We start from the raw sequence: 55,817 nt of genomic DNA, 5'->3' as shown, positions 1-55,817 counted from the left end.
CGCCTGCGGCTACGCCGCCGCCACATTGTGCGGGCCGGTGCTGGCGTCACATTTCAATGTCAGTTGCCTGGCGCCGGCGACCGGCGAGAGGTTCCTCGCCATTGGCCGGGTGACGCGCGCCGGTCGCAAACAGGTGTTCACGCGCGCGGATCTGTTTGCCCTGACCAGCGACGCCCGCAAATGTGTGGCGACGGGAGAGGCGCTTCTCGTTCCTGTCGCCGGTTGAACCGGTCAGGGTGGGCGCCTGGCGGCAGGCGCCGGTTCCCCATTCAGGCCTGCCGGTCGCCCTTGCGCCGCCGTGTCGCCACGAACACCATCAGCGCGGCGCCGACGCCATACAACCCCCATTTGAATGGCAGGACGTCCGCCGTCTCGGAGCGGATCGGCAGCACGGTCACCGTGCCGGGACGCGACTGAACGCCGGCCTGGCCGTCGGCCCGCGCGGCGGCGATCTGCTGCGGCGACACCACCCATTCGGCGCCGCGATGCCTGTCCCAGGCCATGAAGCCGCCGCCGACCACGACGCCAGCCACAAGCGCCAGAATGATGCGCGAACCAAGGTTCATACGTCTCCGCTCCCAATATTACGTAACGGAAGCTACATACGCCGCGATCCCTTGCGCTGTCACGCCTTCGGGAGCCCGCCGCGTCTCACTTGAAATCCAGGGTTGCAGCATGCAAATCCACAGGCAGGCGGAAACGCCGCCATGATGCGCCGCCGCGCCGCCAAAAAGGTCGCGGACCGTTCGGGAGCCTGACGATGACCACGCTTTTCCGGGATCCGCGCCTTAAACTTCAGGCTGGCGCGCCAGCAGCCGTCATGAAGCCGTCCGCTGTCCTGTCTGGCGCCGCGCCGGGGCTCCGGCTGGCCGCGCATCGCTGGGGCCGCGCCAGCCTCGCCGCCTGCTCCGCCCTCGCCGCCGCCGTGTTCGCGTTTGAGGCCGCCGAGGCCGCGTCGCGCCATGGGGCGAGCCGGAGCAGCGCGCCGCAGGCCCGTCAGGCGGCGCCGCGCGGCGAGGTCTTCCTCAATGGCCGCTGGGTCAGCTCATCCTGGTGCGACGCCACGGTGCCGGGCCCCGACGGCGGCCCGGGCGGCCCCGGCCGCGGCCTTTGCAACGCCAATACCCCCCGGCGCTGAAACACGCACTCTGACAGGCGCCGCCTGACTACCGGCCGGCCCGGATTCCGGGCCTGGCCGCCCATGCCCGGCGATAGCATTTACGTCTGACATGCCCGAACCGGGCGGGGCCCGGCATGCCCCGCGCGCGTGCGTCTTGCGCGCCGGCGGCCCGCATGGAACTGTGCGGCCATGCTGCGGGCAAGGCCCCGAAGACATGCGCCGGGCCATTCTCCATGGCCGTCATGTCCGGCCCTGTGACGCCCGGGTGAAGAGGGAGAGAAACCATGCCAGTCAATCGCCAGGTCACCATGGCCGTGCGCCCGGTCGGCGAGCCCAAACTGACCGATTTCGGAATCGTCGATGCGCAGGCGCCTTCGCCCGGCCCCGGCCAGGTGCTGGTGAAAACCCTGTGGCTGTCGCTGGACCCCTACATGCGCGGCCGCATGAGCGAGGCCAAATCCTACGCCCGCTCCCTGCAGCCGGGAGACGTGATCGTCGGCGGCACTGTTGGCCAGGTGGAAGCGTCCAACAATAACGCTTTCAAACCCGGCGACATTGTCCTCGGCTACGCCGGCTGGCAGGGCTATTACGTCACCGACGGCTCGGATCTGCGCAAGATCGACCCCGCCGACGCGCCGATCCAGAGCCATCTCGGCGCGCTCGGCATGCCGGGCATGACCGCTTACACCGGCCTGCTCAACATCGGCCAGCCGAAGGCCGGCGAAACCGTCGTCGTCGCCGCCGCGACGGGCGCTGTCGGCGCGCTGGTCGGTCAGATCGCCAAAATCAGGGGCGCCCGCGCCGTTGGCATCGCCGGCGGCCCGGAGAAGTGTAAATTCCTGATCGATGAGCTTGGCTTCGACGCCGCCGTCGACCATCGCGACCCGGAGATGAAAGCAAAGCTGAAGGCGGCCTGCCCGGATGGAATCGACGTCTATTTTGAGAATGTCGGCGGCGCGGTGTGGGACGCGGTGTTCCCCCTGCTCAACGACTTCGCCCGCATTCCCCTGTGCGGCCTCATCGCCCACTACAATGATACCGCCGTTCCCGAAGGGCCGGATCGCCTGCCTGGCCTGATGCGCCAGGCGTTGACGAAGCGCCTCACCCTTCGCGGCTTCATTGTCTCGGATTTCGCCGCCGACGGCCCGGCGTTCCAGCGCGACATGAGCCAGTGGATCCGCGAGGGCAGGATCCGTTACCGGGAAGACATCGTCGAAGGCCTCGACAAGGCCCCGGAAGCATTCATCGGCCTGCTTCGCGGCAAGAACTTCGGCAAGCTTCTGGTCAAGGTGGCCTGAGGAGCCCTTTGCGGCGGCCCCCATGAATAACACGCCCCGGCGGGGTTGAGGCATTTTCCGGCAAGGCGCGCCGCCAGCGTCGGAAAATGCCCCGCCGGGGCTTTTTGCCATCACGCCATGGAGTGCGCGAATTCCCGCACGCCCGAGGCGATGAACTGCACGGCGATGCAGGCCAGCAGGAAGCCCATGATCTTGGTAACGGCCTGAATGCCATGTTCGCCAAGGAAGCGGGCCAGCCAGTCGGCGCCAGCCAGCACGATCCATGCGATGACGCCGGTGATGACGATGCCGGCCAGGACCACGGCGTAGCCCAGAAGCTGGTGATCCGCCGGGATTTGCGAACCATAGCCCATTACGATGGCGATACAGCCCGGCCCCGCGAGGCCCGGCATGGCGATTGGCGAAAATGAAATATCCACCTCGGCCCGCTTGATGGCGTCCGGCCCGCCCTTCACCGTATCCGCCTCCCCGTCGCCGGAGAACAGCATGCGGAACGCCAGCACCAGCACGATCAGGCCGCCGGCAATGCGGATGCCGGCAAGCGAAATGCCGAACAGCGCGATGATGCCGTTGCCGAGCAGGAAAAACGCCACGAGGACGCCGATGGCGTACAGCGCTGATTTGCGCGCCTGCCGACGCCGGAATTGCGACGAACCCTGCCGGGTGAGGCCCAGGAACAGCGGCGCCATGCTGACAGGGTTCATCACCGGCAACAGCCCAAACACCACCAGCGCGACGTCTTTGACGGCCGTGACGACGAGGTTCATGACTTATCCATCCTGGCGGAAGCGCTATCGCGCCCGCCAGTCCTGATCACAGAACCGGACGGTTTGCGCGCCAACCGGACTCATCATGCGAACAACGCGTCAAACAATGACCAAACGGCGATAGCGCCGGCGTTTTCGGCCGTTACGCGCCCCGCCCTTCCCGCCGGCTCATCCGGCGCCTTCCCGGGCGGCGTCGGCCTCCGGCTCCGGCGACCGCTCCGGCAACCGGCGCGCACGGGCCGCCCGGCGCTCCAGGCGCCACACCGCGAGCGACAGCAGCGCGATGGGCGCGCCCACCAGCGCCGTGCAGATGAAGAACCATGGATAGCCGACCTTGTCCGCCAGCAGCCCCGAGGCGCCGCCAACGAATTTGCCCGGCAGGGCGTAAAGCGAACTGAGCAACGCATATTGCGTGGCCGCCATGGTCGGCGACGTCAGCCCGGACATGTAGGCGATCAGCACCGAGCCGGCGAAGCCGCTGGCGAAATTGTCGAGACTGATCGACAGGGTGAGCAGCGTCAGGTCATGCCCGCGCACCGCCAGCCACGCGAACATCAGGTTGGAGGCCGCCGCCGCCACGCCGCCGAAGACGAGGCAGGGCATGACGCTGAAACGGGCCGCCGCCACGCCGCCGACAAAGGCCCCGGCGATGCCGACCCAGACGCCAAACACCTTCGATACGCTGGCGATCTCGGATTTGGAGAACCCCATGTCGATATAAAGCGGATTGGCCATCACCCCGGCGACAAAATCCGGCAACCGGTACAGGGCGATCAGCGCCAGGATCAGGATCAGCGAGGAGCCCTTGCGCCGCGCCAGATCGGTGAACGGCTCCACGATCGCCTCGCCGATCGTCGCACGCCAGCTGCGTTGCCGTGATGGAGCCGTGTCCTCCGCCAGGCGCGGCGCCGCCAGCACGCCAGCCATGCCGACCAGCATCAACACCGCCATGGCGAGATAGGCGCTGCGCCAGTCGACGAAATCGGCGATATACAGCGCGCCGGCGCCGGAGCAGAGCAGCGCCAGCCGGTATCCCAGCTGGTAGATGGCCGCCAGCATGGCCTGCCCGTCCTGCGGCGCGGCGTTGATGCGCCAGCCGTCCACGGCCACGTCCTGGGTGGCGCTGGCGAGGGCGACCAGCAGGGCAAAGCCGATCAGCCCGGGCAGAAACACTGCCGGGTCCGACATGGCCACGCCAATCAGGCCGGCCGCCACGCCGCATTGCGCCAGCATCATCCAGGCGCGCCGCCGCCCCAGCCAGCGCGCGAGCAACGGCGGATCAAGACCGTCCACCGCCGGGGCCCAGACAAACTTGAAGGAATAGGCCAGCGCCACCCAGCTGAGCAGGCCGATTTCCGTGCGCGACACGCCAGCCTCGCGCAGCCACGCCGACAGCGTGCCAAACACAAGCAGGAATGGCAGGCCCGAACTGAAGCCGAACACCAGCATCAGGACATGACGCCTGTCGGCGAGGGAGCGGAAAATGGCGGCGTAACGGTCGCGAATCGCAGGCATGCCGGAGTATGGCGCCACAGGGGGGCTCATGACGATGCGGCCTCGACCACACGGTTCTGGACATCGCGCCCCAGCAATGCTGGCTTGCACAATACGCCAGCTTCCATAAGGAAAGACGCGGCCAGCTCGCCGGGCCGAAACCGGGCCGGCGCCCCGCCCCTGGGCGCGCCCGCAGCGCCGAACGAAAGCTTTGCGATGAATGCCCCCGTCTCCCCGTCCCCCGCTCCCCGTGTCGCCGCCGTTATCGGCGCGGGTCCCGCGGGCCTGATGGCGGCGGAGCGTCTGGCCGGCGCGGGGCTCGCCGTCACCGTTTACGAGCGCATGCCGAGCCCGGCGCGCAAATTCCTGATGGCCGGACGCGGCGGCCTCAACCTCACCCATTCGGAGCCGCGCGACGCCTTCCTGCGCCGCTACGGCGCCGCCGCCCCGTGGCTGACCCCGGCGATCGACGCCTTTCCGCCCGACGCCCTGCGCGCCTTCGCGGCGGAGCTGGGCGAACCCACCTTCATCGGCTCCAGCGGCCGGGTGTTTCCGGAGAGTTTCAAGGCCTCGCCGCTGCTGCGCGCCTGGCTGCGCCGCCTCGCCCAGGCTGGCGTCACCCTGCGCACCCGCTGCACATGGCGCGGCTGGAACGCCGACGGCGCCCTGGCGTTCGATGGACCGGAGGGCGCGTTCTCCGTCGCGCCGGATGTGGTGGTTCTGGCGACCGGCGGCGCCAGCTGGCCGCGCCTTGGCGCCGACGGCGGCTGGACCGGGCCGCTGGCGGAGGCGGGCGTCGCCGTGACGCCGCTGGCGCCTTCAAACAGTGGCGCGCTGATTGGATGGTCAGCCTACCTGCAGGACAAATTCGCCGGCCAGCCGCTGAAGCGCATCGCCCTGACCTGTGACGGCGTGACGGCGCGCGGCGAAGCGGTCATCACCCGCGGCGGCATGGAGGGCGGCGTGGTCTACGCGCTTTCCGGCGCCATCCGCGCCGCCCTGGCCCGCGACGGTGAAGCGCGCCTGAGCCTGAACCTGCGTCCCGATCTCGACCAGAAGGAGCTGGCGGCGCGGCTCGCCGGCCCGCGCGGCCGCAAATCCGGCGCCACCTGGCTGCGCAAGGCGGCGGGCCTCGCCCCGGCGGCGGTGGCGTTGCTGCGTGAAATTGATCTGGCGGAGGGCGTCGACAGCCTGACCAATGACGCCGCTACCCTCGCCCGCCGCATTCGCGCCCTGCCGCTCAGCGTCGCCGGCGTGGCCCCGCTGGAGCGCGCCATCTCCACCAGCGGCGGCGTGGCCCTGTCGGAAATCGACGCCCACATGATGCTGGTGAAAAAGCCCGGCGTGTTCGTTGCCGGCGAAATGCTCGACTGGGACGCCCCCACCGGCGGTTATTTGCTTCAGGCCTGCTTCGCCCTCGGCGCGGCGGCGGCGGCGGGCGCGATACGCTATCTCCAGGCGCAAAGCTGATCCGGGGCAAAGAACCGGCCAGGCCAACAGCCGGCCCAGGCCCGGAAAAAGCCGACCAAAGTCCCACGCTGTCGCCAGTCCAGATGCGCATCGCGCCACGGCGACGCTTTCTGATCGCGTGACGCCCTGACAGGCAGATGTGACCCGGACATATTCTTTCTGCCCGACCATGGGGCCTGGAAAAAATCTTGCAATGATTGCAGCGGCAATGCCTGCGGATTGGCGCATCGCCTTGCCGGGCAAGCGGTTTCCCCGATGCCGCCGGCGCCGGCCATCCACACGCACGCATTGCCAGACGCGCCGGACACCGCTAACAATTGCCCTGTCCGCCATTCGTGGCGGGCGATGATCTCAGGGCGGGGTGCAATTCCCCACCGGCGGTAAGCGGTTTGCTTGGACGGTTCCTTTCGAACCATCAGGTCGCCGCAAGCCCGCGAGCGCCCTGCGAGGATCGCCGGCTTCCGCCGTGCGACGCCGCGCAGGGGTCAGCAGACCCGGTGCAATTCCGGGGCCGACGGTCACAGTCCGGATGGAAGAGATCGGTTGCAGGGGCGCCCAGCCCGGCGAAAACAGATTTTCGCCCAAGGCCGCCCGTCGTGCGTCCGTATGCCCTGATTCATGCCATGGCAAACAACAAGGACGCCAATCATGAATCAACACGTGTCTTCGGCCAATGTTTCCGGCGCCGCCAGCGCCCGCCGACCCACCCGCATCGCCTTCATCCAGGCCTCCTGGCACCGCGAAATCGTCGACCAGAGCCGCGACGCCTTCCGCGCGGCGATCGCCGAAAGCGGCCGCGACGTCAGCGTCGATTTCTACGAGCTGCCCGGCGCCTATGAAATTCCGCTGCTGGCCAAAAAGCTGGCGGAACAGGGCGGTCATGACGCCATCGTCGCCGCCGGCCTCGTGGTCAATGGCGGCATCTACCGGCACGAATTCGTCGCCGACGCCGTCATCTCTGGCCTGATGCGCGTGCAGCTCGACACCGGCGTGCCGGTGCTCTCGGCGGTGCTGACGCCGCTCAATTTCCACGAGCACGCCGAGCACACCACCTATTTCTACAACCATTTCAAGGTGAAGGGCCGCGAAGCCGCCGCCGCCGCCCTCGCGGTCACCGCGGCGAATTACGGCGTCCCGGTCGCGACCGCCGGCGCCAGCGCCGGTTGATCGCCACCTCCAAACGAAACAACGCCGTCCAGGCAAAAAAACGGGCGGCTCCAGAAATCTGGGGCCGCCCGTGATGTTTGCACAGGCTCACCCGGGCAGGCGCGGGTTTCGGGCCGGCGGGACGGAGTATGCCCCGGAAAAGAAAAGCTCCGCCGGTAAAAACCCAGCGGCTGACCAGGACGCGCCGCCCGAAAGACGCCGCCCTGGGACAAGTCCAAGCCACATCCGGCCTTCAGGGTCGAGGCGCCTGTTACCTTGCCCTCGCCCCGGCGTCGGCGTCCGCCCAGGCGCAGACATGGTAGTGGCCATCCCCATACGCCGTGTCGAATACCTTGAGGCGGCGGAAATAATGGCCGATGACGCACTCCTCGGTCATGCCCATGCCGCCATGCAACTGGATGCCCTGGGCGCCCACATGGAAGCCGGCGCGGCCAATGCGGGCCTTGCTGGCTGAAACCAGCGCCCGCCGCTCGTCTGCATCAGCCAGATCCAGCGCGCCGAGACCGCGCGCCAGGCTGGCGCGGGCCAGTTCAAGCTCCACGAACATGTCGGCGAGCCGGTGCTGCAACGCCTGGAAATCGGCCAGGGCGGCGCCGAACTGACGGCGCGTGCGGAGGTAATCGCGCGTCGTCCACAGCGCCTGCTCCATGGCGCCCACCGCATCGGCGCAACTGGCCATGATCGCCCGCGCCGTCATGGCGTCGAGGGCGGCGAACGCCTGACCCTCCGCGCCGATCAGCGCGCCAGCCTCCAGCCGGGCGCCCGTCAGCGCCACGTCGCCGACCTGCTGGTTGTCGATGGTGCGGAACGGTTTGACAGCGACGCCCGCCGCCGTCGCCGGCACGCAGAACAGGCTGATCCCGTCCTCATCGCCATCATCGCCGCTGGTGCGGGCGCTAACCAGAAACACATCCGCCGCCGTCGCCCCGGCCACCACGCACTTCAAGCCGTCCAGCACCCAGCCGTCGCCGTCCTGGCGGGCGCTGGTCGTCACCCATTGGGTTTTGCCGCGCGCCTCCGGTTCATCATGGGCGACGGCGAAAACCGTCTCGCCCGCAACCAGCGCCGCCAGATCCGCAGTGGCGCCGCAAGCCGCCAGCAGGGCGCCTGGCGCGACAACGCAGCCAATGAATGGCTCCATCACCAGCCCCCGGCCCAGCTCCTCGGCGATGACGGCGATATCTGCGGCGTCGCCGCCATAGCCGCCGGCGTCTTCCGGCAGGCCGAGGCCAGTCCAGCCCATCTCCGCGAAGCTGGCCAGCCCGGCGCGGATGTTGTCGCGCGTCGCCGGACGCTTGCGCAGATTGCCGAAGGCGTCGTGCTTGCGGGCGAAAGCGGCGGCGCTGTCGGCCAGCATGCGCTGGTCATCGGTCAGTTCGCGATGGCTCGCGGTTTCACCGCGCAGCAGCAGGCGCGCCAGAATGTTGCGCTGCACCTCGCTGGAGCCGCCATAAATGGTGGCGGCGCGCATGAACAGAAAATCCGCGACCATGTCGACCGCGTGCGGCTGGCCGGGCAGATAGACGCCGGCGCGGTCCTTCGGCTCCGGGTAGAAGGCGGCGCCATAAGGCCCCAGCACCTCCACCATCATGCGCAGGATCTCCTGCTGCAACCGGGTGCCCTCCAGCTTCAGCACCGACGGCAGGCCGGCGTCGTCGCCGCCGGAGGCGAGCGCCTGCATCACCGCCTCTTCCAGCGCCAGCATGTCGATCTCGAGCTGGCCGAGGCGGTGGCGCAGGTCGGCGCTTTCGATCAGCGGCCGGCCCCAGCGCTTTTCCACCTGCGCCATGTCGCGGATCAGCGCCAGATTGCGCTTGTTGCGCGGCACATTGGCGGTGGCGACGCGCTCATTGCCAAGCAGCCATTTGGCGTAATCCCAGCCCCGGTTTTCTTCGCCCACCAGCTGGTTGGCGGGGACGATGACATTGTCGAAGAACACCTCGCACAGGCTCTCGCCGCCATCGATCGACTGGATCGGCCGCACCGTGACGCCCGGCGACCTCAGATCGACCAGCAGGAAGGAGATGCCCTTCTGCGGTTTGGCGTCCGGATCGGTGCGCACCAGGCAGAAGATCCAGTCGGAAAAATGCGAGTGGGAGTTCCAGATTTTCTGGCCGTTGACCACGTAATGGTCGCCCTCGCGCACGGCGCGGGTGCGCAGGGAGGCGAGATCGGACCCGGCGCCTGGTTCGGAAAAGCCCTGGGACCAGTAGACCTTGCCTTCGCGAATGTCCGGCAGGAACCGCGCCTTCTGCTCCGGCGTGCCGAAGCGGGCGATCACCGGTCCGACCAGGGCGACGCCCTGGACATTGTTGGTTGGCGCGCCGGCGGCCACCAGTTCGGCGTCGAAAATGTAGCGCTGCATGGCGCTCCAGCCGGTTCCGCCCTCTTCCACCGGCCAGCCGGGAACCGACCAGCCGTTGCGGTGCAGGATGGCGGAAATCTCCAGCATGTCGTCCCGGGTGGGGTGCACCGCCGTGCGGTTACGGCGCGTCAGCTCCTCCGGCAGATTGTCGCGCAGCCAGGCGCGCACATGGGCGCGAAAGGCGTGGTGATCCAGCTGTGTGTCCGCATGCGCCGGAATGGCGGGGGAAATCGCGTTCATGCCCTGCTCCTGCTCCCGTCAGGCGCGCCGCTTGTTGTTTCCCCGTTTGGCCGGGCGCGGCGTCCGCTTTGCCGTATGGCTGCCCCATCATGACAAGGGATGCGGCCGGCGTCATGGCTGATGACGCCGGCCAACCCTGCGTTCACTTCATGGCAGGCGCGCGTTACTCCGCCGCCTTCCTCGCCTCGCCGGGCCGGCGCGTCGCGCCGGCCGCCGCCAGGGCGCGCTGGCGCGCCTGCTCCATGGGATACAGCCGGTTCATCATCAGCCGCTGGGCCGGCAGGCCGCCGCCAGCCTGCAGGGCGACCACGAACTGCCAGCCGCCATAGGCGTCGGCGGTCAGGTCGCGGATCATGTTGTAGACGCGCATGCGCGTCTCCACGTCCACGGTCTTCTTCGTCGCCAGATACTTCAGGATGTACTTGCCGGATTCCGGATTGCGCAGGTCAGACTCCAGCGGCAGCGTCAGCACCAGGCCGCCGGAGAGGTCGTGCAGGAACTTCACGGTCTGGTGGAAGTTGGCGGCGTAGTAGTATTTGGCGGCGTTGATGCCGAGGGTGTTGGGATGCACCATGCCGGACGGCGTGGTTTCATAATGCCGCAGCGAATAATCCAGCGACATGCGCAGCATTTCCGCATAGGTGATCAGCTCGGCGATCGAGTTCTGGGCAATCGGATCGTTTTCCTTGCCCTGCATCTCGGTGACGAGTTGGGCGAGGCCGACGAACAGTTCCGACATGCGCACCGCCTCGATGACGCCGCCGGTCCGCTCCCACAGGCCCAGCGACTGGGCGAGCTTGCTGGCGAGTTGCACCTCGCCGGCGAGGAACACCCGCTCCCACGGCACGAACACGTCGTCGAAGATCACCATGCCTTCCGGCATCGAATGGTGCGACGAGGCCGGATAGTCGAAGGCGTTCAGTTCGGCCGGCGCGAACGAGCGGTTGATGATCTTGACGCCGGGCGTGTTGACCGGGATCGAGAACGACACCGCGTAGTCGGTTTCGTCCTGGCGCATGCCCTTGGTCGGCATCACCACCAGTTCGTGGATGCATGAGGCGGCGGTGATGTGCAGCTTGGCGCCGCGCACCACGATGCCATCCTTGCGGCGCTCGACGATGCGGACATACATGTCCGGGTCGTCCTGCTCATGGGCGCGGCGCTTGCGGTCGCCCTTGGGGTCGGTGATCACCTCGGCGCCGCGCAGGTCGTTGTCCCGACAATATTTGTAGATGCGCTCGATATTGTCGGCGTACATCGGATTGACGGCGCGAATATCATCGACGCACTGCAGCAGCGCCATGAACACGCCGGAAACCGCCGTGCCGATGGAGGTGTGCATCAGCATCTCGACGCGGGTCTGCAGGTCTTCCGCCGTGCGCGGAACCTGGAAGATGCGGTGCGCTTCCGACCCATCCTCGGTCCTGTAGCGGCGCAGATGGCCGAGATCCGGATCGTCATATTCATAGTCGTGGGCGATCAGCGCCAGCGGCACGCGGAAGCGGTCGCTCTTCGTGATGTCCGGGATGCTCTGGCCGTCCCAGAAGGTGACGCGGCCGTCACGCAGGGATTCGTAATACTGTTCAGGGGTTTTCAGGGCCATTTCCAGTCTCCGTAGGCGTTTCCAGGCAGGCGTTTCCAAGTAGACGTTTCGAGGTAGACGTTTCGAGGTTTTCGCGCGGCGACTGCGCCGGCGCGGGTCAGACCGGCGTCTGCAATTGCTTGCGCAGCAGGGGTTTGTTGATCTTGTTGGCCCCGCTCAGCGGCAGCGGTTCGGCGCGCAGATCGACCGAGCGCGGGCATTTGTAACGGGCGATATGGGCGCGGCAGTGGGCGACAACCGCCTCTTCCGTGAGGTCGGCGCCAGGCGCCATGGCGATGACGGCGTGCACCTGTTCGCCCCAGCGTTCGTGCGGCATGCCGATCACCGCGCATTGCGACACGCCGGGGATGGCGTAGATCACGTCCTCCACCTCCGACGAATAGACGTTCTCGCCACCGGTGATGATCATGTCCTTCAGGCGGTCGACGAGATAGACGAAGCCTTCGCCGTCCATGTAGCCAAGGTCGCCGGTGTGCAGCCAGCCGTTGCGCACCGTCCGCGCCGTCAGCTCCGGCTCGCGCCAGTAACCTTTCATGATGGTCGGCCCGCGCACGACGATTTCGCCCATCTCGCCTGGCGGCAGCGGCGCGCCCTCAGGATCGAACACGGCGACGTCGAGCCCGGTCAGCGCCCGGCCGCAGGATTTCACCCGCCCTTCGTGGCGATGGGTCGAGACATAACGCGACGGCAGGGCGGTGCAGGAGGCGGTCGCCTCCGTCATGCCGTAGCAATGGATGAAGCGGGCCGACGGCATCAGCGCCAGCGCCTCGTTCAGCAGCGCCTCCGGCATCGGCGAGGCGCCATAAAGCAGGGTGTTGAGGCTGGTGAGGTCGTGGCGGCGGCTGGCCGGGTCGTCCAGCAACATGCGCAGCATGGTCGGCACCAGCGAGGTGACGGTCACCCCATGGGCGCCAATGGCTTCCGCCACCGCGGCGGGCTCGAACTTCGGCAGCAGCGCGACGCGCCCGCCAGCCACCATGGCCGGAATGCAGATGCCGGCGGCGCCGACATGGAACAGCGGCCCGGAGATCAGCGCCGTCGATTCCTCGTCGAGGCGGATCGCCGCCGCATAGGTGACGGCGCTGAACAGGATGTTGGCGTGGGTGTGCATCACCCCCTTGGGCGCGCCGGTGCTGCCGCTGGTGTAGAACAGCGCCGCCACGTCGTCGCCGCCACGGCCGCGATCCTCCGCCGGCTCCGCCGCCGTCACCAGCGCCTCAAAGGAGAGCATGCCTGGCGGCGTCGGCCCGTCGCCGGCATGGATGACGCAGCGCACCCCAGTCGCCGCGGCCAGTTCAGCGCCGGCGTCGGCCCAGGCGTCGTCCACCAGCAGGATGTCAGCCCCGGCGTGGGTGACGATGGCGGCAAGCTCCGGCAGGGCGAGACGGAAATTCAGCGGCGTGAACACGCCGCCGCCCCAGGGAACGCCGAAGTAAAATTCCAGATAACGGTGGCTGTTGTTGGCCAGCATGCACACCCGGTCGCCATCCTGCATGCCGAGCCCGCGCAGGGCGCCGGCCAGACGCGTCGCCCGGTCGGCGAAGGCGCGCCAGGTAAGCCGCGTCGCGCCGTCGACCACGGCGATCTCGCCGCCGCGCAGGCGCACGCAGCGCTGCAACGCCTGGGACAATCGCAGTCCCGCCGCAACGCCGCCATGGGGCGCCGGCGGCGCCAGCCAACTGGTCAGGTCCGTCTGCACGGCTCCGGCGGCGTCCGCCTGCCGCGCGTCGATGGTCGCCGTCGCTTCCACCCTCATGCCTCTCCCCCGTTCATGCGCTTCCTCCGGTCGCTACAGGCTGAACGTCAGCGTCCATTCTGCGGAGACGGGCCGGCGGGCGGTTAACCGCCCTTGTCCGGCGTCATGGTCCATGATCGCGCTCAGCCGCAGGCGACCTTCAGCGACGCGGCGGCGGCCAGATCGCTCGCTCCGGCGCGATGGTTGGCGCGCATGTGCGCAAACTCCACCACCTGCTCGCCGATCATGCGAAACTGCCGGTCAACCGCCGGATCCACGCATTGCCCGTCCGCGTCGAACACTGGCGTCACGGCGCTGAAGGCGGCGGCCATCGGCGTCGGCCAGCCACGCAGGGCGTGAACAATGCTGCGCATGGCGGAGAGCGTCGTGCCCATGGCCTGCGCCCCGTAGGCGCTGACGATGCAGCCAACGGCGCGCCCGTCGAGATACGGGGCAGCGTCGTCGCGCAGATCCTCAATGTAATCCAGCGCGTTCTTGAGCAGGCCGGAGATGGAGCCGTGGTAGCCAGGCGAAGCGAGAATGACGCCGTCGGCGCGCCGCAGCGCCTCAATGTAACGGGTGACGGCCCCGGTGCGGCTGTCATCTTCAGCGCCGTACATGGGCAGGTTGAGTTCGGCGCCGGTGAAGATCGCTGTTTCGGCCCCGGCGGCGCGCGCATGACGCAACGCGGCGCGCAGGGCCAGCTCCGATGACGAGTTCTGGCGGGTCGTTCCGCCGACGCCGACAATCAGTGGACGGCTCATCTGTTTCCTCCGTTTGCCGGCAGGGCGGACACCGGGGCCTGCTCCTGCTGTTTGCCGCAGCCCTGGCGCAAGGCGGCCGCCGCCGCGCCGGAACGCTCTGGGCTCGCGCGCCAGCCGGGGCCTGCGCGGCGGCTTTTCTTGCGGGCGCTGTTTTCGCCCGGGCGTTGATGTACATCAGAATAAGATAAGTTATGTTATTGTCAATTACGTCGCGTCGCCATTCCTGCGCATGGATGTTATGAGGCTGGCGCAGAATGGAAAGGATTCCAGATCGATGACCGACGCCTCGCCGCCGAAAGCCAGACCGTCCCGGTCCCGGGCTGCCGACGAACGGGACGCGCGCGAGGCCAGCGGGCGTGGGCGGGCCGACAAACGCCTGACCCGGGAAGACTGGATCAGCGCCGGCCAGGACATCCTGCGCGAAGGCGGCGTGTCGTCCGTGAAGCTGGCGCCCCTCACCCGCCGGCTCGGCGTGTCGACCGGCAGTTTCTATCACCATTTCGGCGACTTCGAGGAATATCTGGGGGAGCTGGCCGCCAGCTACAGCATGGGCCGGGTGCGCGGCGTGCTCGACCGGACCTCGTTCGACGATCCCGACCCGCGAACGCGGGTGCGCGAACTGGCGCGGCGCAGCGTCGTCGAGGGCACCTTCGATCTCGACCACGCCATGCGCATCTGGGCCACCATGGACCCGCGCGCCGCCGCCACCGTGCGCGAGGCGGAGGCGCAGGTGCTCGCCTTCCTCACCGAAGCGTTCCGCGATCTGGGCTTCGACGCCACCCAAGCCGAACTGCGCTCCCGCATCCTGATGGCGGTGAACGTCGCCCATCTGCAACTGTTCGACACCGGCGGCCGCCGCCGCTTCTTCAAGGACGCCTTCGACCTGCTGGCCTCCCGGACTGACAGCGACGGCAAGGACTGACGGCGCCGCGGCCAGGCGCTGACGTCTGGATCGGTCATCCGAAAGCGCCAACGGCCGGAGCGTTAATGTTCGAACCGCCCGCGCTCCATCCGTGGCCGGATTTGTCCGGCCATCCACCAGGATACGCGCTGGTCCCCCACAGGGCGCCAGAACGCGGATGCCCGCGACAGGCGCGAGCATGACGCGGCGAAGATGAGACGGCGCGCCAGGCCACGGACACAGCCCGACGCCGGGGCGTGACGCGCGAAAGACGGCCGCCGACTTTCCAGCGCGGCCTATTCCACCGCGTCCCAGCTGGCGCCGTTGAACCGTTGCAGGCGCATGTGGGTGACGACGGCGTAATCGTCCGGCGTGGTGTTGATCAGGCTGCCAGGCAACAGCACCGGAATGCGCACATTCTTCAGATTGGCGGCCTGTTTCAGGATGTTCTCGCGGCTGAGATCCTCGCCAGCCTGGCGCAACACCTGCTCCAGGGTCTGGGCGTAGGCATAGCCGACGATATTCAGGGTGTCCGAGGGATCGGCGCCGGGCAGATATTTGTCGAACCAGGCGCGCCATTCCTTCACCGCCGCATCGTCTTTCCACGCCGGATCGGTGGCCTCCTTGATGAAGCCGGCGGTCATCACCCCCGTCGAGGCGTCGATGCCGGCCGGCTTGAAGGTCGAGCCGATATAGGCGGAGCCGAGCGTCAGATAAATTTGCGGCTTCCAGCCCATTTCATGGATCTTGCGAATGGCCTGGGCGGCCTGGCGCGAATAGGCGAACAGGAACACCGCGTCGACGCCCGCCTCCTTCAGATTGATGATCTGCGAATCGATGGTGGGATCGGTCGCCTGGAAACTCTGGGCGCTGGCGATCTGCCCGGCCCGGTCGCCAAGCCCGGCGCGCAGTCCGGCCAGCAGCTCCTTGCCGAAATCATCGTTCTGGTAGAGCACGCCGATTTTCGCCTGCGGCGTGCGTAGCGCCGTCTGCTCGCCGAAGAAGACGCCCTCGCGGTGTAGCGCCGGCTGCCAGGCCATGGTCCAGGGGAAGCGCTTCGGATCGTTGAACGCCTGCGAGCCGCCGGCGACGAACAGTTGCGGAACCTTCTTGCCGTTGAGCCAGGCGCGGATCGCCAGATTGTTGGCGGTGCCCAGCGTGCCGAAAATCAGGGCGACGTCATCGCCTTCCACCAGCTTGCGCACCCCCTCCAGCGCCTTGGGAGCGCTGTAGCCGTCATCGAGCGACAGGAAGCGAACCTTGCGGCCGTTGATGCCGCCGCGATCGTTCAGATAGCGAAAATACGCCGCCTCGGCCTTGCCAAGCTGGCCATAGGCGGAAGCCGGGCCGCTGTAGGGCATGGTCTGGCCGATGCGGATTTCGTCGGCGGTGACGCCCGGCCCCGTGTAACGGTCGGCCGCATGGGCAAAGGATAGCGCCGCCGCCAGCGCCACGGCCGCCGTCAGGCCCATGGCGGGGCACGGCCGGACCAGCCGGCGCAGGACTTTCTGCAAGGACTTCTGGAGCATGACGCTCTCCCAGATGGGCGGGACTGAGGCAAGGGGATTGGGGCAACGGGATTGAGGCAACGGGATTGCCGGGGCGGATGCGCAGGACGCGCCGGAAGCGCCGCCGCCCGCTTGCGCGCGACCCTCGTTCAACCCGCCAGCTTGCAGGCCCCTTCGGACAGGGGCCGGAACGCCTGTTCCGGCGGCACGACGCCGGCGATGGTCACGTAGTCCCACGGACCTTTCGATTCCGCCGGCTTGCGCACGTGGCACAGATACATGCGGTTCATCAGCCGGCCGTTCGGGGCGATGCGCGCCGGTCCGAACAGCGGCTCGGTCACTGGCAGCTCCTTCATCTTGGCCACCACGGCGGCGCCGTTTTTCCGCGCGACCTCCGGCCCCACAGCTGCGGCGGCGCGCAGGTAGTGTAGCGACGCCGAATAGGCCCCGGCGATGTTCTGGGCCGGCCGCAGGTCCTTGACGAACGGCAGCAGCCGCTGGGTGAAGGCGCGGGTGGCGTCGTCACGATCCCAGTAGAAGCCGTTGGCGTAATAGATGCCCTGCGCGTCCTTCAGGCCCATGGAGTGCACCTGCGGCACGTCCATCAGCATGGCGGTGAGGATGGCGCCGTTGCCGGTGATGTTGAATTCATTGGCCTGCTTGATGCAGTTCACCAGATCGTCGCCGGCGTTGGCGAAGCAGATGACTTTGGCGCCGCTCTGCTGCGCCTGCAGCAGATAGCTGGAGAAGTCGCCGGAGCCGGGAAACGGATGCCGCACGACGCCGAGCACCTTGCCGCCGCGCTTCTCGATGATCTGCGAGGCGTCGCGCACCACCGAGGCGCCCATGGCGTAGTCGGCGGCGATGAAGAACCAGGTGTCGCGCTTCTTGTCCATGATGGCGTTGGCCACGGTGCTGGCCATGCCGTAGCTGTCATAGGTCCAGTGCACGTGGTCGGGGCCGCAGAACTTGCCGGTGAGGTCCTCGGTGGCGGTGCCGGTGAACAGGCCGACGCGGTTGCGGTCGCGGGCCAGCTCGGTGATGCCGAGCGCCAGGGCTGACATGGGAATATCGGCGATGGCGTGCACGTCGCCGGTGTCGAACCAGTTGCGGGCGACGGCGAGACCGATGTCCGGCTTGAGCTGGAAATCCGCCTGGACCACCTCCACCGGGATATTGGGCTGCTCCTTGTGGAAGTCCTCCACGGCGAGGCGCACGGCGGTGACGGCGCTGACGCCGGACAGATTGGAATACGGGCCGTTCATGTCGGCGAGCACGCCGATGCGCAACGGTTTGTCGCCGGCGGCGCGAACGATGGCGGGCGCCGCCAGCGACATGGCGGCGCCCATGGTGAAGGCGCGGCGCGAAATGCCAGTCATGTTTCCCCCTCCCTGCAGATGCAGCAGGCGTTTCCATTCCCTGATCACCGCCCGTTTTCGGGTCGACAATAACATAACTTATCTTATTTCAATTTTTCTAACAGGCCTTTCACCGGCGCTGCAAGCGGAATCCGGCCGACTGGCAAAAATCGTCTGATCAAAAATCACCAGACCAGAAACCCCGGCCGAAAACCGGCGGCTCAAATCCTCTGGTCATAAATTGATGGGGAACCGATCCGCGGCCGGCTACGCCTTGCGGCGGCCGGCGCCGGCGATGCGGGCGTCGATTTTCTCCAGCGCCCGCGTCAGGCTTTCCAGCGCGTCCTCGTCCATATCGGCCAGGATATCGTCTTCGACCGAGGCGATGATGGTTTCGATCCGCCGCAGGACGGCGTGACCGGCCGGGGTCAGATACAACAGGTTGGCGCGGCGGTCCGCCCGGTCCTGCCGGCGCACCACCAGGTCTTTCGCCACGAGAATGTCCAGCAGTCGCACCAGCGTCGAGCCACCAACGCCAACGGCCGCCGCCAGATCCTTCTGCGAGACGCCGTCGCCGCAACGGGCGATCTGCGCCAGCGGCCCCAGGGTGGCGTCGGTCAGGCCAAGCTCCGCCAGGCTGGCGTCGATGGCGGCGCGCCAGCGCCGGGCGAGGCCAACGAACAGGACCCCGAAGCGGTTGCGGGCGCGAGGCCGCCCATCGACAAGCGGAATGGCGGCCATCGTCACAGCGAACGCGTCAGCAGCGACCAGGTGGCGTCCAGCGCCACCACGGCGCCGCCGATCACCCGCGTTCCCAGCGACGGACGCTCCAGCTTCGCCGCCGCGACCACGACGCTGTCTGGCGCTGGCTGCCGGTCCACCGGTCGTTGCGGCGGCAACGGGGCCATCGCCAGCATGCGGAAGCGGGATGCGGTCGCCTTCGCCATCCGCGTCGCCCGCCGACCGGCCGTGTGAGCGGCAGGCGCCGGACCAGCGTCAGCCGCCATGGCGCGGGTCGGCGCCTGTCGCGCCCCGCCCACTGCCAGCGACAGCGGCATGGCGGCGAACTGGTCGCGCGCCGCCGGAACCAGCGCCGCACGATGAATGAAGCTGGCGTCGCCGGGGCTGGCCTGAGAAAGACTGGCGTCCGCCAGCCGGTCGATGACCTTGCCGCTAGCTGCGAGGCGCGGCGGCTCGACCGGGTGCTGTCCGGTTTTCGAAGGTCCTGACAGCGACGCCAGGGCGATGCTCATCACCGACACCACGCCATTGATGACGGCGCGGCGGCAGAGCTTTTTCAGAGTATGCGTTGGCATGAAAGTGGCGTTCCCGCAGTTTCGGCGGGAACAATGCCCGTGGTCGTGGACCAAAAGCCGGCGCCTGTGTTGCTGAATGTTGCCACGCCATGGAAAATTGTATCCAGGGCGCCTGGCGCCAGGGTCACGCCCGCTCCGGCGCAGGCCCCTTCGGCAGGGTCATGCGCGCCAGCAATCCCTGCGGCGGATTGTCATGCAGGCTGAGTTCGCCGCCATGGGCGGCGGCGATCGACTGGGCGATCGACAGGCCAAGGCCAAAGCCCTCGGCGTCGCTCTGGCGGCGGGCCGCGTCGCCGCGCGTGAATGGTTTCAGCAGCAGCAACCGGTCGGCCGGCGCAATGCCGGGGCCATCGTCGGCCACGTCGATCACCAGCGCCGCCTCCTCCTGGCGCAGCCGGATGGCGACGGTGCGGCCATAGCGGACAGCATTCTCGACCAGATTGACCACTGCCCGCTCCAGCTGCCGGGCGTGCCCCAGCGCCACCGCCTGGCGCGGGCCCTCGTAACGCACATCCCGGCCCATGTCGCCGAACGTGTCGGCGATGGTTTGCAGCAGGCTGGACAGGTCGACCGGCGCCGCCGGCTTCTTCTGGTCGCCGTCGCGCAAAAAGAACAGCGCCCCCTGCACCATGGCGTCCATCTGCTCCAGGTCGCGGGTGAACTGCGCCTTCAGTCCAGGCTCCTCGATGAACTCCGCCCGCAGGCGCATGCGGGTGATGGGCGTGCGCAGATCGTGGCTGACGGCGGCCAGCATCTGCGTGCGGTCGGCGAACATGGAATGGATGCGGTCGCGCATGCGGTTAAGCGCCCGCACCGCGGCGCGAATCTCCGCCGGCCCCTCCTCGCGCAGCGGCGCCGGATCGCGATCGACCGAAAACTCTTCCGCCACTTTGGCAAATCTGGCCAGCGGCGCCGTGACGCCGCGCGAGGCCCAGATGGTCAGCACGCCGATATTGACCGCGACCAGCCCCAGCGTCCCCACCACGAAAAGCGGCAATGGCGTCGGTCGCGGCCCGCCGGGCAGCCCGTTCGCCAGCATGACCTGGAGAACCTGCCCGTCCGGCAAGGCCACCATCAGCGCATCCGGAACGCCGCCCGGATCCCTGACGGCGCCGGCGGGGACCCATACGCGGAATGCTGGCCCGAGCCGCTGCCCCAGGCCGTTCACAACCGGATGCGCCTCCTTCTCCGTGGCCTCCGGCGCATGGCCCGGCATCAGCGTGAACCGGAAACCCGGCTCCGCAATATGGGCCGCATCGAGAATTTGCGGCCGCAGCCCGGCGGACGCGGCGGCGGTCAGGCGGATGACGGCGGCGACAGGGGCAAGTTCCGGCGGGCCGCGATGCGGGCGCGGCGCCAGCAGAAACAGCGCGCCAGCCATCAGCATTTGCAGCAATACGACCGCGCCGATCACCATCATGGCGATCTGGCTGGCGATGCGGGAGGGCAACCGGAGACGCGGCGTCATTGGCGCTGGACAGCGGGCGTGAACAGGTAACCGCTGGAGCGGATGGTCCGGATGATGTCGGGGTCGCGCGGATCGCGCTCGATCTTCTGGCGCAGCCGGCTGATCAGCACGTCGATGCTGCGCTCGAAGGGCGCCGCCGCGCGCCCCTGGGTCAGATCGAGCAGCGTATCACGCGACAGCACCCGCCCGGCGTGTTCACACAACGCCCGCAGCAGTTCGAACTCCGCGCCGGTGACGGCGATGCGCACGCCATCGGGATTGCTCAGCCTGCGCGCCGCCGCATCGAGCCGCCAGCCCAGGAACGTGAAGGCGCTGACCTCCTCCACGATCCCGTGGGGATTGTCGCGGCGGCGCAGCACGGCGCGGATGCGGGCCAGCAGTTCGCGCGGATTGAACGGTTTGGCCAGATAGTCGTCAGCGCCCATCTCAAGACCGATGATCCGGTCCACGTCCTCGCCGCGCGCCGTCAGCATGATGATCGGCAGGGCCGACGACAGGCGCAGCCGGCGGCAGATGGCGAGGCCGTCCTCGCCCGGCAGGTTCAGGTCGAGCACGATCAGATCGACCCGGTCGGCGCGCAGCAGCCGGTCCATCTGCCGGCCATCCGCCGCCGTGGCGCACCGCATGTCGTTCTGCATCAGGTAACGGGCGACGAGCGCGCTGATCTCACGGTCGTCCTCGACAATCAGGATAAGGGGGGAAACGTGCATCAGGCGACCCAGGCAACCGGTTGGCGCCGACTATAACCGCCAATGTGGCCGGAAACAGCCGTATCTGGCGCGACAGGGGGTTCACGACAGCGGCTGCGGAAGGCTATCAGGCAATGCAACCCGGACAACAATCAATCCAGCGAGATGCTTCTCCCATGAAACCGCCCGTCTGGCGCCAGAACAGCGCCGTCTATCCGCATGTTTTCATCTTGCAGACCCGCTATCGCGACGAAGACCGTCTCGGCCACGTCAACAACATCGCCGTCGCCGCCTACTATGACGAGGCCCGCTCGCGCTTCACTGGCGAGGTCGTGCGCGCCGCCTCCGGGGAGCGGGTGCGCATTGTCACCGCCGACAGCCGCGTCACCTATCTGGCCGAAGTGTTTCATGGCGCGGACGTGGAGATTCGCAGCGGCGTCCTGCGCATCGGCTCGGCGTCCTGGGACATCGGCCAGGCCATGTTCCAGAACGGCAAATGCGTCGGCCTCTGCCAGACCACCCTGGTCCAGGCCACGGCCGAAGGCGCCCAGCCCCTCCGCGACAGCCTGCGCGCCGCCCTGACGCGGATGCTGGTGAACGAGCCGGCGGACGCCTGAGACGCGCGCCATACCGGGCGCAAGCCCTGGCGTGTGCTGGCGCGCTGACGTGCCGGCGTGCATGGCCGGAACAGATCCGGCCATGCCGGGAGAGGACGGAAGCCCGGCCTTGCCACGTGGCGCCGTCGCGGCTCCCGTCCATGGGCCAGACGGGCGACCGGCGGCCCGTCAGTCCTTCGGTTCGAGGCGGCTGCTTTTCTTGCTGAGGAAGGCGTCAAGGCCGGCGGCGACCTCCGGGCCGCTCTGGACGATGCCGGCCATCAGGCTCTCGGCGAACAGGCCGTCGGTGGTTGACATGTCGTTGATGCGGCCGATGGCCGTGACCATGGCGTAATTCGACAGCGGCGCGTGCTTCGCGGCGGCCTCAGCGATGGCGATGGCCCGCTCCAGGCCGGCGCCGGGCGCGACAATTTCGTGGCACAGGCCAAGGTCAAGCCCGCGCGCCGCGTCATAGGTGCGGGCGGCCAGCATCATGTCGACCATCCGGCCAGGGCCAATGATGCGCCCCACCCGCACCGTGGCGCCGCCGCCGGTGAAGATGGCGCGCTGCCCCTCCGGCAGGGCGAAGAACGTCGACGGCTCGGCGACCCGGGTGTGACAGGCGGCCGCGAGCTCCAGGCCGCCGCCCACCACCGCGCCGCGCAACGCCGCGATCACCGGCAGGCCGCCATACTGGATCTGGTCGAAAGCCCAGTGCCACTTCTGGCACATGCGCATGAACTGGGCCGGCGTGCGACGCAGGCGGGCGTGCTCTTCCAGGTCAAGACCGGCGCAGAAATGATCGCCCTCGGAGTTCAGCACCACGACGCGCGCCTCCGCCGGCGGATCGGCGAAAAAACGGCCGATTTCCATGACGGTGTCCTCGTCGATGGCGTTGCGACGCTCCGGCCGCGCCAGGGTGAGGATGGCCACGGTGTCCCGCATCTCCAGTTTCAGCGAGCGGAAGGTTGTCATTCGGAAGCCCCGTCGGTTCGCGCCAGGCAAGCGGCGCATTATTGCATCTGCGGCCACATTGCTGCTGAATGGGCGCCAGGAAAATAACGGGAACAGCCAAAAACATGATGGATATGGCCAACCCGTCCGGCGATCCGGTCTCGCTGTCGCACGAACTGGTCCAGGACTGGTTCGCCGCCCTGGAGCGGATCGCCGGCGGCGGGCAACTTCGGGCTTTTCTGGAAGCGGCGGGCGTGGCGCCGGCCATGCTGGCGCGCCCGGGCGCCCGCATCGGCGGCGAGCAGCTCATCGCTTTTTATCAGATCGCCGCCGTCGCCACCGGTGACGAAATGATGGGGTTGTGGTCGCGGCCGGTCCGCTCCGGCTCGCTCAAGCTGATCTGCCGCTCGGTCATCGGCGCGCCGTCCATGGCCACCGCGCTCAACCGGCTGGCCCAGGTGTGGAACCTGCTGCTGGACGATTACCAGCTCATCTTCACCGAGGAAGACGGCCGGGGCGTCATGACCCTGGCGCCGCGCATGGCGGAGGCGCCGCTGAACCGCTTCGGCCAGGCGCTGATGCTGAAGCTCGCGCATGGCGTCGCCTCCTGGCTCGCTGGCCATGAAGCGCCCCTCGCCGGGCTGCGGCTCGCCTTCCCCCGGCCGTCCTTCGCTGCCGATTACGCCGTGATGTTTTCGCTGCAACCGGTTTTCGGCGGCGGGCCGAGCGCCATCGCCTTCACGGCGCGGACCCTGGCGCTGCCGATCCTGCGCAAGGAGGCGGAGGTTCAGGCATTTCTGGAGCGGGCCCCGCGCGACTGGCTGTTCACCACCTCCATGGCTCACGTGCTGGCGCTGCGCGTGCGGCATTTTCTTTACGCCGGCCCCAACGGTTTCCGGGCCGACCTTGCCGAAACGGCCGGGCATCTGGCCATGTCGCGCCGCAGCCTCGCCCGGCGGCTGGCGGCGGAAGGCGTCTCGTTCCAGCAGATCAAGGACCGTTTGCGGCGCGACGCCGCCCTGCGCCGGCTGAGCCAGGGCCATGAGAAAATCGACGCCCTGGCGCAGGAGCTTGGCTTCACGGCCGCGCCGGTATTCCATCGCGCATTCCGAAGCTGGACCGGCATGACCCCGGCGCAATACCGCCGCATGGCGCAAACGCAGCGCGGCGCGCGCGCCGCCGTGGGTGAGGCCACGGCCTCCTGAAGGCGACGGCCTTATATTCCATGAAGGTCGCGCCCACATGAGCAGGATGGGAGATCGCGCCGGACGCCAGCGCATGACGCCGTCGCGCGGCGGCCAGGACGTGACGCCCATGGAACTGCGCCGTGCGGACGTGCTAGTCTGGAATTATGTCAAAGCGACCGGCGGCGGGTCTCGCGACGGCCTGGCGTCTGGCGTTAACCTGACGTCTGGCGACGCCAGGGTTTACCAGCCGCGATGACCGTGCTCTGGTTCAGAGCGACATGGAAGTGAAAGACAAGCGCCCAATGCCAGCCTATCGTTCGAGAACAACCACACATGGCCGCAACATGGCCGGGGCCCGCGGCCTCTGGCGCGCCACCGGCGTGAAGGACGGCGACTTCGGCAAACCGATCATCGCCGTGGTCAACTCCTTCACCCAGTTCGTGCCGGGTCACGTGCACCTGAAGGACCTTGGCCAGCTCGTGGCGCGCGAGATTGAAGCGGCGGGCGGCATCGCCAAGGAATTCAACACCATCGCCGTGGACGACGGCATCGCCATGGGCCACGACGGCATGCTCTATTCGCTGCCCTCGCGCGAGATCATCGCCGACAGCGTCGAGTACATGGTCAACGCCCATTGCGCCGACGCCATGGTCTGCATCTCCAATTGCGACAAGATCACCCCTGGCATGCTCAACGCCGCCATGCGGCTGAACATCCCGGCCGTGTTCGTTTCCGGCGGCCCGATGGAAGCCGGCAAGGTGGTGCTGCATGGCAAGACGCAGGCGCTTGACCTCGTTGACGCCATGGTCGCTGCCGCCGACGAGAACGTCTCCGATGAAGACGTCAAGGTCATCGAGCGCTCGGCCTGCCCCACCTGCGGCTCCTGCTCCGGCATGTTCACCGCCAATTCGATGAACTGCCTGACGGAGGCGCTTGGCCTGTCGCTGCCGGGCAACGGCTCGGTGCTCGCCACCCACGCCGACCGCAAGCGCCTGTTCATCGAGGCCGGCCACCTGATTGTCGATCTCGCCCGCCGCTATTACGAGCAGGACGACGCTTCGGTGCTGCCGCGCAGCATCGCCAACAAGCGGGCCTTTGAAAACGCCATGACGCTTGACATCGCCATGGGCGGCTCCACCAACACGGTGCTGCACATCCTGGCGGCGGCCCACGAGGGCGGCGTTGATTTCACCATGGACGACATCGACGCCCTGTCACGCAAGGCGCCGTGCCTGTCCAAGGTCGCCCCGGCCAAGCAGGACGTGCACATGGAAGACGTGCACCGCGCCGGCGGCATCATGGCGATTCTCGGCCAGCTGGAGGCCGGCGGCCTGATCCATCGCGACACGCCCACCGTGCATGCCGCCACCCTGGGCGAGGCCATCGACCGCTGGGCGATCGATCGCACCGACAGCGAAAGCGTGCGCGAATTCTTCCGCGCGGCGCCTGGCGGCGTCCCGACCCAGACGGCCTTCAGCCAGGCCTCGCGCTGGGATGAGCTGGACCTCGATCGCGAGAACGGCGTCATCCGCTCGGTGCAGCATCCGTTCTCGAAGGATGGCGGCCTCGCCGTGCTCAAGGGCAACATCGCCCTCGACGGCTGCATCGTCAAAACCGCCGGCGTCGATGAATCGATCCTGAAATTCTCCGGCCCCGCCGTGGTCTACGAGAGTCAGGACGACGCTGTGAAGGGCATCCTCGGCAAGCAGGTCAAGGCCGGCGACGTGGTGGTGATCCGCTATGAAGGCCCCAAGGGCGGCCCGGGCATGCAGGAAATGCTGTATCCGACCAGCTACCTGAAATCGCGCGGCCTCGGCAAGGCGTGCGCGCTGATCACCGACGGTCGCTTCTCCGGCGGCACCTCGGGCCTCTCCATCGGCCACGCCTCGCCGGAAGCCGCCCAGGGCGGCGCCATCGGCCTGGTGCGCGACGGCGACATCATCGAGATCGATATCCCGAACCGGACCATCAATCTCGCCGTGCCCGAAGCCGAGCTGGCCGCGCGCCGCGCCGAGCAGGACCGGCTGGGCTGGAAGCCCGCCGCGCCCCGGCCGCGCAACGTCACCACGGCGCTGAAGGCTTACGCCGCCTTCGCTTCCTCGGCCGACCGGGGCGCCGTTCGCGTCCTGCCGGAATGATATGCGCCGCCGCGGCTTCCCCGGAAGTCGCGGCGGCCGCCTCCCCGTCATCGCCGTTCCCTGTCCCTTCCGCGCGCTGCGTCAGAGAGACAAATAGAGAAACCTGGTTTACTGGAGTCATTCCAGAACTTGCGCCCATACGCGGGGCCGTATCTTTCCCGTCATTAACATTATCGTGTAACCAGCGCTGGCAATGGCGGGGCGCCCATATACAGGCGCGCGAAAGCGGACTTATACTCGCGGCGCAATGAACGCCTGCGAGGTAATGGCCATGGAGTTCGCGTCCAGGTTTTCCCCCTTTCTGCTCTCCATATTGCGCATCATGGCGGGCCTGCTGGTGTTACAGCACGGAACCAGCAAAATCCTCGGCTTTCCCACGGGCCCGATGAACAGCACGTCCCTGGCGAGCCTGAGCGGCGTCGGCGGACTGTTCGAGCTGATTTGCGGCGCACTGCTGGTCATCGGCTTCCAGTCGCGCATTTCGGCGTTTCTCCTCAGCGGCATGTGCGCGGTGGCGTATTTTGTCGTGCACGCGCCCAAGGGATTCTTTCCGCTGCTGAATGGCGGCGAGCTGGCGGCCCTTTACTGCTTTACGTTCCTGTATCTTGCTGCGGCCGGCCCCGGCCCGATCTCCATTGACGCCCTGACCGGGCGACGGACCGGATAGAGCCGCCGGTTGGCGCACGGCGCGGCCGCCGGTCGCGCATCAATCACGCCGCCCTTTCCGGCGAGCCAGCTGCGAATATTCACCGGAAAATTTCGCCGGAGCATGACATGCAGGTTTTCCCGGGCGGGCGCTGGCCAAACCTTGAGCCGACAATGACTAAAATACCGGCCCGCATGAAAAAGCACGCTTCTCCCACTTGCAGCCCATGAAAATTTTCCTCCATTCTGCTGTGGGGCGCCCCGGGGGCCCGCGTTGATGCCCGGCCCCGGGATTATGGAAGCATCCGCTCCATCAGGCGATGCTTCCGGCCCGCGCATCGGGCCCGCTGGCGTCTACAACCCGCCGCGCTTCCAGGAACGGAGCGCGGGATATGCATGGAGTTCCTCATGACTGTCGCCCACGCCCGCTGGCTGTCGCCGCGCGCATCACGAACCGGCTTCGCCCTCGCGGGCGCCCTGCTCGCCGCGGTCGCCGTCGCTGGCTGCCAGACCACGAAATCCACGACCGACATGCTGTCCGCTTCCGGCTTCAGCATCAAGGTCGCAAGCACCCCGCAACAACAGGCCGCGCTCGCCAGCCTTCCGGCCGGCACATTCACCATGCGTCATGTGAAGGGCAAGCCCGTGTTCATCTACGCGGACCCGAAGGGCTGCAACTGCATCTATGTGGGCAACGAGGCGAGCTACCAGCAGTTCAAGGCCCTCTCCATCCAGCGCTCCATCGCCAGCCAGGAGCTGATGGCCGCGCAGTTGAACCAGCAGGCGGCGTGGGACTACCAGACGTGGGGCGGTTGGGGCGGCCCCGGCTGGTGGTGGTGGTAACCGCCAGCCAGGGCGCCGCGCGCCCCCGAGCGCGCCCCCTTCGAGGCCGCCTTAAGGAGACGGGCGCCTCATCCGCGGTCATGTGGGGAGATTGCGGCGGCGCTGCCGAGGCATCGCTCCACAGCAGGGCCCCCCGGGGGCCGTGAGGTCATCAGGCGCTTTCGTGAGCGCCTTTCCATGGAACGCGCGTTTTTTGAGATTGCGCCCAGACCCGGGGAAACGCATGAACCGCCGGGGCAGAAGCCGATCCGCTTCAGCTCCGGCCGCCCCGTCTCCACGCATTCGGCAAACCCCGGGCAGCCTCTTGCGTGAGGAAGGCGTCCGGTCAGGGACAGGCCTCCGATGCGCCGGTTTCACGGCCGGTTTTCACGGGGCGCGCCTCACACCCTTCCGAGGCCGCCGGTCAGCAGCAGGATGATGAGCAAAATCAGAAGAATGCCGCCCAACCCAAGCCCCTGGGCGCGATAGCGCCCCCCACCATACATCATTCCACCGCCACCGAAGAGCAGGATGAGAATGATGAGGATCAGCAAAAGGTACATATCAAACCTCTCTTGCGGGAGTTTGCAGGAATTCCGGCAGGAGCAATTCCGACAGGAGTTCCGGCGCCCGGTGGCAAGGAATTGCGCAAAGGTCTTCCGGCAAGACCTTTGCGCCCGCCGGAAGAACACCGCTGCGCAACGTCAGCGCCAGGAAGCACCGCAGAACCGGCCGCCCGGTCCCGACGCTGACAAAGCTGGCGGGTTACAGGACAAACCGCCTGACACGACTGGTCAGGCATCGATACCTGAAGCTAACGTGTATTTGTCGCAAGTTGTTCCACGCAACCACTTGCCCGTGAGCATCACCCACACCGCCAGCACAAGGTCCAGCCACCCATGCGAGACATCATCGTTTTTCTGCTGTCGAACTTCACCCTGACGCTGCTGGTCGTGGGCCTGGCTGCATCGGTCATTTCGCTTGCTCTGGCGCCGAAGCCGCTGACCGGCCAGCGCGTCTGGGAGGCATTGCTGTTTTATTTCATCTTTTTCTCGATCGGCGTCAGCAATCTCTATAACGGCGTCATGCACACCGTCTTTGCGGACATGACCGCCCGCTTTATCGGCTGGGCCGACAGCCCGTTCCAGCTTGAAGTGGGGTTTGCAAGCCTTGGCTTCGCCGCGGTGGGTTTTCTGTCCTGCTGGCGCGGTTTCGACATGCGCCTCGCCGCCATTCTCGGCCCGGCGATCTTTTTGTGGGGCGCGGCCGGCGTGCATGTCTACCAGATGGTCACCGCGCACAATTTCGCCCCTGGCAACGCCGGCGTGGTGTTCTGGACCGACATCTTCACGCCGCTCATCGGCTTCGCGCTGCTTGGGCTGCATTGTCGCAGCCATGCCGCAACGCGCCCATAGCCATGCGGTCCTGACATTGCCTGTTGGCGCGCGCCTATCCTACTGTGAATAAAAATCATATGGGAGGTTTGCAGTGTCACGAAATGATCTGGTGCATATTGGCGTCATGCTGTCCGCGCTTTTTGGGTCGGGGCTGGCGACAGCATTTGTCGTCGGCAGGCTGATGACTGGTTAGGGCGACCGGAAGACGGCGGTTGAGCTTGGCGCGGGATTTCTGCGCGCCTCGGCAAAAGATCACCGCCGGAATCGCCACCCAACGATCTCCACTGAAATCGTCGCCAGCGTTGACGCAAGAAGCGCGCTTGCGTTCCCAAGGATATAAACAATCCGGGTCAACAGCACGGCGCGCCCGGACAGCGCCCGCATTTCCTGGCCAAGACGCCGCGCGATGCAGCACGGGATTGGCTTCAGGCCAATTGGTAAGGAACAGGCGCGACAGGGCGGCTGAACCGGTCCGGCCTTGCGTGGCGCAAGGCTGCCGTCCACATCAATATTTACAAGAATTTTCCTATACTTACATCGGGACGGACCGTGTCACCGACCTGCTGGCGAACGCAATTGCATGTCCTTGTAAAAAACACAATTGCCGGCTAGGGTGCTTCAATCGAACTTGCTGATGAACTTGACTGATGCGCCCCAGGCGCATGTGTGACTTCCTCTCTCAAATTCGTGTTCATGGCGCCTGGCGATGTCAGGCGTTGTTTTCCCATGCCGATCTGAAAGGAAGTCGTCATGAATACCGGTGTCGTAAAATTCTTCAACACCACCAAGGGTTTTGGTTTCATCCAGCCGGACGACGGCAAGGCTGATGTGTTTGTTCACATCTCCGCCGTTGAGCGTTCCGGCATGCAGTCCCTTCAGGAGGGCCAGCGGGTGTCGTTCGACATCGTGATGGACCCGCGCAAGGGCAAGTCAGCGGCCGAGAACCTCAAGGCCGTCTGAGGCCAGATCGCGGCGCACGCCGCGCGACAACGCGGAGGCCGCACGCCGGCCTCCACACTTCCCACAGGAGTATTCTTGTTCACAGGCGTTATACAGTTTTATAATCCCCTTAAAGGTTGCGGTTATATTCAACCCGACGACGGATCCACCGCAGTATTCGTCAGTTCGGATGACATTGCGCGTTCCGGCATTTCTCCGGTTTTTCCCGGAAAGCGGGTCCGGTTCACGCTTGCCAGCCCGGCGCTTCCGTCGGCAGGCGCACATTCCATGAAAACATCCCCAAAATCCGCAGGATGCTGAACGGCCGCACGGGCAGTCAAGCGCGACCCTGCCGGCTATCACTGTCGGGCCGCCTGCCGGGGCAACATTCTGCCCATCCGGCGGCGCATCGCGCCAGGTAGTGCTCCCCTGTCTGAGCGGCGGTTCTCACGCTGGCGCGGTTCCACGCGGCTGTGTTGTGACGCCCGCCGCCCCGCTCCGACAGGGACATCTGGCATACCGTGCGGCGGCGCCCCAGCGACAGCTTGCCGAAACAGCTTGCAACAATCCCCCAGCACGGGCCCCATGGGCGCGCGGCCGGCGTCCGTGAACAAAATCTCACGGATCATATGCGCCGCCGCATCCCCGCGAACATCCTGCGGGGCCGGACCGGCAAATGCTGTGGCGCCCGCCGGTCCCTTACGACGGAAATCCGTCCGGAGTTGCTTTCATCGCGTCCGTTTTACGGGCAGGCGACGTGCGGACGGCATGTTTGTCCGGCGCGGCTTTGCCGGAGACATGGGAACCGCCCTTGCGCCCGGCCTCGGCGGCCAGATCAAGGTTGGTCGAAAAGGCGCGCTTTTCCTTTGGAACGCTGCGCCCTCCCATGCTGGCGATCGCCTTGACCCTTGCCGGATCCATGGAAGCAAATCCGCGCCGGGACTTGGGGGTTGCATCATTCATGGCGTGGCCCTCCCTGTTCCCGCCAAACGCCGTGGCGCCGGCTTCAACCACCCCTAGCTTCACGGATACGTGAACGCCCTGTCAATGATCGCCATATTACCCCTGAGGCCAGGAGCTACGCCTTTCGGGCCGTGGCCGCATGCGCGACGATGACGTTAAAAGCGAAGCAAATTCGGTAGCTTACAGGAAAACTTGCATGGCCACCGCCGGCAAGGCCTTGTTTCTCCAGAAAATTCGGGCTGACGCCACCTCCGGCAATGCGCCCAAAAAAAGCATTGCCCCCCATATTCATGGCGCCCCGAAAGACGTAGTCGGAACGATCAAATTGTTGACGGCCTGACGCTGGCGACTGAGGCGTTTTTGCAAAAAAGTGGCGGCTGCTTCTGACCAGAGAAGCCTGAAGGCAAAAAATTGAAACGTTTCCGGAAGTATTCCACGCCTACGGCGACGGTCATGCCAGGTCTGATCGACATGGGAATCCTCGGCGCGTCCACATCATGAATTCATGGTCGCCTTGGGCCCCGCGCCCAAGGCCTTCTGGCCAGTCCATCACCGCTTCTTGCGCATGCTGTCGTGCAGTCTGGCGGCCCGCTCACACTTTTCCCTGATCTCTTCCAGTTCGGTTTCTGTCAGATGCTCGATGCCGATGAAGTGATTATGCGCGCGTCCGACACGAATAAGCTCATCCATCTTGGCGTGCATCGCGGTGGCATCCCGGTTCTGGGTGTTCTGGATAAGAAAAACCATCAGAAATGTGATGATGGTCGTTCCGGTATTGATCACCAGCTGCCAGGTGTCGGAATAGCCGAAAACCGGACCGCTCGCCGCCCAGGCAATGACAATCGCCGCACAGATCACGAATGCCGCAGGCGTACCGGCCAGGTAAGAAATATAGTTAGCGATACGGGTGAACAGGCGCTCCATGGCCGTCTCCTCGGGGCCTGCCCCAGCGCGGGTTGCTGTGACGACAAATCCCCTGACTGAAACCCGGCAGGTCGCCCCGGGGTTCCGCCTGCTGCAGGCGCGGACCATCGTGACGGGCCGCACGACGTCGGCCGTTCTGATGTTATGGGGGCACCGGAGATCACGAAGGCAAAGACCGTCGGCCCGCCGGCCCGCCGGCCCGGCGCATGATCGACGAAAGGAAACGGCGCACGACAGGACGTCGCCGCCCTCGCGCCAGCCCAATGGTCTGCCGCGCAGCGTTCAGCCGCTCCTGGCGGGAGTAACGCATCCATATCCCCGAACCGGCCGCCGCCAAGCTCCGCCGCCAGGCAGGCGCCGCCCGGAAGCGCCGGCGCGACCCTTGCCCATGGCGGCCCCGCTGGCTGGTTCGACGCCAATAGCCGGCAACCGCCGGTTGGCGCGGAAAGCGTCAGATCACGGCCGAGCCAGGCTGTTCTTGTACACCTTCCCGTCTTTCATGATGACGAGGAAGTTGCGCTCGGGATCAGACACGAGGTTGATGTTCGAAAGGGGGTCGCCGTCGACGAGAATCAGGTCTGCCAGCGCCCCTTCATCCACCACGCCCAGCCTGCCCTTGTAAGGCGAGCGCTTGCCGGACAACGTCAGCAACTCCGCATTCGTGCCTGTCGCCTGGCGCAGGATCTCGGCCGGCGTGTACCATTTGGACAGCGAGGCGAGCATCCGCCCCTGCATGCGCGCCATGGCGGCGGAGAACAGCACGTCCGTGCCGAACGCCACCTTCAGGTTATATTTCTTCGCCAGGCCGTACAGCCGGTCGGTGCCCGCCATCACCTCCGCCGCCTTTTCCGCCTGCTCCGAACCGGGCGGGAACATGCCGCCGAAGAACTCCTCGACAATCGGCTGGGCGGACAACCAGACGCCCCTGTCCGCCATGTACTTCGCCGTGGCGTCGTCCATCAGCTGGGCGTGCTCGATCACTTTCACGCCAGCGTCGATGGCGCGGCGAACCGCTGGCGACGTATAGGCGTGCACCGTCACATAGGTTCCCCAGTTGGCGGCGGCCTCGACAGCGGCCTTCAGTTCTTCCGGCGTGAAGGTGGAAACGTCGAGCGGACTGTGCGGCGACGCCACCCCGCCGCCGCCGGTCAGCTTGATCTGGCTGGCGCCCAGCATCAACTGCTCACGCACGCGCTCGCGAACCTGGTCGGGGCTGTCCGCCACCATGGTGGCGCCCAGCTGCTCCATGCGCGACAGCGGCTTCGAACCGTCCCGCGGCAGCTCCGACGGCATGCGGAAATCGCCGTGGCCACTGGTGACGGTGATGAGCGCGCCCGAAGGCCAGATGCGTGGGCCCGGCAGGACGGCGGAGTCGATAGCCTGCTTCAGCCCGAAACTTGGTCCACCCACGTCGCGCACGGTGGTGAAGCCGCGCAGCAGCGTCGCGGTCGCCTCGGCGCCGGCCTGGAGCACGTTGAAGCCGTAATCGCCCAGCATCATCTGCTCGGGCGTGGGACGCACGAACATCGCGTGCCAGTGCGCGTCTATCAGCCCGGGCATCAACGTCCGTCCCCCGCCCTCCACCACGGTGGCGCCGGGGCTGGCGCCCGCCGTTTCGCCGATGGCCGCAATCACATTGCCGCGCACCAGCACCGATGTTGGCGCGGAAAGACGATCGCTTTTGCCGTCAAACACCCGGACATTGCGGAACAGGGTTTCGGCCGGCGCGGCGGCCGCAGGCGCGACGGCCTGCCCGGCGGAAGGCGCAGCAACAGGATGCGCCGCGACAGGATGCGCCAATACCAGCGCGAACAAAATTCCGGCGTATCCTCGCATGCGCCATTTCCTCCCTGTCACGCGAAATCCGGCATGGCGTTTCCTGCGGACCATAAGCCCGACTGCGCGCGCCTCCAAATCCGCCCGCCCCTCCTCTCACCGCCCTGCGGTCGCAGCCTTGCCGGCGGACGGCAACAGTGGAGGCTGAAACCCGCGAACCAAAAGAGGCCAACAAGCCGGCGCAGTTTCCCCGGGCCGACATGCTGGGCCGCCCTTGGGGCGCCAGAACGCCGCATCCCCTGACAATGCCTCTGATGATGCTGGACTTCACGTGTAGCGCGCCAATACTGTCGTATACTTGGAAGCCGACGTCGGCTTCCGGGAGGCTGGGAACCATGGGCCGCAGCCGTTGGCGACGAAATGCAGGAGGTCCCGATGGAACTGGCCAAACCCCGGATCGACATCGGCTTCGCCACCAACAACGCGCCGCCGGTCCTGGCGTTCTGGCAAGACGAGATCGGCCTGCCGTTCGATCACACCCAGCCCATCCGCCGGGGTTACAAACAACACCGCCATGACCTGTGCGGCTCGGTGCTCAAGATCAACCAGGTCTACGAGACGCTGCCGGACAACCCGCCCTCCGGCTATCGCGAACTTCTGATCGCCCGCCCGGACCTGCGGCGCCCCGTCGAACGCGTCGATCCCGAGGGCAATCGCCTGACGCTGACGCCTCCCGGCTATTCTGGCGTTACCCGCATCGGCGTCCGCCTCGGCGTGCGCGACGTGGCGGCCCACGGGTGTTTCTATCGCGAGGCGCTCGGTCTGGCGGAGATCACCCCCGCCGATCTGCCGGCCGGCGAGCGGGCTTTTCTCGCCGGCGACACGGTGCTGATCGTCACGCCAGATCCGACGGCGCCGCACGACGCCGCCTTTGACGGCCGGGGCTGGCGCTATATCACCTTCCAGGTATTCGCGGTGGACCGTGAACACGCCCACGTTCTGGCCCATGGCGGCCGCGAGGGAACCGCGCCGGTGACGCTCGGAACCACGGCCCGCATCTCCATGGTGCGTGATCCGGATGGCAACTGGATCGAACTGTCCCAGCGCGCCTCCCTGACCGGCTCGCTGGAGCCCGTTGTCGAAACCGCGATCTGTCGGAACTGACGCCGGACAGACGTCACGGCCGTGACATGGTTCTGAAGACTGGCCCCGCCGCGCCCCCGCTGGCGCGCGACGGCGCCAACGGGGCCCAGCGACATGAAGCGGGAAAGCCTTCAGCCTTTCTCGAGCAACGGATCCGGGTTGAAATCGTGGAGCGGCGCATCGGCCGGCCCCCAGGTCCGCTCGACCACATGGATGTGGACGTCGCGGCCGCCGTTCCGGGTGAGGGCGGAGATAATGGCCTGGTCCTTTTCAGGGTCAGGCGCATGCACCCACAACAGCAGGCCGCCCGCCGCGAGCTGCTTTTCGACACGGTCAGCGTGACGGCGACCGAAGGCGCGCGCCAGCAGCAGCCCCAGGGCGCCGCCCACCGCCGCGCCGCCAGCCGCGACGGCGATGGTCGGGATAAGCGCGGCGCCGCCGGTGGCGACGATCGCGGCCGCTCCGGCGCCGATGACATAGGTGGGCGCGCCAACAACGGCCGAGAGCCCCTCCGTCCGCTCGTCGGAGGAGACATAAGCGGCGTGCCTGACCCCCGCGGCGTCCTCGATCTCCCTGATGTTGCCCAGGTTGCGGAGAAGTGAAACGTCGCCCAGCAGGCTGAGATCGTCCTGACGCAGACCAATTTGCATCAGGGCGTCCACCGCCGCCCGCAGCGCGTTTTCCGAGTCGAAAATGGCGACGGCTTCGCGCTCCTGATAGGACACATTATCCTGGCTCTGCTCTGATCCGGTCACGGAAAACCTCCCTGTTTGCCAGTCCCATCGAAACGGAGCTTCAGACGCGGCTTCGCCGCCTGCTCCAGGGACAATCAGGTTAAAGCAAGCGGGAATTCCGGCAATAGGCCAACAATAACGGACCCGGCCGCCGGCCTCAGGTCTCCGTGATCCCATGCCGGGCAATGCGCATGGCCGGGCGCGGGCGCTGGAATACGGCAAGCGGAGGCTGCCCGGAAATTGTCTGCCCCGGCAAAAATCTGCGTCCTGTCAGTTCGGGTCGCCGCCGGCGTTCATTGGCGCGGGCAGGCGTGTCGACGCCCTGGATGGCAGGCCCTGTAAGCCAGCGCCTATGCCCGGGGATTCAATGCGGGCAACACGCCCTCGCGCCCGGCGGCCTGCCCCGATACGGCGCCTTTGGCCTGCTGGATGGCCCTGGCCAGCGCCACGCCGTCCGCCGGCGCCCAGGCGCCGTCGCCATGGAACAGGGCGCGCTCCAGCCTGGCCAGCGACGGCGCCAGCGATGCATCGCTGCGCAGCGTCCGCGCTTCCGCCTCCGGCAACCGCTCAAGCCAGGTCGCCAGCGCCGTCCACGCCGTCCTCGCGTCCCCCGTGCGGGCGGCGCGGATGGCGGCGCGGCGGGCCCAGCCGGCGCTGGCCCTGCGGCGGCGGCGCAGGCCCCGCCAGCTTCGCCAGAGCCGTGGAGCCAGCAGCAGGGCGGCCACAGCCACGAGGATGACGCCGGCCACGGCCATCAAAACCCGTGGCGATGCAAGGCGGGCCATGAAACCCGCGCCAGCCGTATGGCTGGTCGCTGCGGCGGTAACGGTGACCTCGAGCCCCGGCAGGGTCAGGCTTCGCGCCGCGCCCTGGCCCGGGTCCCACCACGGCTGGACGAGGGCTGGCAAGGCATACCGTCCAGGTTTCTCGAAAACATAAGTGACCTTGTCCGTGCGTTTGCCGGTGACGTCGCCCCGGTTGATCTGGTCGTGGCTGACCGGCGGATCAACATAAACCCGCACCCCGTCGGGCGCGACGAAACGAAAGTCAGCCATGGCCAATGCCGGCGTCCCATCCGCCTGGCGATGAATAACCCGGACGATGGCGCCGCCAGCCGCGACAGGCTTTGCGCCGCCGTCCGGCGACCACTCCTGCCGCGCCGCCACCCGGCTGGAGACCAGAACCGGCCCGGATGCGTCGAGGCCGGGGGGAACGCGCGCATGGATGTGGGTCGGGGTTCCCCTGGCTTCTCCCGCCGGATCGCCGGCGCGATCGAGCAAGGTGACGCGCGGCGCCGGGATGGCGATGTCGCCAGCGCGGCGCGGATAGACGGTGAACGCGAAATCCTTGCCCACATAGGCCTGGCCATCGATCTGGTCGCGCACCGTCAGCGCCTGGCTTTCAAAGCGCATGATCTGGGCGCCAGGCGCTTCGGGCACGCTGACCAGCGGCGGGTGCGCCATGTCGTCGGCGAACAGCACCCGCACATGCATCTGCACCGGCTGGCCCACCACCACCGCCCCATCGGCGGGGTCGAGGGACGTGACGATGCGCGGGGGCGCCTGCGCCAGGGCGGAAGCGACAGGCAGCAGCATGAGAAGCGCCAGCAGGACAGGCCTCATTTCGCGCCTCCATCCGCCGCGCCATTTTCGTTCTGTTCGCTGAGCTGCCAGGCGAACCGCGCCCGCAAAAAGTCGGCGGGCCTGGTCTGGACGCGTTTCAGCCACAGGGCCTGCACCGCCTGATCCGACATCTGCTGGCCCGGCTCCGCCGGCGTTTCCTCCCCGCCCTTGCGATTCTTGTCGTAGACGACCTCGTCCGGCTTCGAATCCGTCTGGTCCATCTCGCCGCCTTCCGTCTTGCGCAAGGCGGCGCGGGCCAGGGCGATATCGCGGTTGCGCCGCGCCTCCGGCCAGTCTGGCCGCAGGCCCAGCGCCCGGTCAAAACTTTTCACCGCGTCGTCATACTGGCCGAGCAGCACCTGGGCGTCGCCGCGATTGAAAAAGCTCTCTGGCGTTTGCGGCGTGGCGAACGCCTGCGCTGCGCCCTTGAAATCGCCGCTGCGATAAAGCGCGACGCCGCGCCAGAACGGATCGCGAAACGCCGCCGCCGCCTCCGCCGGCCGGTTTTCGCGCAGCAGCAGGCGGCCGCGCTGGTCCGGCCACAGCCACAGGTCGCGCCAGCCCATGCGCCAGCCCGCGACCAGCAAACCCGCCGCCATCGCCAGAAGGACGCACAGATAGGGAGCGGACGCCAGCCGCGCCGCGAGGGCCGCCAGACGCTTCATGACAGCACCCATCCCCGGCGGAACCACAACAGGGCCAGCAACGCCAGGGGGAAAGCCAGCCAGTAGCCATCCTCGCGCCAGCGTTCGCCCTCCCCTGGCGCGGCGCGCGCCGTGTCGCCGGCGTCCAGGGCGCGAACCACCGTGGCGACGTCCCCCTGATCGATCGTCAGCGGAACAAGGCGCGCGCCCGCTGCGCGCGCCGCCTCATCCATATCCTGCATGTCCCGGCCTGGCGGGCGCAGGGCGAGCACCGTGACCGGCGCGCCGACAGCGGCGGTCCGGGCGGGAATTTCATCGGCCAGCACCAGGATGGACCCGCCATCCGGCGTCCCGGCGAGGGCGCGACTGGCGAGGGCCAGGGCGGCGGTGAGATCATCGCCTTCCTTCGGCATGATCTGCGGCGAGATGGCTTTCGCCATGTCCAGCACCACGGCGCTGTCGGCGGTTGGCGGCAGCACCAGGTGGGCCGAGCCCGCATAGGCGACCAGACCCGTGGCCGCGCCCTCGCGCGCCGCCAGGATGTCCGAGAGCTTCTGCAGGGCGCGATCCAGCCGGGTTGGCGCCAGATCGTCCTCCTGCATCGACGGGGTCGCCTTCAGCACCACGACCGCCGGCGGCCTGGCCTCGGCGAAGGGTGACGGCGCGCGGCGCCATACGGGGCCCGCCACGGCGACGGCCGTGATCACGCTGGCGACCAGCCCCCATGCCACCGGCCCCATGCGGGCGCGACGGTCGGCGCCGACAATCAGATGCGGCAGCAGCTCAGGATCGATCACCCCGCGCCACCGCCAGGCGGGATCGCCCATGCGCCGCCAGGCCAGCCAGACGGCAATGGCCGGCAGGATCGCCAGCAGCCACAGCGGCCGCATGAAGTGGAAGTCCGACAGGGCGGCCATCATGACGCCGCCTCCGCCGCCGCGGGGGACGCGGGGCGTCGCCGGCGCGCCAGCAGCATCAGGGCCTGGGAAACGATGCCGATCACCAAAGCTGCGGCCAGCGGCATCCAGTAAATATCACGGCGCGGGCGGAAACTGACGATGTCGATCCGCCTGGTTTCGATGGCGTCGAGCCGGTCATAAATCTGTTGCAGGCCGTCCCGGTCCATGGCGCGGTAGAAGCCGCCGCCGGTGGTCGAGGCCACCTCCTTCAGGGCCGCCTCATCAAGCTTGTCCTCCCCCGCCGCCTGCGGATCGCCCACGGCGACCGTGTGGATGACGATGCCCCGGTCCCTGGCCACCCGCGCCGCCTCGACGGGCGGAACGCTGCTCACGGTGTCGTTGCCGTCGGTCAGCGCGATGATGGTGCGCGCCTTCGCGGCGCTGTTGGCGAACAGGTTGACGCCAAGGCCGATGGCGTCGCCAAGCGCCGTGCGCGGCCCCGCCATGCCGACGGCGACGTCACCCAGCATGGTGCGGCTGAGATCGAGATCCGTGGTGAAGGGAACGAGGGTGAACGGCGCGTCGCCAAACACCACCACGCCAACCCGGTCACCCTTGCGGCGGGCAAGGAAACCATCCAGCACCTGCTTCACGGCGGTCAGCCGGTCGACCGTCCTGCCGGCGGCGTCGGTGAAGTCGCGGGTGTCCATGGAGCCGGAAAGATCGACCAGCAGCAACAGGTCGCGGGTCGGCTGTTCGCGACGCAGCGGCGGCTCGATCCACTGGGGCCGGGCCAGCGCCGCGACGTTCAGCAGCCAGATCAGGACAAGCGCCAGCAATGGGCCGAGGGCGCGGCGGGTGACGGCGCCGCCCAGGTGCGGCTCCTGACCGGTGAGGCGCGCCAGCCGCTGCACAAACGGCGCCCGCAAGCCGGAGCGCGCCGAAACGTAGGGCGGCAGCGCCAGCCACACCAGCAAGGGCGCCGGCGCCAGCAGGGCGAACCACGGATGGAGAAAGGACAGCATGCTCAGGCCTCCTCCTTTCCAGCCAGGCGGGATTTGCGCGCCTTGCGGGCGTGCAGCCAGCCCCGCGCCGCGGCGACAGGCGCCCCCTTCCCGTCCACGGGCGCACCGACGGAATCCGGCTTGTCCCCGGGGGGCGGCAGCGGAGCCGTGAACCTGGGCGGCGCGCGCCCTGCCGGCGTGGTTCGCGCCAGAAATTCCATCCATGCCGCGCCGGTCAGCTCCGCCACCTGCCCGCGCCCGTAAGCAACGAGGGCGACCCGCTTCAGGATGCTGGACACCGCCGTTTCCATGGCGGCGGCGTCCGGCCAGCTTCGCGCCGCGACAGCGTCCAGCTCGACGGCGGCGCGACGGAGAAAGGCGTTGGCCTGGTATCGGCGCAGGCAGCGCCACAGCGCCACGGCCAACGCCGCGACCAGCGCTCCGGCCACGATCCAGACGCCGGGGGCCGGCGGCCACCAGGGCGGCGGCGCCGTCAGGACGATATCGGCGAGATTGGCAAGATCAGCGGGATTGGCGGTCATGGCGCTGGCCCCCCAATCCTGGCGCCGCCCGCCCGTCCCTGGTCCATGCGCCGGCCGATCAGTTCACGCAACTGCACCGCCACGTCCCGCGCCGTCGACAGGGGCAGCACCGGGATGGCCCGCCGCCGCGACAAGGCGGCGAGACTGGCGCGCCAGGCGGTTCGCTGGTCTGAAAAACGCTGGCGCAGGGACGCTGATGAGAGATCCACCCCGATGCGCGCATCGCCGGAACTGAAGGTGGTGAAACCGGTGTCCGGCAGATCCTGCTCCAGCGGATCGGAGATGAACATGGCGATGACGTCATTGTGGACGCCAAGGCGGGACACCAGCTGGCGCGTCGTCGCGTCAGCCCCGGACATGTCCGACACCAGGCAGACAAGTCCGTCATGCGCCGTCATCCGCGCCGCCGCCGCCAGGGCGTCATTGAGGCGGGCGCCGTCGCCGTCCGCGCGCGCGGACCCGGCGAGCGCCGCGTTTTGCCGGACAATCTCCCCGAGAATGCGCAGGACGCCCTGATCCCGGGCGCGCGGCCGGATCGAAACGGTTTCCGTATCGCCAAACACAATGGCGCCGACCCGGTCGCCGAGTGAGGTCACGCGCCAGGCCGCCAGCGCCGCCGCCTCGGCCGCCGTGACGGATTTCATCGCCCGCCGGCTGCCAAAGAACATGGCGCTGCGCTGGTCGACAACCAGGATAACCGGGCGGTCGCGCTCCTCCGAATAAACGCGGACGTGGGGCGAGCCCAGCCTGGCCGTCGCCCGCCAGTCGATGGCGCGCACGTCATCGCCCTCGAAGTAATGACGCAGCTCCTCGAAATTCAGGCCGCGCCCGCGCAGGCGCGAGGCGTGCCGGCCGGCCAGCAGGCTGTGCACCGGCTGGCGCGGCAGAAAACTGAAGCCACGCGCCCGATGCTTCAGGCGCAGCAACTCCTCCAGCGTGATGAAGGCGCGGGCGCCCACATCGGCCTTCACGGGTTTCCCGCCAGTCTTTTCGCGCACCCGGGCCATGGCCTGCCCCCGTTCATCGTCCAGGTCGGGCCGCGAGATCAGATCGCGACCGCCACCTGCTTCAGCACCTCGTCCAGCACGGCGTCGACGCCAACCCCGTCGGCGCCCGCCTCGTAGCTCAGCGACACCCGGTGGCGCAGGCAGTCGTGGGCGATGGCCTGCACGTCTTCCGGCGTCACGTAGTCCCGCCCCTGCAGCCAGGCGTATGTGCGGGCGCAGCGGTCCAGCGCCAGGGTCCCACGCGGACTGGCCCCGATGGCGATCCATTTGCCGAGCTGCTCGCTGAAGCTGGCCGGGCGGCGGGTGGCCGCCACCAGCGCCACCATGTAGCTCTCCACCACGTCGCGCACCGTCACCTGGTCGATGCCGGCGCGGGCGTCGAACACCGCCTGCTGCGGAACCGGCGGAGGCGACGCAACGGCCGCCGCTCCCGTGGCGCTTTCCGCCCGGACGAGACGCATCACTTTGGCCTCATCGGCGTCAGATGGATAATCGATGCGCACATGCATCAAAAACCGGTCCATCTGCGCTTCTGGCAGCGGATAGGTGCCCTCCTGCTCGATGGGGTTCTGGGTGGCCAGCACCATGAACAGCGGCGGCAGGTCGTAGCGCTTGCCGGAGACAGTCACCTGCCGCTCCTCCATCGCCTCCAGCAGGGCCGACTGCACCTTTGGCGGCGCGCGATTGATCTCGTCGGCCAGCACCAGATTGCCGAACACCGGGCCGCGCCGGAATTCAAACTGCCCGTCCGGCCGCAGGATTTCGCCGCCGGTCACATCGGATGGCAGCAGGTCCGGTGTGAACTGGATGCGGCTGAAATCCGACTCCAGATGTCGCGACAGGCTCTTGATCGCCCGCGTCTTGGCAAGACCGGGCAAGCCTTCCAGCAGAACATTGCCGTTGGCCAGCAGCGCGATGATGATGCGCTCCACCACCGCCTCCTGGCCAATGATGTCGGCGCACATGCGCGTCCGCAGGTCGGCGATGGCGTCACGCGGTGCTGTCGCGGCCTCGTCCATGCGCTGTCTCCCCCATTTTTTGTCATGGCGCCCGAATGACGCAGCGGAAGCCAACGTGGCTTGTCGATGTGTCCACCGGCTCGGCGTGCCGGGCGGCGGGACGATAGCGGCGGCAATAGTTCGGCGCGCACAGGTGCGAACCACCCTTCAGCACCCGGCGCGGGATACGGATCGCCGGCTGGCCCGGATCATAGCTGTCGCTCTCTGGCCCGCCGCGCGGGTTCTGCGGCACGCAACACGCCTTGGGCGCGTCGCCGGCGTGGCGCGCCGACCAGAAGTCCGCCGTCCACTCCCAGACATTGCCGATCATGTCGTAGAGGCCATAGCCATTGGCGGGGAACGCGCCCACCGGCGAGGTGCGGGCAAAGCCGTCTTCCTTCGTGTTCTCGTGCGGAAACGCGCCCTGCCAGGTGTTGGCCATGTGCCGCCCGTCCGGCGTCAGCTCATCGCCCCAGGCGAATTCGCTGCCTTCCCGCCCGCCCCAGGCGGCGAACTCCCACTCCGCCTCCGTCGGCAGGTCCTTGCCCGCCCAGGCCGCATAGGCCAGCGCATCCGCATAGGCCACGTGCACCACCGGATGGTCATCAAGCCCCTTGATGGACGAGCCCGCGCCATAGGGTTTGCGCCATGTGGCGCCGAACTGGAATTTCCACCATTGCGACCAGTCGCGCAGGTCCACCGGACCACCCGGCGGATTGAAGATCAGCGACCCCGCCCGCAACATGTGCGGCAGCGCGCCCGGGTAATCCCTGGGGTCTGGCGCGACCTCGGCGACGGTGACATGGCCCGTCGCCGCGACGAACGCGCGGAATTGCCGGTTGGTGACCGGCGTGGCGTCGATCCAGAACGGATCCACCACGACCCGGTGGCTTGGCGCCTCCTCGGGATAGTGATTGTCGGAGCCCATGCGGAAGGCGCCGCCAGGAACATGGACCATGCCGTCCGTCAGTGAACGCCCAGGCAGTTTGCTCACATGTGTCATCAACGTTTCCATCCCGAACCGCATGGGCGGACGCCCGCCTGATCAGGGCGCCGGCGGATAAACTTCTTTCCAGTCCTGCTTCATGTCCACCACGGTCCAGCCCCGCGCCGGGGCTTCATCGAGCGCCTTGTCCAGCCTGCCCACCGGGGACTTGCGATCATACGCCCATTCGCGCGCGCCATCCGTATGATGAACGAGCAGACCAAGACGCGGACCGGGGCCGCCGGTCACATACTGCAACATCTGCAAATCGCCGTCGGAGTTGCCAAAGGCGAGGATGGGTCTGCGGCCGATGAAGCGGTTGATGCCCACGGGCTTGCCTGGCCCGTCGTCAACGAACTCCACCTTCGCGGTCTTGTACAGCTCCGGCTTGCCGTTCTTGCCCATGCGGAACGTCACCACGCCGGATGATCCGACCACCCGCTCCGGCGGCACGCCATACACCTTGTCCGCGAATGCCCGCATGAACTCCACGCCGCCGCCAGAGACGATGAATGTGCGAAAGCCGGCCTTGTCCAGCAGGGCCAGCAGCTCCAGCTGCGGCTGGTAAACCATCTCCGTATAGGGGCGTTTCGTAACCGGGTGCCGGGCCGTCTTCAGCCAGTTCTGGACGCGGCTGGCGAATTCTTCCGTCGTCATGTTGGCGTGGGTGACGGCGAGCGCTTGCAACAACCCCTTGTGGTTGTCCGCCGCGAGGGCCTTCAGGTCCTTCGCCAGCACCGAACGGTATGGCTCCTGCCGCGCCAGGGCCGGATTTTCCTTCGCCTTGCGGGCGATTTCATCCAGGGCGAACTGCGCCTGGAAATATACGGGCTTCTCGGCCCAGAGCGTCCCGTCATTGTCAAAAACAGCGATGCGCTCCGCTGGCGGAACGTAATCGGGCCCACCCTGCTTCGTCACCCTGGCGACGAAATCCAGGATCGCCTGCTTCGTCCTGCCGTCACGCCACGACGGCAGCGGATCCGCCGCCTGGGCGTCGGACGGCATGCGATCCGATGTTTTTGTCGCGGCCGGCGGCGACGCCGTTTCTGCGCGCGCGGCCAGCATGGAGCCCCCGGAGGCGCCCCAGGGCAGCCCGCCGAGAACCAGCGCGGCGACCGCCAGCGACAACGACAGTTTCCGTAAACCGCTCATCCCCCGCCTCCCATGACATCCCGTCGCGCCCGCGCGCGCCGCCAGTCGGGGCGCATGGCCCCGCCTGCTCATCCGAAGGTGAGGGGCCGGCCATCCGGCCCCCCGCGCGATCCGCCATCCCGGCTATTGGGTGGCTTCCCGCAGTTTCTGCTCGATCTTTGTCAGGTTGAACGAGCCGGGCGACTGGCTGGGGGGATAATCCTTCATCGTCTGAAGGAACTTTGCCGCCATTCCCTGGATCGGAACAACCACAAATGCACGGCTCAGGAACCAGTCGTTGTACACGTTTGCGTTGTGCTGCGCCTTTTCGAAAGGATCACGACGCAGATGGAACAGCAGCGGCACGCGCAGTTCGGTAAACGGCTCACGCCAGACGCCGAACGCCTCGCCCCGGTTTTCGAGGAACACAACCTTCCAATCATCATAGCGTGACGCGACGATCTGGCCGTCATCATTGACGTACCAGAACTCCTTGCGGGGAGATTGCTTTGTCTTGCCGCTGAGATAGTCGAGCATGTTGTAGCCATCGGGGTGCGCCCGATATTTGCGGCCGGCGAATGTATCGCCCTTCATCAGCCGCTCCTTGACGTCGGGCATGCCCGCCGCCGCCAGGAACGTCACCATCCAGTCCTCATGCGCCACAATGCCGTTGAGCGTCGTGTTGGCGGGGAACTTCCCGGGCCAGCGAATGAACGCCGGCACGCGATAGGCCCCTTCCCAGTTCGAGTTCTTTTCGCTGCGGAAGGGCGTGGTGCCGGCATCCGGCCAGGTGTTGTAGTGCGGGCCGTTATCGGTCGAATAAAAAACGATCGTATTGTCAGCGATGCCAAGCTCATCGAGCTTCTTCAGGATGACGCCGACGATGGCGTCGTGCTCGACCATGCCGTCGCTGTACTCATCCTGACCGGACTTGCCGATATTCTCGGCCTTGACGTGGGTGCGGAAGTGCATGCGGGTGGCGTTCCACCAGCAGAAGAACGGTTTGTCCGCCTTCACCTGACGCTCGATGAAATCGATGGCCGCCGCCGATGTTTCCTCATCTACGGTTTCCATGCGCTTGCGCGTCAGGGGCCCGGTGTCCTCGATCTTGCCGTCGGCTTTCGCCCGAATGACGCCGCGCGGGCCAAAACGCCTCCGGAACTCCGGATCCTTCGGGTAGTCAGGATTCTCCGGCTCCTCTTCTGCATTGAGGTGGTAAAGATTGCCAAAGAACTCGTCGAACCCGTGCCGCGTCGGCAGGTGCTCGTCACGATCCCCCAGATGGTTCTTGCCAAACTGGCCCGTGGCGTAGCCCTTGTCCTTGAGCAGGGCCGCAATGGTCGGATCGCCAGGTTGCCAGCCTTCCTTCGCGCCAGGCAACCCCACCTTGGTCATGCCCGTCCGCACCGGCACGGTTCCGCCGATAAAGGCCGCCCGGCCCGCGGTGCAGCTTTGCTGGCCGTAATAGTCCGTAAAGCTCACGCCTTCCTGGGCGATGCGGTCGATATTGGGCGTCCTGTAACCCATCATGCCACGGTTGTTGTGGCTGATGTTCCAGGTGCCGATATCGTCGCCCCACAGCACCAGGATATTGGGTTGCTTGCCCGCCGGCGTCGCGTCGCCCCGCGACGCCGGCGACGGCTTCTGGGCCTGCGCCTGGGCCGTGGAAAGCATGCCGGCTGTCGCGGCGAACGCCGTGCCCATCATCAACAACTGACGACGGTCGACGCGCGCATTCCGGGAACCAGACGTGTCCGGATTACCCTTTTTAATGTCATCCCTGGACATCTTTGCCTCCACATTATTGAAAAGCTCAAATTGCGACCAGCTTCAGGCTCCCGGATACCGGGAATTCCAGCGGGCTTTCTCCTGATGCGCGGGTGACCGGGCCAATCTGCCTGAACATGTCCGCGTCATCGAACGCGCATCATCAAAACCGGTAAGAAACACCGGCCACAGGTCCGCTAAAGGCCGTGTCGAAGACGAAACCGCCGCGCCGGTAGTCCACGGCAAGATGACGGTAACCGACGTGAGCCGACCAGTTCTTATTAAACGCATAGTCAAGGGAGCCCCGCAATTGCCACGTCAACCGGGAGCTGCCGGCGCCAATGTCGCCATATGCGCTGATCCCGAAGCCATGGCCGAGGCCGACGTGCAGGCGCAGACCCACAACTGGATCAATCCAGGTTCTTTCCGTGCCGGTTGATATCGGGAGAATGCTCGCGACAAGCAGATCCACGTCGGAAGAAACAGACCACAGACGGGCGCCCGCCAGGATGTCAGCCGTAAAGGTTTCGCTGCTATAAAACCGGTAGAAACCGGTCACCGTGGTGTTGAGCGTCCGGGATTTCAGCGTAGCGCTGGTGTATCCCGGCGATCTTGGCGTCACATTCCGTGATCCATCGAATGACACCGCCACGTAGGCGAGATCAGCCAGAAGGCCCCATCGCCCGTTCCGGTATTCCGCCGCCAGCATCGCAGCGAAATCCAGGTGACGGAATATGTCCCGGAACTCCAGATCGACATCCACGCTCGGCAGGTTGCGTCGCGTTCCGATCTCGCCATTGAGACCTGATCCCCAGAAGAAAGGCGTGATCCTGAACTCAACGTCCTCGGCTGGCGGCTGGATGACGGGGGGTGGAGACGCCGCCAGATCCGCCGCCATGGCCGGCTGCAGGGACAAAGCCAGCCACATTCCCAGACCGGGCATCGCGCAGCCAACAAATCCAGCCTTCGACAGTCCAAAAGTACGCATGCCCATATGGGGCCTCCCGGTTGATCGCAGGCATACGCCTCACCAGTTGACGCGCACGCCAACCTTGCCGTCCCAGGAGCGGCGGTCGCCGCCGTGGCCGATGTTGTAACTGGCGTCGGCATAGAGGGCGACGTTGCCATTGAGCTGGGCGGTGACGCCGCCGCCAAGCTGCGTCCAGGCGCCCTTCATTTCGGAGTGGAACGGCACGAAACCATCCGCGCTGGAGAACCAGGTCTTCGGATTGCCGAGGAACTCGTTCCACAGATTGGCCCGGGCCCAGACATTGATCTGCTTCGGACCATTTTCCGCGTCCAGCGTCCAGGTGCGCGACAGCCGCGCGCCGATGCGGCCGGCGAGCGACTGCACGTCGCTGAAGCGGACCTGGGCCGCGCCGTCATAGCGGGAATCCAGCGAGATGCTCTGGTAGATCAGCTGCGCCTGCGGCTCGACAATCCAGCCGCCGCCCAGTTGCAGCGGATAGCCGGTTTCCAGCGACAGGCCGACGCCGAAGCCGTCCGGCGAAATCTGCCGCATGCGCACGGAGCTGGACCTGGCGTTGTACCAGGTTCCCTGGGCCACCGCGTCCACATACCAGCCGGTGGCGCCGAAATGGGTCCAGTAGGCGCCGATGGTCTGGGCGTCGAAGCGGTTCTGACCGGCGCGGGCCCCCGTGAAGTGCTTCACACTGCCTTCGGACTGGCCAACGACGAAGTAGACGCCGGCGTGATCACGGCTGCCGTCCGCATGTTCGCGGCGGTAGAGATCGAGGCCGAACTGGAAGGCGGCGATGTCCTGATTATAGGCCGGCCCACGTCCATAGATCCCGCCAGCCGAGGCAGACTGGTCAATGTGCTGGCCGATGATGCGGCCCCAGGCGCCGTTGACGAAGGACGGCCCATTGGCGCTTTGGCGACCCCGCAGCAGCTCCTGCTCGCCGACGCGCTCATGCAGCGTGCCGAGGATCGACTGGCCGTAGCCCAGCGCCATCGACGGCAACGCGGCGTAAAGGGAGGTTTCCGGGCGATAGTTGGGGATCACAGGTCCGGGGGCCGGGGTTGGCTCTGGCGACGGACCAGGGCCCGGATTGGGGGTCGGCGGCGTCGAAGGCGTCGGCAGGTCGGTGCGCAGATACCAGGACTGCGGATCGCTGGCGTCGCGCGTGCCCCGATACAGCGTGTACTCGTAGGGACCGGCTACCACCGGACCACCTAACGTGAAGGCGCCCGTTGCTGTGGTCGCCCCGTTGATGGCGCCGACCACCTGAATGCCATTGCCCCAGGTCACCGCGCCGAGGCCGCCCACATTGGTCACCTGGAGAATGGACGCGCCCGTGGCCGATCCGCCGTTGATCAGCAGACGGTCAGACGGAGAATTGTCGCCGCCAAGCACGGTGTTGACGCCAATCGTGCCGTTCTGGCCGACCCATGAGCCGACAACCAGATTGTTGCCGACGGCGCCGCCGCCGATCTGGGCATGGCCCGCATTGGTCACGACGCCGCCGATGGTGAAATTGCCGCCAGGGCCGCCAGCAAAACCGGGGAAAGCGTCGGCCACGGCGATCGTTCCGTTATTCACGACATCGCCGGCGACGGAGCCGTAACCGCCGAACGTCGCGCCGGCAGCCACATTGACTTGGCCGCCGCCGGAAAGCGCCGCGCCAGGATGGGCTGCGTCGCCGACCGCAAGCGCGCCGCGCTCAACCGAGGTCACGCCGGTATAGGTGTTGTTCGCGGTGAGAATGGTCGCGCCCGCGCCGATCTGCCGGACATCGCCGGAGCCGGAGATGGTTCCGGGGAAGGTGACGGCATTGAGACGGTTGAAGATCAATGCGCCGTCGTTCACCACGTCGCCGACGATGGAGCCCAGCAAGCCGCCATTACCCAGTTGCAGGGCGCCAGCGGTAATCGTCGTGCCGCCGGTATAGGTGTTATGAGCCGTCAGGATAGTGGTTCCAGCGCCAATCTGCTGGACGTCGCCGGAGCCCGAGATCCTGCCGGCAAAGGTCACGGCGTCGGCGCGATTGAAAACCAGCGACCCATCGTTGCTGACATTGCCAACGATGGAGCCGGAGGTTCCGCCGTTACCAAGTTGCAGGGTTCCGGCCGCGATCGTCGTGCCGCCGGTATAGGTATTGTCGGCGGTGAGGACCGTCGCGCCAGCCCCCACCTGCTGCACGCTGCCCGAACCCGAGATCGTCCCGGGAAATGTTACCGTATCGGCCCGGTTGAAAATCAGGCTGCCGTTGTTGACCACGTCGCCCAGGATGGAGCCAGAAGTCCCGCCGTCGCCGAGTTGCAGCGCGCCAGCCGCGATGGTCGTGCCGCCCGTATAGGTATTGTCGGCGGTCAGAACCGTCGCGCCAGCCCCGATCTGCTGCACGCTGCCCGAACCCGAGATGGTTCCCGGGAAGGTCACCGTATCGGCCCGGTTGAAAATCAGGCTGCCGTTATTGGCCACATCGCCCAGGATGGAGCCCGAGGTCCCGCCGTCGCCGAGTTGCAAGGCGCCAGCCGCGATGGTCGTGCCGCCCGTATAGGTGTTGTCGGCGGTCAGAACCGTCGTGCCGGAGCCGATCTGCTGCACATCGCCCGAGCCGGAAATGACGCCAGGCACGGCAAACGTATCGGCCCGGTTGAACGCCAGCGTGCTGTTGTTGGTGATATCGCCGACGATGGAGCCCGAGGTTCCGCCGTCGCCCAGCTGCAACACGCCCGACGCAATGGTGGTGCCGCCCGTATAGGTGCTGTCGCCGGTCAGCACTGTCGCGCCGGCGCCAATTTGCTGGACGTTGCCCGTCCCGGAAATCACCCCGGCGAATGTAACGGTATCGGCGCGATTGAAGACGAGCGCGCCATTGTCGACAACGTCCCCGACGATCGAGCCGGAGGTTCCGCCGTCGCCGAGCTGCAACGTTCCGGCCGCGATCGTCGTGCCGCCGGTATAGGTGTTGTCGGCGGTGAGAACCGTTGCGCCAGCCCCCACCTGCTGCACGCTGCCCGAACCCGAGATGGTTCCCGGGAAGGTCACCGTATCGGCCCGGTTGAAAATCAGGCTGCCGTTATTGGCCACGTCGCCCAGGATGGAGCCAGAAGTCCCGCCGTCGCCAAGTTGCAAGGCGCCAGCCGCGATCGTCGTGCCGCCCGCATAGGTGTTGGCGCCCGTCAGCACCACCGTGCCGTCGCCGCTCTTGGTCAGCATGCCGTCGCCCGTCACCCCTTGCGTAACGACGCCAGTCACCCCCGAGGCGGCGTAAAGACCGCCGTTATTGCTGGTGATGGTGACCGCGCGTCCCGCCCCAAGCGTGAAGCTGGAGGCAAAGCCAAACGCGCCGCCATCAAGGGTGATGCCGCTACCTGCGGCGCCAATGGCGTTGTCTGCGCTCGCAGCCAGCACGCCTTCGCGAATGATCGTTCCACCGGCATAGGTATTGCCGGCCGCATCCACTGGCGCGAGCGTGACGATGCCGCCGCCGGTTTTTTCGACGCTGCCATTGCCGGTGATCTGGCCGATGTACGTTGCGTCATCTCCGGCTGGCTGGGTGAATCTCAGGATGCCGTCGTTCTGGATGTTGTTGACGTTCGCGGCCGGATCCGTGCGCACCGGCAGGCTTTGCGCCCGGGCCTCCAGCACCCCGTCCGACTGCACGATGGCGCTGCCGGTGAAGCCAACGTTGTCACCCGTCAGCGTCAGCGTGCCTGCCTGCACTGTGACTGTCTGGAACCCCTCAAGGCTCCCCGACATCGTCCACTGGCCGCCGCCGCTTTTGGTAAGCGTTTCGAACCCCTGAACGTAGCCGGTCAGCACATCGGATGTGCCCGCAATCCCTTGCAGCGTCAGGGTGTCAAAACCGTCGCCGCCTGTCAGGTTGCCCGTGACAACGGAGTTGTTGGAGAGAAACAGCTCATCGTCGCCGGAAGCAAAAAGGAGGTTGCCTTCCACGCGCGCTCCCGGCCGGTTATAGAACTGGATGCCGGCGCCGCCGGTGGTTCCGATGACATTGCCGCCTTCCGTCTGGATGATCTCGCCGTAGTTATCGACAACGTTCTTGGGGCCAACGGTTATCTCGTCCTGGAACCAGATGGCGGCGTCATTGCTGGCCTGCACCGTGCCGTAGTTGGTGATGGTGTTGCCAGCGCCGTGGACATTGATGGCTTCCGCTGAGTCAGAGGGGCCGGTCTTGATGACAGATGCGCCGAGGCCGATGACAATCGTACCGTTCTGGTTGATCTCGATGGTATTGCCGCCAGTGCCATAAGGGCCCTGATGACCTTCGGGATTATTGGTGACCAGCGCGCCGGCATTTAACGTGATATTCGCGTTGTCGCCCAAGCTGATGGCGCTGTCGCCCACCACGTTGATCACGGCGTTACTCTCCACCGTCACCGACACGTCATTGTTGTCACGGCCGCTGCCAACGCGCGTCGTCTGGTCCGCGCCCGCCGTGCAATCGACCGATTCTCCATTGGCCGGAGACGACGTTGTGCAGGCGGCCATGGCCGGACTGGCGGCAAGCAGGCCGCCGCCTGCCAGGGCCAATGGCGCAAGCAGAAATACGCCGCCTGCAAGACGGGATTGCGCCGGTTGCGTTGCGTCAAATTTTCTCGACCTGGCAACCATCAGCCACCCCTCCTGTCACCCCTGATGTCTGCTGGCGCATTTACGCATCCCGCAGTACAGTTTTGGCCAAGATGACGGCCGGAACGACACGGCGTCTATGCAAATGCTGCCAGTGCTCGCACATTCCTGGCGAAAGCGGTCACAAACATATGATCTGGGGAACGATATGACGCTTTCACTTTGGGGAACCCCCGACAAATGGCATTACACCTCACTGGGAGGCGTAGAGGACCTGCGAGAGGCCATCATCCACGCCGATCTGTCGCCGGTTCAGCTGTCGCGCATGCCGTCTGTCGGAACGCTTGCGCTGGCGGAGTTCGGGGGTCTGGGCTTCTCGACCGGCGCCATTGGTGGAAAGATCAATATAAGCGGGCCACTGTCCGCAGATTGCATCACCCTCGGCACGGGACTTTATTTCCCGCCAGGATGCCGCCAGTGGCAACATGACGTCGAGACGGGCAGCCTGGCGATCTTCATGCCTGGCGACGTGCACGACGCCCTGTATGTCGCCGGCGCGATGTACGCGGCGGTTACATTGTCCTTCGAGCGTCTGGAACAGGTCGCCGCCGATCTGGAGGTGTCCATCAATATCCGCAAACTCGGCGGTAGCGGCATTTATGGCGGGCGGCTCGCCCCGGGCCTCTTTGCCCGTATGCAACATCTCTTCCAGGAAGTGCACACAAGCGGCCGGCCTTCCGGCGACGCCGCGGGCGCACTGCTTTTTGGCCTTGTGACCCACTTCGGGACCGCTCCCGCCATCACATCATCTCCGTCATGCCCCCCCATTTATGGTTCTGTGCTGTCGCGCGCGCGTGAATACATTCACGAGCACGCTTCCGAATCCATGTCTGTCGCAGACATTGCAAAAGCCGCCGGAACGTCGCCAAGAACACTTCACAGGGCCTTCAGAACGCTGCTGGACGAGACCCATATTCCTATGTCCACAAGATGCGCCTGGCCCGCATGCGGGCGGATATCATCCGCAACGCCACGTCAGAAGACAGCCTGGCGCAGATCGCGAACCGTTGGGGCATAAGTGAACTGGGACGCGCTGCTCACGAATACCGTCGCCTGTTTGGCGAGCTGCCATCCCGGACGCGCGCCCACGCCAAAAAACACGACGCATGACCTCCTGACGCCTGGCCAACCTGCAACCGCCGCCTGATTGCGGTGCGGCCACCAGCAACCGCTGGGAGCACTGGCGTCTGGATAAATAATTTCAAACTAAAGACACGATCTTCATATACTAATTTCAATATCTCATAACAACAAAGAACGGATCCCGATATTATAAAGAAATTGTTGTGGCCGATCGCCGCCGTGATGCTGTGTGTTTCGTTAAATATGACCCTGAACTCCGACGCCATTGCCGGCCAGTTTCAGGGCCACAAGCCGCTGTACGTCGCCGTCGGCGGAGCCGCCTATTTCTCCTGCGCATGGCTTGCCGCCAGACTGGCGGGCGTCGCGCTTGAGCGCACGAAATCAAAACGACGACCCGTTCCAAAGCTGTTGCTTGAAATCGTGACGGCGGCGTTCTTCGTTTTCGCCAGCCTCGCCACAATACTTCTGGCGGTCGGACAGAACTGGAGCACCGCCATCGCCGGCTCGGGCATCCTGGTCGCAATCCTGGGTTTCGCGCTTCGCGGGTCGCTGGCGGACGTATTTTCCGGCATCGCCCTGGGTCTCGAGGCCCCGTATCGCATTGGCGACTGGATATCAATCAATGACGAGACGCGCGGAAAGGTAACGGAAATCGGCTGGCGGACAACACGCCTGTTCACCAGGGACGATACATACGTCATCCTGCCGAACAGCGCCATTGCCCGCCAGAAACTGACCAACTACAGCGCGCCGCGCCGCAAATACCGCGGGCACGTCCACGTGAAACTGGGCTACGGGATTCCAGTCGCCGAGGCGAAACAGATATTGGCGAAAGCTGCGGCCGAACCCGCCGTGATCGTGGCGTCGCCGCCCCCGGACGTGCGCGTCTCCTCCTATGATGACGGCGGCGTCCAGTACCGGGTCCGGTTCTGGGTTCCCGGCTTCGTCGACGACATCGACTGCAGAGATGAGGTCTATGCGGCGATCGACGCGGCATTGCGTCGTCGCGAGGAAAAGCCGCCGTTCGTTGCCGACCGCGCCATCACCACGGCGCCCATGGCCGCCCTGTGTTGTGGCCATGCCCCTGTCGGCGCCGCGCCCTGACACAGGCCCGGGTTGAGACACATGTCTGGGTTGAGACGCCGGCCCGCCATTCAGCCGTTCATAAAAGTTGGTCCAGATTACCTGCCCGCCCCCGCCTGACTTGCGGCGCCGCCGTTGATATCCCGGCCCGGCGGCCGGGCGGGCCAGCGTCATCGCATCCATGGCGAAAGATTTGGCCGCGCGCTGGAACGCCCGCGAGGCGAATAGCGCGGACATCGAAGTGTTATGCAGGCTATCGATGGCATCTATTACAATGAAAAATCCCGTGAGCAACATTTTGCGCTGTCGCAATATGAGAATTGCCAAACGCCTTGGGACGATGGATTTTGCCGAGGACATTTTTTTCGCTGATTTTCTTCAGGCGGCAATGTGGCTATATTGCGCCAGCTGTCTGACAGCAATCTGTCGAAAGGCCTGCATGCGTGAGGCGCGGGCCCTGCTTGGTTCAAGGCGTCACTGCCAGCAAGATGCCGGGATTTGGCCCGGCGCGGGGAAGGAGTTGCACAGCTGCTTGCGGGCATGACCAAAAGGTAAGCTTTAATCTGGGATTATGGATTTACAACAGCTGAGTTTACCGCTTACAATTCGTCTGTTAGCTGTTTTCTTCGGGGGAATTTTTATCGTCTCCCTTCAAATCGGCCGAAAACGAGAGAATGCTGACAATTATATGAATGCTGGCAGCGAGGTTGGATTCGGCATCTCCGCCGCTTCCATGACCGCGACATGGATCTGGGCCGCTTCTTTGTATGCCGCGGCGACCTCTGGGTACACCTTTGGCGTCTCCGCCCCCCTGCACTATGGATTGTGGGGCGCCCTGATGATCCTGTTCATATACCCCTTCGGGAAGCGCATAAGATCACTGGCTCCAGACGCACATAGCCTGGCGGAAATATTGCACGCGCGTCATGGCTCTTCCAGTCAGCGGATCCTCGCCGGCTCCAACATTATCGGCGGCATTCTCAGTCTCGTCTCCAATTATCTCGCTGGCAGCGTGCTGATCGCCATGCTCACGCCGCTGAATTTTTCTACAGGCATCCTGGTTATCGCCGCAGGCGTATTGTTGTACACGCTGTGGCCTGGCCTGCGAGCGTCGATCCTGATCGATTTCATCCAGGTCTGCGCCATGCTTCTGGCTGTGATCATACTGGCGCCGACGATTTTTCATCTGGCGGGCGGCCCCGACATTTTCCGCGAGGCCAGAACAATCTGAACCGGCAGCAGCTCAGCTTCTTCTCGTCCGACGCCTTCTTCAATCAGGGCGCGCCTTACATAGCGGCGGTGCTGGCTTACGCAATCGGCAACCAGACCATCGCGCAGCGCCTGTTCGCTGTGCGGCCAGACAAGATCAAGGCGACGTTCGTCACAACAACGTTGGTTATGGCGCCACGGTGATTGGCGTCGGCATGCTCGGTGTTCTGGCGCTCTATCTGGGCGTCAAGCCGGTCGACGGCGACGTCAACAATCTGGCGCCGCAACTGGCGGCGTCTTATCTGGTCGCGGGGCTGCTCACCCTGTTCTTCATTCTGATCATCGGAGCCATGGCGTCCACCGCCGACAGCGACCTGTCGGCCTTGTCATCAATAGTCATGACCGACATTTACGGCCGTAATATTGCCCGTTCTGGCAAGGCCAATCCACGGCTGGTGTGAACCGCCGCGGGTTTGCCGGAGGCTCCAACTTCCAAATAGGATGGAGCCATGACGAGCAAAACTTCGAGCAAATTCCCGGCTGAGGTGCGTCAGCGAGCGGTGCGGATGGTGATGGATCACGAGGGTGACCATTCTTCCCGCTGGACGGCGTGTCAATCAATATCGGCAAAGATTGGTTGCTCGTGACGTTGCCCCCGGAGCCTGTTCCGGATTGAAGTTTGATCTGGCCCTGCTGAGAGGACCAGACATGAAGCGCACCCGGTTTTCAGAAGAACAGA

General features: G+C 66.4%; 54 protein-coding genes, 1 pseudogene and 1 riboswitch (1 of these 56 running past the window's edge). Of the genes and pseudogenes, 24 read left to right on the top strand and 31 right to left on the bottom strand.

Going from position 1 to position 55,817, the window contains the following annotated elements:
• On the top strand, positions 1 to 226 hold the 3' portion of the coding sequence (locus EV666_RS00255) for a PaaI family thioesterase (protein WP_207906301.1). It extends 209 nt beyond the left edge of the window; only the last 226 of its 435 coding nucleotides appear in the window; its start codon lies off the left edge, out of view; it ends in the stop codon at positions 224 to 226.
• A gap of 43 nt (positions 227 to 269) precedes the next feature.
• Here EV666_RS00255 and EV666_RS00250 read toward each other — a convergent pair whose 3' ends face one another.
• On the bottom strand, positions 270 to 566 hold the full coding sequence (locus EV666_RS00250) for a hypothetical protein (protein ID WP_132001176.1): 297 nt from the start codon (positions 564 to 566) through the stop codon (positions 270 to 272).
• Positions 567 to 760: 194 nt separating this feature from the next.
• Here EV666_RS00250 and EV666_RS00245 point away from each other — a divergent pair, with 194 nt between their 5' ends.
• Both EV666_RS00245 and EV666_RS00240 read left to right on the top strand, forming a co-directional pair.
• On the top strand, positions 761 to 1,138 hold the full coding sequence (locus EV666_RS00245; protein ID WP_132001173.1) for a hypothetical protein: 378 nt from the start codon (positions 761 to 763) through the stop codon (positions 1,136 to 1,138).
• A gap of 266 nt (positions 1,139 to 1,404) precedes the next feature.
• The gene (locus EV666_RS00240; protein WP_132001170.1) at positions 1,405 to 2,418 is read left to right on the top strand and encodes an NADP-dependent oxidoreductase; all 1,014 of its coding nucleotides are present in this window, start codon (positions 1,405 to 1,407) and stop codon (positions 2,416 to 2,418) included.
• 110 nt (positions 2,419 to 2,528) lie between these two features.
• Here EV666_RS00240 and EV666_RS00235 read toward each other — a convergent pair whose 3' ends face one another.
• On the bottom strand, positions 2,529 to 3,185 hold the full coding sequence (locus tag EV666_RS00235; RefSeq protein ID WP_132001167.1) for a MarC family NAAT transporter: 657 nt from the start codon (positions 3,183 to 3,185) through the stop codon (positions 2,529 to 2,531).
• A gap of 168 nt (positions 3,186 to 3,353) precedes the next feature.
• Entirely contained in the window at positions 3,354 to 4,730 is a 1,377-nt protein-coding gene (locus EV666_RS00230) for an AmpG family muropeptide MFS transporter (RefSeq protein ID WP_245514125.1), read from the bottom strand.
• Positions 4,731 to 4,895: 165 nt separating this feature from the next.
• Here EV666_RS00230 and EV666_RS00225 point away from each other — a divergent pair, with 165 nt between their 5' ends.
• On the top strand, positions 4,896 to 6,149 hold the full coding sequence (locus EV666_RS00225) for a BaiN/RdsA family NAD(P)/FAD-dependent oxidoreductase (protein ID WP_132001164.1): 1,254 nt from the start codon (positions 4,896 to 4,898) through the stop codon (positions 6,147 to 6,149).
• A gap of 343 nt (positions 6,150 to 6,492) precedes the next feature.
• Positions 6,493 to 6,694: riboswitch (FMN riboswitch) on the top strand.
• Positions 6,695 to 6,797: 103 nt separating this feature from the next.
• Positions 6,798 to 7,316, top strand: coding sequence for a 6,7-dimethyl-8-ribityllumazine synthase (locus EV666_RS00220; protein ID WP_132001161.1), 519 nt, complete (start codon positions 6,798 to 6,800; stop codon positions 7,314 to 7,316).
• Between the two features lie 250 nt (positions 7,317 to 7,566).
• Here EV666_RS00220 and EV666_RS00215 read toward each other — a convergent pair whose 3' ends face one another.
• From EV666_RS00215 to EV666_RS00200, 4 genes are all read right to left on the bottom strand, one after another.
• Positions 7,567 to 9,921 carry an acyl-CoA dehydrogenase family protein gene (locus tag EV666_RS00215; RefSeq protein WP_132001158.1) on the bottom strand — a complete coding sequence of 785 codons (2,355 nt, stop codon included), beginning with the start codon at positions 9,919 to 9,921 and terminating at the stop codon, positions 7,567 to 7,569.
• A 163-nt stretch (positions 9,922 to 10,084) separates the two neighbouring features.
• Positions 10,085 to 11,524, bottom strand: a complete 1,440-nt coding sequence (locus EV666_RS00210; RefSeq protein ID WP_132001155.1) for a 4-hydroxyphenylacetate 3-hydroxylase N-terminal domain-containing protein — start codon at positions 11,522 to 11,524, stop codon at positions 10,085 to 10,087.
• Positions 11,525 to 11,621: 97 nt separating this feature from the next.
• Positions 11,622 to 13,280, bottom strand: coding sequence for an acyl-CoA synthetase (locus EV666_RS00205; protein ID WP_132001152.1), 1,659 nt, complete (start codon positions 13,278 to 13,280; stop codon positions 11,622 to 11,624).
• A gap of 122 nt (positions 13,281 to 13,402) precedes the next feature.
• Positions 13,403 to 14,023: an NADPH-dependent FMN reductase gene (locus tag EV666_RS00200; protein ID WP_132001149.1), complete on the bottom strand. Its 621-nt coding sequence runs from the start codon at positions 14,021 to 14,023 to the stop codon at positions 13,403 to 13,405.
• Positions 14,024 to 14,297: 274 nt separating this feature from the next.
• On the opposite strand from EV666_RS00200, the gene EV666_RS00195 reads away from it, so the two are divergent.
• Positions 14,298 to 14,945 (top strand): TetR/AcrR family transcriptional regulator, encoded by a 648-nt coding sequence (locus EV666_RS00195; protein WP_165909838.1) that lies wholly within the window; start codon positions 14,298 to 14,300, stop codon positions 14,943 to 14,945.
• Between the two features lie 275 nt (positions 14,946 to 15,220).
• Here EV666_RS00195 and EV666_RS00190 read toward each other — a convergent pair whose 3' ends face one another.
• The 6 genes from EV666_RS00190 to EV666_RS00165 all read right to left on the bottom strand — a co-directional run bounded on the left by EV666_RS00190 (position 15,221) and on the right by EV666_RS00165 (position 21,284).
• On the bottom strand, positions 15,221 to 16,453 hold the full coding sequence (locus EV666_RS00190; RefSeq protein WP_245514124.1) for an ABC transporter substrate-binding protein: 1,233 nt from the start codon (positions 16,451 to 16,453) through the stop codon (positions 15,221 to 15,223).
• A gap of 128 nt (positions 16,454 to 16,581) precedes the next feature.
• Positions 16,582 to 17,811 carry an ABC transporter substrate-binding protein gene (locus EV666_RS00185; protein ID WP_165909837.1) on the bottom strand — a complete coding sequence of 410 codons (1,230 nt, stop codon included), beginning with the start codon at positions 17,809 to 17,811 and terminating at the stop codon, positions 16,582 to 16,584.
• Between the two features lie 246 nt (positions 17,812 to 18,057).
• On the bottom strand, positions 18,058 to 18,531 hold the full coding sequence (locus tag EV666_RS00180) for a MarR family winged helix-turn-helix transcriptional regulator (RefSeq protein WP_132001140.1): 474 nt from the start codon (positions 18,529 to 18,531) through the stop codon (positions 18,058 to 18,060).
• Positions 18,532 to 18,533: 2 nt separating this feature from the next.
• Positions 18,534 to 19,106 (bottom strand): hypothetical protein, encoded by a 573-nt coding sequence (locus tag EV666_RS00175; RefSeq protein ID WP_132001137.1) that lies wholly within the window; start codon positions 19,104 to 19,106, stop codon positions 18,534 to 18,536.
• A 124-nt stretch (positions 19,107 to 19,230) separates the two neighbouring features.
• Positions 19,231 to 20,574 carry an ATP-binding protein gene (locus EV666_RS00170; RefSeq protein ID WP_132001134.1) on the bottom strand — a complete coding sequence of 448 codons (1,344 nt, stop codon included), beginning with the start codon at positions 20,572 to 20,574 and terminating at the stop codon, positions 19,231 to 19,233.
• Entirely contained in the window at positions 20,571 to 21,284 is a 714-nt protein-coding gene (locus EV666_RS00165) for a response regulator (protein WP_132001131.1), read from the bottom strand. The genes EV666_RS00170 and EV666_RS00165 overlap by 4 nt, the downstream gene beginning before the upstream one ends.
• A 155-nt stretch (positions 21,285 to 21,439) precedes the next feature.
• On the opposite strand from EV666_RS00165, the gene EV666_RS00160 reads away from it, so the two are divergent.
• Positions 21,440 to 21,880: an acyl-CoA thioesterase gene (locus tag EV666_RS00160; protein ID WP_165909836.1), complete on the top strand. Its 441-nt coding sequence runs from the start codon at positions 21,440 to 21,442 to the stop codon at positions 21,878 to 21,880.
• A gap of 168 nt (positions 21,881 to 22,048) precedes the next feature.
• On the opposite strand, the gene EV666_RS00155 is transcribed toward EV666_RS00160, so the two are convergent.
• A complete protein-coding gene (locus EV666_RS00155) occupies positions 22,049 to 22,834 on the bottom strand; it encodes a crotonase/enoyl-CoA hydratase family protein (RefSeq protein ID WP_132001125.1) in 786 nt (261 codons plus the stop codon).
• A gap of 104 nt (positions 22,835 to 22,938) precedes the next feature.
• Here EV666_RS00155 and EV666_RS00150 point away from each other — a divergent pair, with 104 nt between their 5' ends.
• The 5 genes from EV666_RS00150 to EV666_RS00130 all read left to right on the top strand — a co-directional run bounded on the left by EV666_RS00150 (position 22,939) and on the right by EV666_RS00130 (position 27,626).
• Complete coding sequence (locus EV666_RS00150) at positions 22,939 to 24,018, top strand: AraC family transcriptional regulator ligand-binding domain-containing protein (RefSeq protein ID WP_245514123.1); 1,080 nt, start codon at positions 22,939 to 22,941, stop codon at positions 24,016 to 24,018.
• Between the two features lie 37 nt (positions 24,019 to 24,055).
• A complete protein-coding gene (locus EV666_RS00145; RefSeq protein WP_132001122.1) occupies positions 24,056 to 24,256 on the top strand; it encodes a hypothetical protein in 201 nt (66 codons plus the stop codon).
• Between the two features lie 46 nt (positions 24,257 to 24,302).
• The gene (gene ilvD, locus EV666_RS00140) at positions 24,303 to 26,138 is read left to right on the top strand and encodes a dihydroxy-acid dehydratase (RefSeq protein ID WP_132001119.1); all 1,836 of its coding nucleotides are present in this window, start codon (positions 24,303 to 24,305) and stop codon (positions 26,136 to 26,138) included.
• Positions 26,139 to 26,409: 271 nt separating this feature from the next.
• The gene (locus EV666_RS00135) at positions 26,410 to 26,805 is read left to right on the top strand and encodes a DoxX family protein (protein ID WP_376884486.1); all 396 of its coding nucleotides are present in this window, start codon (positions 26,410 to 26,412) and stop codon (positions 26,803 to 26,805) included.
• Positions 26,806 to 27,191: 386 nt separating this feature from the next.
• Positions 27,192 to 27,626 (top strand): hypothetical protein, encoded by a 435-nt coding sequence (locus EV666_RS00130; RefSeq protein WP_132001113.1) that lies wholly within the window; start codon positions 27,192 to 27,194, stop codon positions 27,624 to 27,626.
• Between the two features lie 380 nt (positions 27,627 to 28,006).
• Here the strand turns inward: EV666_RS00130 and EV666_RS00125 are convergent, their stop codons facing one another.
• Positions 28,007 to 28,168 carry a DUF3309 domain-containing protein gene (locus EV666_RS00125; RefSeq protein ID WP_132001110.1) on the bottom strand — a complete coding sequence of 54 codons (162 nt, stop codon included), beginning with the start codon at positions 28,166 to 28,168 and terminating at the stop codon, positions 28,007 to 28,009.
• A gap of 336 nt (positions 28,169 to 28,504) precedes the next feature.
• On the opposite strand from EV666_RS00125, the gene EV666_RS00120 reads away from it, so the two are divergent.
• The 3 genes from EV666_RS00120 (at position 28,505) to EV666_RS18850 (ending at position 30,262) form a co-directional block, all read left to right on the top strand.
• Positions 28,505 to 29,020 (top strand): DUF6790 family protein, encoded by a 516-nt coding sequence (locus tag EV666_RS00120; RefSeq protein WP_132001107.1) that lies wholly within the window; start codon positions 28,505 to 28,507, stop codon positions 29,018 to 29,020.
• Between the two features lie 732 nt (positions 29,021 to 29,752).
• Complete coding sequence (locus EV666_RS00115; RefSeq protein ID WP_132001105.1) at positions 29,753 to 29,962, top strand: cold-shock protein; 210 nt, start codon at positions 29,753 to 29,755, stop codon at positions 29,960 to 29,962.
• 75 nt (positions 29,963 to 30,037) lie between these two features.
• Positions 30,038 to 30,262 (top strand): cold-shock protein, encoded by a 225-nt coding sequence (locus EV666_RS18850; protein ID WP_165909835.1) that lies wholly within the window; start codon positions 30,038 to 30,040, stop codon positions 30,260 to 30,262.
• Positions 30,263 to 30,640: 378 nt separating this feature from the next.
• On the opposite strand, the gene EV666_RS00105 is transcribed toward EV666_RS18850, so the two are convergent.
• Positions 30,641 to 30,904, bottom strand: coding sequence for a con-10 family general stress protein (locus EV666_RS00105; protein WP_132001102.1), 264 nt, complete (start codon positions 30,902 to 30,904; stop codon positions 30,641 to 30,643).
• Positions 30,905 to 31,100: 196 nt separating this feature from the next.
• Here EV666_RS00105 and EV666_RS18130 point away from each other — a divergent pair, with 196 nt between their 5' ends.
• A complete protein-coding gene (locus EV666_RS18130) occupies positions 31,101 to 31,244 on the top strand; it encodes a hypothetical protein (RefSeq protein ID WP_165909834.1) in 144 nt (47 codons plus the stop codon).
• A 209-nt stretch (positions 31,245 to 31,453) separates the two neighbouring features.
• Here the strand turns inward: EV666_RS18130 and EV666_RS00100 are convergent, their stop codons facing one another.
• A complete protein-coding gene (locus EV666_RS00100; RefSeq protein WP_132001099.1) occupies positions 31,454 to 31,828 on the bottom strand; it encodes a low affinity iron permease family protein in 375 nt (124 codons plus the stop codon).
• Positions 31,829 to 32,284: 456 nt separating this feature from the next.
• The gene (locus EV666_RS00095; RefSeq protein ID WP_132001096.1) at positions 32,285 to 33,664 is read right to left on the bottom strand and encodes a metal-dependent hydrolase family protein; all 1,380 of its coding nucleotides are present in this window, start codon (positions 33,662 to 33,664) and stop codon (positions 32,285 to 32,287) included.
• Between the two features lie 375 nt (positions 33,665 to 34,039).
• On the opposite strand from EV666_RS00095, the gene EV666_RS00090 reads away from it, so the two are divergent.
• Positions 34,040 to 34,768: a VOC family protein gene (locus EV666_RS00090; protein WP_132001093.1), complete on the top strand. Its 729-nt coding sequence runs from the start codon at positions 34,040 to 34,042 to the stop codon at positions 34,766 to 34,768.
• A 110-nt stretch (positions 34,769 to 34,878) separates the two neighbouring features.
• Here EV666_RS00090 and EV666_RS00085 read toward each other — a convergent pair whose 3' ends face one another.
• From EV666_RS00085 to EV666_RS00025, 13 genes are all read right to left on the bottom strand, one after another.
• Positions 34,879 to 35,502 (bottom strand): hypothetical protein, encoded by a 624-nt coding sequence (locus EV666_RS00085; protein WP_132001090.1) that lies wholly within the window; start codon positions 35,500 to 35,502, stop codon positions 34,879 to 34,881.
• A 329-nt stretch (positions 35,503 to 35,831) separates the two neighbouring features.
• Entirely contained in the window at positions 35,832 to 37,103 is a 1,272-nt protein-coding gene (locus tag EV666_RS00080) for a BatD family protein (protein ID WP_132001087.1), read from the bottom strand.
• Positions 37,100 to 37,768, bottom strand: a complete 669-nt coding sequence (locus tag EV666_RS00075) for a tetratricopeptide repeat protein (RefSeq protein WP_165909833.1) — start codon at positions 37,766 to 37,768, stop codon at positions 37,100 to 37,102. Before EV666_RS00075 ends, EV666_RS00080 begins: the two co-directional genes overlap by 4 nt.
• Entirely contained in the window at positions 37,765 to 38,667 is a 903-nt protein-coding gene (locus tag EV666_RS00070) for a VWA domain-containing protein (RefSeq protein ID WP_245514122.1), read from the bottom strand. The genes EV666_RS00075 and EV666_RS00070 overlap by 4 nt, the downstream gene beginning before the upstream one ends.
• Positions 38,664 to 39,671 carry a VWA domain-containing protein gene (locus EV666_RS00065; protein WP_132001084.1) on the bottom strand — a complete coding sequence of 336 codons (1,008 nt, stop codon included), beginning with the start codon at positions 39,669 to 39,671 and terminating at the stop codon, positions 38,664 to 38,666. The genes EV666_RS00070 and EV666_RS00065 overlap by 4 nt, the downstream gene beginning before the upstream one ends.
• A 2-nt stretch (positions 39,672 to 39,673) precedes the next feature.
• A complete protein-coding gene (locus EV666_RS00060) occupies positions 39,674 to 40,192 on the bottom strand; it encodes a DUF4381 domain-containing protein (protein WP_132001081.1) in 519 nt (172 codons plus the stop codon).
• A complete protein-coding gene (locus EV666_RS00055; protein WP_132001078.1) occupies positions 40,189 to 41,199 on the bottom strand; it encodes a DUF58 domain-containing protein in 1,011 nt (336 codons plus the stop codon). Before EV666_RS00055 ends, EV666_RS00060 begins: the two co-directional genes overlap by 4 nt.
• Before the next feature lie 38 nt (positions 41,200 to 41,237).
• Positions 41,238 to 42,218, bottom strand: coding sequence for an AAA family ATPase (locus EV666_RS00050; RefSeq protein WP_132001075.1), 981 nt, complete (start codon positions 42,216 to 42,218; stop codon positions 41,238 to 41,240).
• A gap of 22 nt (positions 42,219 to 42,240) precedes the next feature.
• On the bottom strand, positions 42,241 to 43,200 hold the full coding sequence (locus tag EV666_RS00045; protein ID WP_165909832.1) for a formylglycine-generating enzyme family protein: 960 nt from the start codon (positions 43,198 to 43,200) through the stop codon (positions 42,241 to 42,243).
• Positions 43,201 to 43,242: 42 nt separating this feature from the next.
• Positions 43,243 to 44,187, bottom strand: coding sequence for an HAD family hydrolase (locus EV666_RS00040; protein WP_245514167.1), 945 nt, complete (start codon positions 44,185 to 44,187; stop codon positions 43,243 to 43,245).
• A 270-nt stretch (positions 44,188 to 44,457) separates the two neighbouring features.
• Positions 44,458 to 46,101 (bottom strand): arylsulfatase, encoded by a 1,644-nt coding sequence (locus EV666_RS00035; protein ID WP_132001069.1) that lies wholly within the window; start codon positions 46,099 to 46,101, stop codon positions 44,458 to 44,460.
• Positions 46,102 to 46,243: 142 nt separating this feature from the next.
• Entirely contained in the window at positions 46,244 to 47,074 is an 831-nt protein-coding gene (locus tag EV666_RS00030; protein WP_132001066.1) for an outer membrane protein, read from the bottom strand.
• 33 nt (positions 47,075 to 47,107) lie between these two features.
• Entirely contained in the window at positions 47,108 to 51,685 is a 4,578-nt protein-coding gene (locus EV666_RS00025; RefSeq protein ID WP_132001063.1) for an autotransporter outer membrane beta-barrel domain-containing protein, read from the bottom strand.
• A 166-nt stretch (positions 51,686 to 51,851) separates the two neighbouring features.
• Between EV666_RS00025 and EV666_RS00020 the strand changes: the two genes are divergently transcribed.
• The 7 genes and pseudogenes from EV666_RS00020 to EV666_RS18495 all read left to right on the top strand — a co-directional run.
• On the top strand, positions 51,852 to 52,721 hold the full coding sequence (locus EV666_RS00020; RefSeq protein ID WP_165909831.1) for an AraC family transcriptional regulator: 870 nt from the start codon (positions 51,852 to 51,854) through the stop codon (positions 52,719 to 52,721).
• Complete coding sequence (locus EV666_RS18845; protein ID WP_376886194.1) at positions 52,640 to 52,813, top strand: helix-turn-helix transcriptional regulator; 174 nt, start codon at positions 52,640 to 52,642, stop codon at positions 52,811 to 52,813. The genes EV666_RS00020 and EV666_RS18845 overlap by 82 nt, the downstream gene beginning before the upstream one ends.
• Before the next feature lie 216 nt (positions 52,814 to 53,029).
• Positions 53,030 to 53,890 carry a mechanosensitive ion channel family protein gene (locus EV666_RS00015; RefSeq protein ID WP_245514121.1) on the top strand — a complete coding sequence of 287 codons (861 nt, stop codon included), beginning with the start codon at positions 53,030 to 53,032 and terminating at the stop codon, positions 53,888 to 53,890.
• 160 nt (positions 53,891 to 54,050) lie between these two features.
• Complete coding sequence (locus tag EV666_RS00010) at positions 54,051 to 54,413, top strand: hypothetical protein (protein ID WP_132001056.1); 363 nt, start codon at positions 54,051 to 54,053, stop codon at positions 54,411 to 54,413.
• 27 nt (positions 54,414 to 54,440) lie between these two features.
• Complete coding sequence (locus EV666_RS18405) at positions 54,441 to 55,100, top strand: sodium:solute symporter family transporter (RefSeq protein ID WP_207906300.1); 660 nt, start codon at positions 54,441 to 54,443, stop codon at positions 55,098 to 55,100.
• 193 nt (positions 55,101 to 55,293) lie between these two features.
• On the top strand, positions 55,294 to 55,539 hold the full coding sequence (locus tag EV666_RS18400) for a hypothetical protein (RefSeq protein ID WP_207906299.1): 246 nt from the start codon (positions 55,294 to 55,296) through the stop codon (positions 55,537 to 55,539).
• A 48-nt stretch (positions 55,540 to 55,587) separates the two neighbouring features.
• Positions 55,588 to 55,722, top strand: a pseudogene (locus EV666_RS18495) (IS3 family transposase); the annotation flags it as partial.
• Positions 55,723 to 55,817: the final 95 nt, after the last annotated feature.

Source organism: Camelimonas lactis (genome assembly GCF_004342915.1).
GTDB classification, from domain to species: Bacteria; Pseudomonadota; Alphaproteobacteria; order Rhizobiales; family Beijerinckiaceae; genus Camelimonas; species Camelimonas lactis.
Note: the sequence above shows the minus strand (reverse complement) of the source record. Positions and strands in the feature narration are given on the sequence as shown.

Coding starts and splice junctions, on each gene's coding strand:
- EV666_RS00240 (WP_132001170.1), top strand. CDS start 1,405: ATGCCAGTCAATCGCCAGGTCACCATGGCCGTGCGCCCGGTCGGCGAG.
- ilvD (WP_132001119.1), top strand. CDS start 24,303: ATGCCAGCCTATCGTTCGAGAACAACCACACATGGCCGCAACATGGCC.
- EV666_RS18400 (WP_207906299.1), top strand. CDS start 55,294: ATGCTCGGTGTTCTGGCGCTCTATCTGGGCGTCAAGCCGGTCGACGGC.
- EV666_RS00055 (WP_132001078.1), bottom strand. CDS start 41,199: ATGGCCCGGGTGCGCGAAAAGACTGGCGGGAAACCCGTGAAGGCCGAT.
- EV666_RS00210 (WP_132001155.1), bottom strand. CDS start 11,524: ATGGCCCTGAAAACCCCTGAACAGTATTACGAATCCCTGCGTGACGGC.
- EV666_RS00095 (WP_132001096.1), bottom strand. CDS start 33,664: ATGCGAGGATACGCCGGAATTTTGTTCGCGCTGGTATTGGCGCATCCT.
- EV666_RS00205 (WP_132001152.1), bottom strand. CDS start 13,280: ATGAGGGTGGAAGCGACGGCGACCATCGACGCGCGGCAGGCGGACGCC.
- EV666_RS00250 (WP_132001176.1), bottom strand. CDS start 566: ATGAACCTTGGTTCGCGCATCATTCTGGCGCTTGTGGCTGGCGTCGTG.
- EV666_RS00080 (WP_132001087.1), bottom strand. CDS start 37,103: ATGAGGCCTGTCCTGCTGGCGCTTCTCATGCTGCTGCCTGTCGCTTCC.
- EV666_RS00225 (WP_132001164.1), top strand. CDS start 4,896: ATGAATGCCCCCGTCTCCCCGTCCCCCGCTCCCCGTGTCGCCGCCGTT.
- EV666_RS00215 (WP_132001158.1), bottom strand. CDS start 9,921: ATGAACGCGATTTCCCCCGCCATTCCGGCGCATGCGGACACACAGCTG.
- EV666_RS00235 (WP_132001167.1), bottom strand. CDS start 3,185: ATGAACCTCGTCGTCACGGCCGTCAAAGACGTCGCGCTGGTGGTGTTT.
- EV666_RS00105 (WP_132001102.1), bottom strand. CDS start 30,904: ATGAATGATGCAACCCCCAAGTCCCGGCGCGGATTTGCTTCCATGGAT.
- EV666_RS00030 (WP_132001066.1), bottom strand. CDS start 47,074: ATGGGCATGCGTACTTTTGGACTGTCGAAGGCTGGATTTGTTGGCTGC.
- EV666_RS18130 (WP_165909834.1), top strand. CDS start 31,101: ATGGCCACCGCCGGCAAGGCCTTGTTTCTCCAGAAAATTCGGGCTGAC.
- EV666_RS00195 (WP_165909838.1), top strand. CDS start 14,298: ATGACCGACGCCTCGCCGCCGAAAGCCAGACCGTCCCGGTCCCGGGCT.
- EV666_RS00100 (WP_132001099.1), bottom strand. CDS start 31,828: ATGGAGCGCCTGTTCACCCGTATCGCTAACTATATTTCTTACCTGGCC.
- EV666_RS00165 (WP_132001131.1), bottom strand. CDS start 21,284: ATGCACGTTTCCCCCCTTATCCTGATTGTCGAGGACGACCGTGAGATC.
- EV666_RS00135 (WP_376884486.1), top strand. CDS start 26,410: ATGGAGTTCGCGTCCAGGTTTTCCCCCTTTCTGCTCTCCATATTGCGC.
- EV666_RS00180 (WP_132001140.1), bottom strand. CDS start 18,531: ATGGCCGCCATTCCGCTTGTCGATGGGCGGCCTCGCGCCCGCAACCGC.
- EV666_RS00070 (WP_245514122.1), bottom strand. CDS start 38,667: ATGATGGCCGCCCTGTCGGACTTCCACTTCATGCGGCCGCTGTGGCTG.
- EV666_RS00120 (WP_132001107.1), top strand. CDS start 28,505: ATGCGAGACATCATCGTTTTTCTGCTGTCGAACTTCACCCTGACGCTG.
- EV666_RS00020 (WP_165909831.1), top strand. CDS start 51,852: ATGACGCTTTCACTTTGGGGAACCCCCGACAAATGGCATTACACCTCA.
- EV666_RS00190 (WP_245514124.1), bottom strand. CDS start 16,453: ATGCTCCAGAAGTCCTTGCAGAAAGTCCTGCGCCGGCTGGTCCGGCCG.
- EV666_RS00230 (WP_245514125.1), bottom strand. CDS start 4,730: ATGAGCCCCCCTGTGGCGCCATACTCCGGCATGCCTGCGATTCGCGAC.
- EV666_RS00150 (WP_245514123.1), top strand. CDS start 22,939: ATGATGGATATGGCCAACCCGTCCGGCGATCCGGTCTCGCTGTCGCAC.
- EV666_RS18405 (WP_207906300.1), top strand. CDS start 54,441: ATGGATTTACAACAGCTGAGTTTACCGCTTACAATTCGTCTGTTAGCT.
- EV666_RS00035 (WP_132001069.1), bottom strand. CDS start 46,101: ATGTCCAGGGATGACATTAAAAAGGGTAATCCGGACACGTCTGGTTCC.
- EV666_RS00175 (WP_132001137.1), bottom strand. CDS start 19,106: ATGCCAACGCATACTCTGAAAAAGCTCTGCCGCCGCGCCGTCATCAAT.
- EV666_RS00010 (WP_132001056.1), top strand. CDS start 54,051: ATGGCGAAAGATTTGGCCGCGCGCTGGAACGCCCGCGAGGCGAATAGC.
- EV666_RS00160 (WP_165909836.1), top strand. CDS start 21,440: ATGAAACCGCCCGTCTGGCGCCAGAACAGCGCCGTCTATCCGCATGTT.
- EV666_RS00145 (WP_132001122.1), top strand. CDS start 24,056: ATGAGCAGGATGGGAGATCGCGCCGGACGCCAGCGCATGACGCCGTCG.
- EV666_RS00155 (WP_132001125.1), bottom strand. CDS start 22,834: ATGACAACCTTCCGCTCGCTGAAACTGGAGATGCGGGACACCGTGGCC.
- EV666_RS00090 (WP_132001093.1), top strand. CDS start 34,040: ATGGAACTGGCCAAACCCCGGATCGACATCGGCTTCGCCACCAACAAC.
- EV666_RS00200 (WP_132001149.1), bottom strand. CDS start 14,023: ATGAGCCGTCCACTGATTGTCGGCGTCGGCGGAACGACCCGCCAGAAC.
- EV666_RS00130 (WP_132001113.1), top strand. CDS start 27,192: ATGACTGTCGCCCACGCCCGCTGGCTGTCGCCGCGCGCATCACGAACC.
- EV666_RS00060 (WP_132001081.1), bottom strand. CDS start 40,192: ATGACCGCCAATCCCGCTGATCTTGCCAATCTCGCCGATATCGTCCTG.
- EV666_RS00220 (WP_132001161.1), top strand. CDS start 6,798: ATGAATCAACACGTGTCTTCGGCCAATGTTTCCGGCGCCGCCAGCGCC.
- EV666_RS00015 (WP_245514121.1), top strand. CDS start 53,030: ATGACCCTGAACTCCGACGCCATTGCCGGCCAGTTTCAGGGCCACAAG.
- EV666_RS00115 (WP_132001105.1), top strand. CDS start 29,753: ATGAATACCGGTGTCGTAAAATTCTTCAACACCACCAAGGGTTTTGGT.
- EV666_RS00050 (WP_132001075.1), bottom strand. CDS start 42,218: ATGGACGAGGCCGCGACAGCACCGCGTGACGCCATCGCCGACCTGCGG.
- EV666_RS00185 (WP_165909837.1), bottom strand. CDS start 17,811: ATGACTGGCATTTCGCGCCGCGCCTTCACCATGGGCGCCGCCATGTCG.
- EV666_RS00075 (WP_165909833.1), bottom strand. CDS start 37,768: ATGAAGCGTCTGGCGGCCCTCGCGGCGCGGCTGGCGTCCGCTCCCTAT.
- EV666_RS00045 (WP_165909832.1), bottom strand. CDS start 43,200: ATGACACATGTGAGCAAACTGCCTGGGCGTTCACTGACGGACGGCATG.
- EV666_RS00170 (WP_132001134.1), bottom strand. CDS start 20,574: ATGACGCCGCGTCTCCGGTTGCCCTCCCGCATCGCCAGCCAGATCGCC.
- EV666_RS00065 (WP_132001084.1), bottom strand. CDS start 39,671: ATGCTGTCCTTTCTCCATCCGTGGTTCGCCCTGCTGGCGCCGGCGCCC.
- EV666_RS00025 (WP_132001063.1), bottom strand. CDS start 51,685: ATGGTTGCCAGGTCGAGAAAATTTGACGCAACGCAACCGGCGCAATCC.
- EV666_RS00245 (WP_132001173.1), top strand. CDS start 761: ATGACCACGCTTTTCCGGGATCCGCGCCTTAAACTTCAGGCTGGCGCG.
- EV666_RS00125 (WP_132001110.1), bottom strand. CDS start 28,168: ATGTACCTTTTGCTGATCCTCATCATTCTCATCCTGCTCTTCGGTGGC.
- EV666_RS00040 (WP_245514167.1), bottom strand. CDS start 44,187: ATGCCGTCCGACGCCCAGGCGGCGGATCCGCTGCCGTCGTGGCGTGAC.